The 55,118-nt window shown below is 61.6% G+C and carries 62 protein-coding genes, 1 tRNA gene and 1 pseudogene (1 of these 64 cut by a window edge); 20 read left to right on the plus strand and 44 right to left on the minus strand.

Going from position 1 to position 55,118, the window contains the following annotated elements; all coding sequences use genetic code 11:
- Positions 1–542, minus strand: a 542-nt coding sequence (locus tag SKA53_RS05425) for a peptidylprolyl isomerase (protein ID WP_007205073.1), incomplete at its 3' end; no start/stop codon positions are given.
- A complete protein-coding gene (locus SKA53_RS05430) occupies positions 535–1,041 on the minus strand; it encodes a peptidylprolyl isomerase (protein WP_007205074.1) in 507 nt (168 codons plus the stop codon). The genes SKA53_RS05425 and SKA53_RS05430, both read right to left, overlap by 8 nt.
- A gap of 128 nt (positions 1,042–1,169) precedes the next feature.
- Here SKA53_RS05430 and SKA53_RS05435 point away from each other — a divergent pair, with 128 nt between their 5' ends.
- From SKA53_RS05435 to SKA53_RS05460, 6 genes are all read left to right on the plus strand, one after another.
- Positions 1,170–2,345, plus strand: a complete 1,176-nt coding sequence (locus tag SKA53_RS05435) for a phosphoglycerate kinase (RefSeq protein ID WP_040483150.1) — start codon at positions 1,170–1,172, stop codon at positions 2,343–2,345.
- A 177-nt stretch (positions 2,346–2,522) separates the two neighbouring features.
- Entirely contained in the window at positions 2,523–3,452 is a 930-nt protein-coding gene (locus SKA53_RS05440; protein ID WP_007205076.1) for a class I fructose-bisphosphate aldolase, read from the plus strand.
- Between the two features lie 88 nt (positions 3,453–3,540).
- On the plus strand, positions 3,541–3,840 hold the full coding sequence (locus SKA53_RS05445; protein WP_040482812.1) for an FtsB family cell division protein: 300 nt from the start codon (positions 3,541–3,543) through the stop codon (positions 3,838–3,840).
- Positions 3,841–4,021: 181 nt separating this feature from the next.
- Positions 4,022–5,032 (plus strand): pyruvate dehydrogenase (acetyl-transferring) E1 component subunit alpha, encoded by a 1,011-nt coding sequence (gene pdhA, locus SKA53_RS05450; RefSeq protein WP_040483151.1) that lies wholly within the window; start codon positions 4,022–4,024, stop codon positions 5,030–5,032.
- 3 nt (positions 5,033–5,035) lie between these two features.
- Complete coding sequence (locus SKA53_RS05455; protein WP_007205079.1) at positions 5,036–6,409, plus strand: pyruvate dehydrogenase complex E1 component subunit beta; 1,374 nt, start codon at positions 5,036–5,038, stop codon at positions 6,407–6,409.
- A 12-nt stretch (positions 6,410–6,421) separates the two neighbouring features.
- A complete protein-coding gene (locus SKA53_RS05460) occupies positions 6,422–7,732 on the plus strand; it encodes a pyruvate dehydrogenase complex dihydrolipoamide acetyltransferase (protein ID WP_007205080.1) in 1,311 nt (436 codons plus the stop codon).
- 55 nt (positions 7,733–7,787) lie between these two features.
- Here the strand turns inward: SKA53_RS05460 and cysE are convergent, their stop codons facing one another.
- From cysE to fabD, 24 genes and pseudogenes are all read right to left on the minus strand, one after another.
- Complete coding sequence (gene cysE, locus SKA53_RS05465) at positions 7,788–8,597, minus strand: serine O-acetyltransferase (RefSeq protein WP_040482813.1); 810 nt, start codon at positions 8,595–8,597, stop codon at positions 7,788–7,790.
- 16 nt (positions 8,598–8,613) lie between these two features.
- Positions 8,614–8,946 carry a hypothetical protein gene (locus tag SKA53_RS05470; protein ID WP_007205082.1) on the minus strand — a complete coding sequence of 111 codons (333 nt, stop codon included), beginning with the start codon at positions 8,944–8,946 and terminating at the stop codon, positions 8,614–8,616.
- Entirely contained in the window at positions 8,943–12,806 is a 3,864-nt protein-coding gene (locus tag SKA53_RS05475; protein ID WP_007205083.1) for a baseplate multidomain protein megatron, read from the minus strand. The genes SKA53_RS05470 and SKA53_RS05475 overlap by 4 nt, the downstream gene beginning before the upstream one ends.
- Position 12,807: 1 nt before the next feature.
- The gene (locus SKA53_RS05480; protein WP_007205084.1) at positions 12,808–13,242 is read right to left on the minus strand and encodes a peptidase; all 435 of its coding nucleotides are present in this window, start codon (positions 13,240–13,242) and stop codon (positions 12,808–12,810) included.
- A complete protein-coding gene (locus SKA53_RS05485) occupies positions 13,239–14,120 on the minus strand; it encodes a DUF2163 domain-containing protein (protein ID WP_007205085.1) in 882 nt (293 codons plus the stop codon). Before SKA53_RS05485 ends, SKA53_RS05480 begins: the two co-directional genes overlap by 4 nt.
- Positions 14,117–14,746, minus strand: a complete 630-nt coding sequence (locus tag SKA53_RS05490; protein WP_007205086.1) for a DUF2460 domain-containing protein — start codon at positions 14,744–14,746, stop codon at positions 14,117–14,119. Before SKA53_RS05490 ends, SKA53_RS05485 begins: the two co-directional genes overlap by 4 nt.
- A 10-nt stretch (positions 14,747–14,756) precedes the next feature.
- Positions 14,757–15,416: a phage tail tape measure protein gene (locus tag SKA53_RS05495; RefSeq protein WP_050752668.1), complete on the minus strand. Its 660-nt coding sequence runs from the start codon at positions 15,414–15,416 to the stop codon at positions 14,757–14,759.
- Entirely contained in the window at positions 15,409–15,612 is a 204-nt protein-coding gene (locus SKA53_RS05500; RefSeq protein WP_007205088.1) for a rcc01693 family protein, read from the minus strand. The genes SKA53_RS05495 and SKA53_RS05500 overlap by 8 nt, the downstream gene beginning before the upstream one ends.
- The gene (locus SKA53_RS05505; RefSeq protein ID WP_007205089.1) at positions 15,609–15,923 is read right to left on the minus strand and encodes a gene transfer agent family protein; all 315 of its coding nucleotides are present in this window, start codon (positions 15,921–15,923) and stop codon (positions 15,609–15,611) included. The genes SKA53_RS05500 and SKA53_RS05505 overlap by 4 nt, the downstream gene beginning before the upstream one ends.
- On the minus strand, positions 15,923–16,339 hold the full coding sequence (locus SKA53_RS05510) for a phage major tail protein, TP901-1 family (protein WP_007205090.1): 417 nt from the start codon (positions 16,337–16,339) through the stop codon (positions 15,923–15,925). The genes SKA53_RS05505 and SKA53_RS05510 overlap by 1 nt, the downstream gene beginning before the upstream one ends.
- Positions 16,340–16,363: 24 nt before the next feature.
- Entirely contained in the window at positions 16,364–16,777 is a 414-nt protein-coding gene (locus tag SKA53_RS05515) for a DUF3168 domain-containing protein (RefSeq protein ID WP_007205091.1), read from the minus strand.
- Complete coding sequence (locus SKA53_RS05520; protein WP_007205092.1) at positions 16,774–17,112, minus strand: head-tail adaptor protein; 339 nt, start codon at positions 17,110–17,112, stop codon at positions 16,774–16,776. The genes SKA53_RS05515 and SKA53_RS05520 overlap by 4 nt, the downstream gene beginning before the upstream one ends.
- Complete coding sequence (locus SKA53_RS05525) at positions 17,109–17,696, minus strand: head-tail connector protein (RefSeq protein WP_007205093.1); 588 nt, start codon at positions 17,694–17,696, stop codon at positions 17,109–17,111. The genes SKA53_RS05520 and SKA53_RS05525 overlap by 4 nt, the downstream gene beginning before the upstream one ends.
- A gap of 154 nt (positions 17,697–17,850) precedes the next feature.
- Positions 17,851–19,029, minus strand: coding sequence for a phage major capsid protein (locus tag SKA53_RS05530; protein ID WP_007205094.1), 1,179 nt, complete (start codon positions 19,027–19,029; stop codon positions 17,851–17,853).
- Positions 19,030–19,053: 24 nt separating this feature from the next.
- Positions 19,054–19,586, minus strand: a pseudogene (locus SKA53_RS05535) (HK97 family phage prohead protease).
- The gene (locus tag SKA53_RS05540) at positions 19,583–19,789 is read right to left on the minus strand and encodes a hypothetical protein (RefSeq protein ID WP_007205096.1); all 207 of its coding nucleotides are present in this window, start codon (positions 19,787–19,789) and stop codon (positions 19,583–19,585) included. Before SKA53_RS05540 ends, SKA53_RS05535 begins: the two are co-directional and overlap by 4 nt.
- Positions 19,782–20,957 carry a phage portal protein gene (locus tag SKA53_RS05545; RefSeq protein WP_007205097.1) on the minus strand — a complete coding sequence of 392 codons (1,176 nt, stop codon included), beginning with the start codon at positions 20,955–20,957 and terminating at the stop codon, positions 19,782–19,784. The genes SKA53_RS05540 and SKA53_RS05545 overlap by 8 nt, the downstream gene beginning before the upstream one ends.
- Before the next feature lie 253 nt (positions 20,958–21,210).
- Positions 21,211–22,491 carry a DNA-packaging protein gene (locus SKA53_RS05550; RefSeq protein ID WP_007205098.1) on the minus strand — a complete coding sequence of 427 codons (1,281 nt, stop codon included), beginning with the start codon at positions 22,489–22,491 and terminating at the stop codon, positions 21,211–21,213.
- Positions 22,460–22,816, minus strand: a complete 357-nt coding sequence (locus SKA53_RS05555) for a hypothetical protein (RefSeq protein WP_007205099.1) — start codon at positions 22,814–22,816, stop codon at positions 22,460–22,462. Before SKA53_RS05555 ends, SKA53_RS05550 begins: the two co-directional genes overlap by 32 nt.
- A 159-nt stretch (positions 22,817–22,975) precedes the next feature.
- Positions 22,976–24,133, minus strand: coding sequence for an endolytic transglycosylase MltG (gene mltG / locus SKA53_RS05560; RefSeq protein WP_007205100.1), 1,158 nt, complete (start codon positions 24,131–24,133; stop codon positions 22,976–22,978).
- The gene (gene fabF, locus SKA53_RS05565) at positions 24,133–25,395 is read right to left on the minus strand and encodes a beta-ketoacyl-ACP synthase II (protein WP_007205101.1); all 1,263 of its coding nucleotides are present in this window, start codon (positions 25,393–25,395) and stop codon (positions 24,133–24,135) included. The genes mltG and fabF overlap by 1 nt, the downstream gene beginning before the upstream one ends.
- 152 nt (positions 25,396–25,547) lie before the next feature.
- Positions 25,548–25,781 (minus strand): acyl carrier protein, encoded by a 234-nt coding sequence (locus SKA53_RS05570; RefSeq protein ID WP_007205102.1) that lies wholly within the window; start codon positions 25,779–25,781, stop codon positions 25,548–25,550.
- Positions 25,782–25,951: 170 nt separating this feature from the next.
- The gene (gene fabG, locus SKA53_RS05575) at positions 25,952–26,689 is read right to left on the minus strand and encodes a 3-oxoacyl-[acyl-carrier-protein] reductase (protein WP_040482814.1); all 738 of its coding nucleotides are present in this window, start codon (positions 26,687–26,689) and stop codon (positions 25,952–25,954) included.
- Positions 26,690–26,699: 10 nt separating this feature from the next.
- Positions 26,700–27,638, minus strand: coding sequence for an ACP S-malonyltransferase (gene fabD / locus SKA53_RS05580; protein WP_007205104.1), 939 nt, complete (start codon positions 27,636–27,638; stop codon positions 26,700–26,702).
- A 168-nt stretch (positions 27,639–27,806) separates the two neighbouring features.
- Between fabD and SKA53_RS05585 the strand changes: the two genes are divergently transcribed.
- Positions 27,807–29,000, plus strand: a complete 1,194-nt coding sequence (locus SKA53_RS05585; RefSeq protein WP_007205105.1) for a cytochrome b/b6 domain-containing protein — start codon at positions 27,807–27,809, stop codon at positions 28,998–29,000.
- A gap of 90 nt (positions 29,001–29,090) precedes the next feature.
- On the opposite strand, the gene SKA53_RS05590 is transcribed toward SKA53_RS05585, so the two are convergent.
- Together SKA53_RS05590 and SKA53_RS05595 are read right to left on the minus strand one after the other, a co-directional pair.
- Complete coding sequence (locus SKA53_RS05590) at positions 29,091–29,660, minus strand: YceI family protein (protein WP_007205106.1); 570 nt, start codon at positions 29,658–29,660, stop codon at positions 29,091–29,093.
- Positions 29,661–29,763: 103 nt separating this feature from the next.
- Complete coding sequence (locus SKA53_RS05595) at positions 29,764–30,324, minus strand: hypothetical protein (protein WP_007205107.1); 561 nt, start codon at positions 30,322–30,324, stop codon at positions 29,764–29,766.
- A 264-nt stretch (positions 30,325–30,588) separates the two neighbouring features.
- Here SKA53_RS05595 and rpsF point away from each other — a divergent pair, with 264 nt between their 5' ends.
- The 4 genes from rpsF to SKA53_RS05615 all read left to right on the plus strand — a co-directional run bounded on the left by rpsF (position 30,589) and on the right by SKA53_RS05615 (position 32,539).
- A complete protein-coding gene (gene rpsF / locus SKA53_RS05600) occupies positions 30,589–30,990 on the plus strand; it encodes a 30S ribosomal protein S6 (RefSeq protein ID WP_007205108.1) in 402 nt (133 codons plus the stop codon).
- Between the two features lie 19 nt (positions 30,991–31,009).
- The gene (gene rpsR / locus SKA53_RS05605; protein WP_007205109.1) at positions 31,010–31,237 is read left to right on the plus strand and encodes a 30S ribosomal protein S18; all 228 of its coding nucleotides are present in this window, start codon (positions 31,010–31,012) and stop codon (positions 31,235–31,237) included.
- A gap of 9 nt (positions 31,238–31,246) precedes the next feature.
- Complete coding sequence (rplI, locus tag SKA53_RS05610; RefSeq protein ID WP_007205110.1) at positions 31,247–31,828, plus strand: 50S ribosomal protein L9; 582 nt, start codon at positions 31,247–31,249, stop codon at positions 31,826–31,828.
- Between the two features lie 126 nt (positions 31,829–31,954).
- Complete coding sequence (locus SKA53_RS05615) at positions 31,955–32,539, plus strand: GNAT family N-acetyltransferase (protein WP_207327923.1); 585 nt, start codon at positions 31,955–31,957, stop codon at positions 32,537–32,539.
- A 177-nt stretch (positions 32,540–32,716) separates the two neighbouring features.
- Here SKA53_RS05615 and tig read toward each other — a convergent pair whose 3' ends face one another.
- Together tig and SKA53_RS05625 are read right to left on the minus strand one after the other, a co-directional pair.
- Positions 32,717–34,048 (minus strand): trigger factor, encoded by a 1,332-nt coding sequence (tig, locus tag SKA53_RS05620; protein ID WP_007205112.1) that lies wholly within the window; start codon positions 34,046–34,048, stop codon positions 32,717–32,719.
- A gap of 23 nt (positions 34,049–34,071) precedes the next feature.
- A tRNA-Leu gene (locus SKA53_RS05625) sits at positions 34,072–34,156 on the minus strand.
- 502 nt (positions 34,157–34,658) lie between these two features.
- Between SKA53_RS05625 and SKA53_RS05630 the strand changes: the two genes are divergently transcribed.
- Together SKA53_RS05630 and glnA are read left to right on the plus strand one after the other, a co-directional pair.
- Entirely contained in the window at positions 34,659–34,997 is a 339-nt protein-coding gene (locus SKA53_RS05630; RefSeq protein ID WP_007205114.1) for a P-II family nitrogen regulator, read from the plus strand.
- Between the two features lie 70 nt (positions 34,998–35,067).
- A complete protein-coding gene (gene glnA, locus SKA53_RS05635) occupies positions 35,068–36,474 on the plus strand; it encodes a type I glutamate--ammonia ligase (RefSeq protein ID WP_007205115.1) in 1,407 nt (468 codons plus the stop codon).
- 292 nt (positions 36,475–36,766) lie between these two features.
- On the opposite strand, the gene SKA53_RS05640 is transcribed toward glnA, so the two are convergent.
- Together SKA53_RS05640 and SKA53_RS05645 are read right to left on the minus strand one after the other, a co-directional pair.
- A complete protein-coding gene (locus SKA53_RS05640) occupies positions 36,767–37,372 on the minus strand; it encodes a biotin transporter BioY (protein WP_007205116.1) in 606 nt (201 codons plus the stop codon).
- 87 nt (positions 37,373–37,459) lie between these two features.
- Positions 37,460–37,882 carry a DUF6314 family protein gene (locus tag SKA53_RS05645; protein WP_040482815.1) on the minus strand — a complete coding sequence of 141 codons (423 nt, stop codon included), beginning with the start codon at positions 37,880–37,882 and terminating at the stop codon, positions 37,460–37,462.
- A gap of 92 nt (positions 37,883–37,974) precedes the next feature.
- On the opposite strand from SKA53_RS05645, the gene purB reads away from it, so the two are divergent.
- A complete protein-coding gene (purB, locus tag SKA53_RS05650; RefSeq protein WP_007205118.1) occupies positions 37,975–39,282 on the plus strand; it encodes an adenylosuccinate lyase in 1,308 nt (435 codons plus the stop codon).
- Between the two features lie 26 nt (positions 39,283–39,308).
- Here the strand turns inward: purB and SKA53_RS05655 are convergent, their stop codons facing one another.
- Positions 39,309–39,947 (minus strand): acyl-homoserine-lactone synthase, encoded by a 639-nt coding sequence (locus tag SKA53_RS05655; protein ID WP_007205119.1) that lies wholly within the window; start codon positions 39,945–39,947, stop codon positions 39,309–39,311.
- 119 nt (positions 39,948–40,066) lie between these two features.
- Entirely contained in the window at positions 40,067–40,675 is a 609-nt protein-coding gene (locus SKA53_RS05660) for a helix-turn-helix transcriptional regulator (RefSeq protein ID WP_007205120.1), read from the minus strand.
- A 243-nt stretch (positions 40,676–40,918) separates the two neighbouring features.
- On the opposite strand from SKA53_RS05660, the gene SKA53_RS05665 reads away from it, so the two are divergent.
- The 3 genes from SKA53_RS05665 to SKA53_RS05675 all read left to right on the plus strand — a co-directional run bounded on the left by SKA53_RS05665 (position 40,919) and on the right by SKA53_RS05675 (position 43,555).
- Complete coding sequence (locus tag SKA53_RS05665; RefSeq protein WP_007205121.1) at positions 40,919–41,299, plus strand: autoinducer binding domain-containing protein; 381 nt, start codon at positions 40,919–40,921, stop codon at positions 41,297–41,299.
- A gap of 46 nt (positions 41,300–41,345) precedes the next feature.
- Positions 41,346–42,383 (plus strand): FliG C-terminal domain-containing protein, encoded by a 1,038-nt coding sequence (locus SKA53_RS05670; RefSeq protein ID WP_007205122.1) that lies wholly within the window; start codon positions 41,346–41,348, stop codon positions 42,381–42,383.
- Between the two features lie 158 nt (positions 42,384–42,541).
- Positions 42,542–43,555: a lysophospholipid acyltransferase family protein gene (locus tag SKA53_RS05675; RefSeq protein ID WP_242601244.1), complete on the plus strand. Its 1,014-nt coding sequence runs from the start codon at positions 42,542–42,544 to the stop codon at positions 43,553–43,555.
- On the opposite strand, the gene SKA53_RS05680 is transcribed toward SKA53_RS05675, so the two are convergent.
- A complete protein-coding gene (locus tag SKA53_RS05680; protein ID WP_007205124.1) occupies positions 43,552–44,241 on the minus strand; it encodes a DUF1223 domain-containing protein in 690 nt (229 codons plus the stop codon). The two genes, SKA53_RS05675 and SKA53_RS05680, sit on opposite strands and share 4 nt — an antisense overlap.
- A 230-nt stretch (positions 44,242–44,471) precedes the next feature.
- Here SKA53_RS05680 and acnA point away from each other — a divergent pair, with 230 nt between their 5' ends.
- Positions 44,472–47,249 carry an aconitate hydratase AcnA gene (gene acnA, locus SKA53_RS05685; protein ID WP_007205125.1) on the plus strand — a complete coding sequence of 926 codons (2,778 nt, stop codon included), beginning with the start codon at positions 44,472–44,474 and terminating at the stop codon, positions 47,247–47,249.
- Between the two features lie 75 nt (positions 47,250–47,324).
- On the opposite strand, the gene SKA53_RS05690 is transcribed toward acnA, so the two are convergent.
- Genes SKA53_RS05690 through yajC form a run of 9 tightly spaced genes read right to left on the minus strand, consistent with a single transcriptional unit; the run spans position 47,325 to position 53,335 of the window.
- Positions 47,325–47,864, minus strand: coding sequence for a DsbE family thiol:disulfide interchange protein (locus SKA53_RS05690; RefSeq protein ID WP_007205126.1), 540 nt, complete (start codon positions 47,862–47,864; stop codon positions 47,325–47,327).
- Positions 47,857–48,000, minus strand: a complete 144-nt coding sequence (gene ccmD / locus SKA53_RS05695) for a heme exporter protein CcmD (RefSeq protein WP_007205127.1) — start codon at positions 47,998–48,000, stop codon at positions 47,857–47,859. Before ccmD ends, SKA53_RS05690 begins: the two co-directional genes overlap by 8 nt.
- Positions 47,993–48,721: a heme ABC transporter permease gene (locus tag SKA53_RS05700; RefSeq protein ID WP_050752670.1), complete on the minus strand. Its 729-nt coding sequence runs from the start codon at positions 48,719–48,721 to the stop codon at positions 47,993–47,995. Before SKA53_RS05700 ends, ccmD begins: the two co-directional genes overlap by 8 nt.
- A gap of 42 nt (positions 48,722–48,763) precedes the next feature.
- Positions 48,764–49,420, minus strand: coding sequence for a heme exporter protein CcmB (gene ccmB, locus SKA53_RS05705; protein ID WP_007205129.1), 657 nt, complete (start codon positions 49,418–49,420; stop codon positions 48,764–48,766).
- Positions 49,417–50,031, minus strand: a complete 615-nt coding sequence (gene ccmA / locus SKA53_RS05710) for a heme ABC exporter ATP-binding protein CcmA (protein WP_007205130.1) — start codon at positions 50,029–50,031, stop codon at positions 49,417–49,419. Before ccmA ends, ccmB begins: the two co-directional genes overlap by 4 nt.
- A complete protein-coding gene (locus SKA53_RS05715) occupies positions 50,032–50,385 on the minus strand; it encodes an Mth938-like domain-containing protein (protein ID WP_007205131.1) in 354 nt (117 codons plus the stop codon). It lies immediately after the preceding gene.
- Between the two features lie 12 nt (positions 50,386–50,397).
- Complete coding sequence (secF, locus tag SKA53_RS05720) at positions 50,398–51,366, minus strand: protein translocase subunit SecF (RefSeq protein WP_007205132.1); 969 nt, start codon at positions 51,364–51,366, stop codon at positions 50,398–50,400.
- Between the two features lie 4 nt (positions 51,367–51,370).
- Positions 51,371–53,032 carry a protein translocase subunit SecD gene (gene secD, locus SKA53_RS05725; RefSeq protein ID WP_040482816.1) on the minus strand — a complete coding sequence of 554 codons (1,662 nt, stop codon included), beginning with the start codon at positions 53,030–53,032 and terminating at the stop codon, positions 51,371–51,373.
- A 21-nt stretch (positions 53,033–53,053) separates the two neighbouring features.
- Positions 53,054–53,335, minus strand: a complete 282-nt coding sequence (gene yajC, locus SKA53_RS05730; RefSeq protein ID WP_007205134.1) for a preprotein translocase subunit YajC — start codon at positions 53,333–53,335, stop codon at positions 53,054–53,056.
- 249 nt (positions 53,336–53,584) lie between these two features.
- On the opposite strand from yajC, the gene serS reads away from it, so the two are divergent.
- Entirely contained in the window at positions 53,585–54,877 is a 1,293-nt protein-coding gene (gene serS / locus SKA53_RS05735; protein WP_007205135.1) for a serine--tRNA ligase, read from the plus strand.
- Positions 54,874–55,118, plus strand: the 5' end (the start) of a protein-coding gene (locus SKA53_RS05740; RefSeq protein ID WP_007205136.1) for a hypothetical protein. 466 nt of this gene lie beyond the right edge of the window; only the first 245 of its 711 coding nucleotides appear in the window; its start codon is at positions 54,874–54,876; its stop codon lies beyond the right edge, outside the window. The genes serS and SKA53_RS05740 overlap by 4 nt, the downstream gene beginning before the upstream one ends.

Raw genomic sequence — 55,118 nt, forward strand, 5'->3', positions numbered from 1 at the left:
TCGGTCACCCGCACGGCGGCCATCATGTCAGGCTGGCCGATCACGGCGCCATTAGCCCCGGTGCCACGTTTGATTGCATCGACAATCTCCATGCCTGCGGTGACCTGCCCCACGACCGTATATTGACCATTCAGGAAATAGCCCGGCTCGAACATGATGAAAAACTGGCTGTTCGCGGAATTGGGGTTTTGCGACCGCGCCATGCCGACAACACCGCGTTCAAACGGCAGCTCCGAAAATTCGGCCGGAATGTCATCGAACGCCGACCCGCCCATGCCCGCGCGCGACAGATCACTGCCCATCACGCCGTTTTCCACATCACCGGTCTGCGCCATGAACCCGTCGATCACGCGGTGGAAGACCACGTTGTCATACCCGCCCTGTGCGGCAATCGCGGTGATCTGGGCGGTGTGCAGCGGGGCCACATCCTCGAACAGATCGATGGTGATGGTGCCGTTCGCTTCGCCCGCGATGTCGATTTCGAGACCCGCGCCAAAGGCGGGACCAGCCAGCACGGCCAGTGCGATCAGATGCTTATACATCGGCGGCCACCTTGACGCTGATCATGCGGTCGGGGGCGACGGGTGGCTCACCACGGGTGATGGCATCGACATGGTCCATACCGGAAATGACCTGCCCATAGACAGTATATTGACCGTTGAGAAAATCATTATCCTTGAAATTGATAAAAAACTGGCTGTTGGCCGAATCCGGGCTGGACGACCGCGCCGCGCCGATGGACCCGCGCGCATGCGGCAGCTTGGAAAACTCCGCCTTCAGGTCGGGCAGATCCGACCCGCCTGTGCCAGCGCGGCGGATGTTGAAATCCTGTTCCATATTGCCATTGGCCACATCGCCCGTCTGCGCCATGAAACCGTCGATCACGCGGTGAAAGCAGACATTGTCATAGGCACCGGCGCGGGCCAGTTCCTTCATCCGCGCGACATGGCCGGGGGCGACATCGGGCAAAAGCTGGATGATGACATCACCGTCCTTGAGGGTCATGATGATGGTGTTTTCGGGGTCTTTGATCTCGGCCATTTGGGGCTCCTTGCAGGGTGATTGGGCTTGGACATATGGCGGATGCGCGCAAAAGCCAAGGCGGCGCTGTTGACGCGGGCACATCCTTGCCGCAACAAAGCGCCAAGCAACCCCGAAGGATGGATCACATGGGCTGGAAAACACTCGACGACATGGATTTCGCAGGCAAACGCGCATTGGTGCGGGTCGATATCAACGTGCCGGTGGAAAACGGCGTCGTGACAGATACCAGCCGGATCGAACGGATCATCCCCACGGTTGACGACATCCATGCACAGGGCGGCAAGGTGATCCTGCTGGCGCATTTCGACCGACCCAAGGGCCGCGTGGTGCCGGAAATGTCGCTTGAACATATTGCCGGCACCGTGGCCGATGTGCTGGGGCTGACGGTCACCTTCGTCAGTTCCAACTATGCCGAAGCCGTGGACGAGATGGAGGATGAAGAGGTCCTGCTGTTGGAAAACCTGCGCTTTCATCCGGGCGAAGAAAACAATGACGCAGCCTTTGCCGCGCGTCTGGCCAGCCTTGGCGATATCTATGTCAACGACGCCTTTTCCGCCGCCCACCGCGCGCATGCCAGCACCGAGGCCATCGCCCATCTGCTGCCATCCTGCGCGGGCCGCTTGATGGAGGAGGAACTGGGCGCGCTGGATGCGGCCCTTGGCAACCCCGCCCGTCCCGTGGTGGCGGTTGTCGGTGGGGCAAAAGTATCGACCAAGCTGGACCTGCTGGGCAATCTGGTGGGCAAGGTGGACCATCTGGTGATCGGCGGCGGCATGGCCAATACGTTTCTGGCCGCACAAGGCATCAATGTCGGAAAATCTTTGTGCGAACATGATCTTGCCGACACCGCCCGCGCCATTCTGGCCAAGGCGCAGGCCACGGGCTGCGAAATCATCCTGCCGCGCGACATCGTGGTGGCGCGTGACTTCAAGGCGGGGGCGGCCAGTGAAACCTGCGCCCCCGATGCCTGCCCAGATGACGCGATGATCCTTGATGCTGGCCCTGCGACGGTCGCCTATATCAACGCCGTGCTGGACCGCGCCAAAACACTGGTCTGGAACGGCCCTTTGGGCGCGTTTGAAATCGCTCCGTTCGATGCCGCCACCAATGCCGCCGCGCGCCATGCCGCCGGTCTGACGCAGGCAGGCAAGCTGATTTCCGTCGCCGGTGGTGGCGATACGGTGTCGGCGTTAAATCAGGCCGGCGTGGCCGATGATTTCACCTATATTTCCGGCGCAGGCGGCGCGTTTCTGGAATGGATGGAAGGCAAGACCCTGCCGGGTGTCGCAGCATTGGGGTGATCGGTGGGCGGGGTGAACGCCGCCTTACGCCTGTTGGTCGGGGTTATTCCCGACCCATGGCCGCCCCCCCGCGCGCCGTTTGCGATAACATCCCGTCCGTTCGCGCTAACATATTTGCAACCTGCGCCGCGCCGTCCTAACCCTTGCGCAACCACTGCTGCCAAAAGGGCCAAGCACATGAAAACCACCCGCGCTGTCCAGAAAATCCTCGGCCATTACGAAGGCGAAACCCCGGGCGTCAAAGCCAACCTCGCCCGTATCTTGATGACCGGCAAACTGGGTGGCACCGGCAAGATGATCATCCTGCCGGTCGATCAGGGGTTTGAACACGGGCCTGCGCGGTCCTTTGCGCCCAATCCCGCCGCCTATGATCCGCATTACCATTACCAGCTGGCAATTGATGCCGGGCTGAACGCCTATGCAGCACCTTTGGGGATGATCGAGGCTGGCGCCGATACATTCGCAGGCCAGATCCCCACAATCCTCAAGGTCAATTCCGCCAATTCCCTGATCCCCGACGCCGCCCCTAAAACCCAAGCTATCACCGCCTGCGTGGATGACGCGCTGCGGCTGGGGTGTTCGGCGATCGGGTTCACGATCTACCCCGGATCATCGGCCGCATTGGACATGTTCAGCGATATCGCCGCCATGCGCGCCGAGGCTGCGGCCAAAGGCATCGCCACCGTGATCTGGTCGTATCCACGCGGCGAGGATTTGGACAAAGACGGCGAAACCGCGATTGATATCGCCGCTTATGCCGCCCAGATCGCGGCGCTGCTGGGGGCGCATATCATCAAGATCAAACTCTCGACCGACCATCTGTCCCTGCCAGAGGCGAAAAAGGTCTATCAGGACAAAGGTATCGACATCGCCACACAGGCCGCGCGCGTGCGCCATTGCATGCAGGCCGCGTTCAACGGGCGCCGGATCACGGTGTTTTCGGGCGGTGCCGCCAAAGGTGCCGATGCGGTCTATGACGATGCACGCGCGATCCGCGATGGCGGCGGCAACGGGTCGATCATCGGGCGCAATTCGTTCCAGCGCGACCGCGCCGATGCGCTGGAGATGCTGGGCAAACTGGTCGATATCTATCGCGGACGTGACTGACCGCGCGCATTTTAGGGATTCCCTTTGCGAATCGGATATGCGATTCTGATGGCAGTCGCCCGCCAGAGGCGACAGCAGAGGATCGCAGATGTTCAGACGCAGCCGGCCGGCCATTGGGGCGACTTTATACTTTCTCGGGATGATCGTGCTGGGTCTGTATTTCACCTTTGCCGCCGTGCAAGGCGATTATGGCCTGTTCAAACGTGTCGAAGTCCGCGCCGAATCTGCAGCCCTGCGCCTCGAACTGGCCGGTTTGCAGGCCGAGGTCGCGCGGATGGAAAACCTGACCACGCGCTTGTCGGATAATTTTCTGGACCTTGATCTGCTGGATGAACAGGCGCGCCACCTGTTGGGCCTGATCCGCGCCGATGAAATCGTGATCCGCTGATCCCATCGTCAGAGGATAAATATCCTCGCCGAAGGCCCGGCGCAGCCGGTCAGCCAGCCTTGCACCAGATGCAGACCTGCCCCCGTGCCGTTGCGTCATATTCATGGTGGCAATCCCGTTCCAGATGCTCTAAAAGATAGTTTAATACTAAACTATATACCAAACCGCTGGAGGAATGCCGATGCCGCCAAAACAGGCCGCCGCGAAATCCAATGTCTCAGCCGAAGAATTGCTGGGCCATTACCGTGAAATGCTGCTGATCCGGCGGTTCGAGGAAAAGGCAGGCCAGCTTTATGGCATGGGCCTGATCGGCGGCTTTTGCCACCTTTACATCGGACAGGAAGCCGTCGTTGTAGGGCTGGAAGCTGCGGCCGGTGAAGGCGACAAGCGCGTCACATCCTACCGCGACCATGGCCATATGCTGGCCTGCGGCATGGACCCAAAAGGGATCATGGCCGAATTGACCGGGCGCGAGGGCGGCTTTTCCAAGGGCAAGGGCGGTTCGATGCATATGTTCTCGAAAGAGAAACATTTTTACGGCGGGCATGGCATTGTGGGCGCGCAGGTGCCTCTTGGTGCGGGTCTGGCGTTTTCGGATAAATACAAAGGCAATGACCGCGTCACATTCGCCTATTTCGGGGATGGGGCTGCAAACCAGGGGCAGGTTTATGAAACCTACAACATGGCGCAGCTGTGGGATTTGCCGGTGATTTTCGTGATTGAAAACAACGGCTATGCGATGGGCACCTCCGTCGTGCGGTCAACCAAATCGCCAAGCCTGTGGGAACGCGGTGCCGCTTATGGCATCAAGGGCGAAGAAGTGGACGGCATGAATGTGCTGGCTGTCAAGGAAGCGGGCGAAAGGGCTGTTGCCCACTGCCGTTCAGGCAAGGGGCCTTATATTCTTGAGGTCAAGACCTACCGCTATCGCGGCCATTCGATGTCTGATCCCGCCAAATACCGCACCCGCGACGAAGTGCAGAAAATGCGCGACGAACGCGACCCGATCGAACAGGTCCGCGATATGCTGCTGACCGGCAAACACGCGACCGATGATGACCTCAAGGCCATCGACAAGGAAATCAAGGCCATCGTCAACGATGCCGCCGAGTTTTCCAAAGAAAGCCCGGAGCCGCATCTCGACGAGCTTTGGACCGACATCTACGCCACAGAAATCCCGCAGGAGGCTTGACGCATGGCAATTGAAATTCTGATGCCCGCCCTGTCCCCGACGATGGAAGAAGGCACTTTGGCCAAATGGCTGGTCAAGGAAGGCGACAAAGTGTCCTCCGGTGACATTCTGGCCGAAATCGAAACCGACAAGGCCACGATGGAATTCGAGGCCGTGGACGAAGGTGTGATCGGCAAAATCCTGATCGCTGAGGGCACCGAGGGCGTCAAGGTCAACACCGCCATCGCCGTGCTGGTCGAAGAGGGCGAAAGTGCGGACGAGGCTCCGGGGCAAGCCCGCGACGCGGCCGCCCCGGCCCCCGCGCCGGGGCCTCAACCATCCACCAAGGCCCCCGCAGTCGCCAAACCCGCAGCCCCCGTGGCCGATGTCAGCCCCGATTGGCCCGCCGATGTCGCGATGAAACCAACCACGGTCCGCGAAGCCTTGCGCGATGCGATGGCCGAAGAAATGCGCCGCGACGCGGATGTGTTCCTGATGGGCGAAGAAGTGGCCGAATATCAGGGTGCCTATAAGATCAGTCAGGGCCTGCTGGACGAATTCGGCGCCAAACGCGTGATCGACACGCCGATCACCGAACACGGCTTTGCCGGCATCGCCACCGGAGCGGCCTTTGGCGGGCTCAAGCCCATCGTCGAATTCATGACCTTCAACTTTGCCATGCAGGCGATCGACCACATCATCAACTCTGCCGCCAAGACGCTTTATATGTCGGGTGGGCAGATGGGCGCACCGATGGTGTTTCGCGGTCCCAACGGCGCCGCTGCCCGCGTGGGTGCGCAGCACAGCCAGGATTATACCGCCTGGTACATGCAGATCCCCGGTCTCAAGGTCGTCGCCCCCTATTCCGCTGCCGATGCCAAGGGGCTGCTCAAATCCGCGATCCGCGACCCCAATCCGGTGATCTTTCTGGAAAACGAAATCATGTACGGCAAATCCTTTGACGTGCCGGTCATGGATGATTTCACCATTCCCTTCGGCAAGGCGAAAATCGAACGCGCCGGCACTGATGTGACCATCGTCAGCTTTAGCATCGGCATGACCTATGCGCTGCAAGCGGCCGAAAAACTGGCCGCAGAAGGGATCAGCGCCGAGGTGATCAATCTGCGCTCGATCCGCCCGATGGATACCGAAACCATCCTGGCGTCCGTGCGCAAGACCAACCGCTGCGTCACCGTCGAAGAAGGCTGGCCGCAAGGCAGCGTCGGCAGCTACATCAGTTCGGTGATCATGCAGCAGGCATTCGATTATCTGGATGCACCCGTGATCAATTGCACCGGCAAGGATGTGCCGATGCCCTATGCCGCCAACCTTGAAAAACACGCCTTGCTGACCGTCGATGAAGTCGTCGCCGCCTGCAAGCAAGTGACCTACCGCTAAGGAGACAATGCGATGCCTACAGAAATTCTGATGCCCGCCCTGTCGCCCACGATGGAGGAAGGCACGCTGGCCAAATGGCATGTCAAGGAAGGCGACAAAGTGTCGTCAGGTGACATTCTGGCCGAAATCGAAACCGACAAGGCCACGATGGAATTCGAGGCCGTGGACGAAGGGATCATGGGCAAGATCATGATCGCTGAGGGCACCGAAGGCGTCAAAGTCAACGACGTGATCGCCGTGCTGTTGGAAGAGGGTGAATCAGCCGGTGATATCAGCAAGGTCCCGGGTGAAGCCCGGGACGCGTCGGCGAAGAAAGCTGACGCCCCGGCCCCCGCGCCGGGGCCTCGCGCCGCAGCCGCCGCACCCGCCGTAGCCCCCGCCAAGGACAGCAGCCGCGTTTTCGCCTCCCCCCTCGCCCGCCGCATCGCGGCTGAAAAGGGTCTCGATCTGGCAGGTGTCAGCGGCTCCGGCCCGCATGGCCGGATCGTCAAGGCCGATGTGCAAACCGCCAAGGCCGGTGCCACGCACGCCCCCACCACGGCAGCGGCCCCCAAGGCCGAAGCCCCCAAAGCCGCCACCACCATGGCAACTGGCCCCAGCACCGACGCCGTTATCAAGATGTATGACGGCCGTCCCTACACCGAGGTCAAGCTTGACGGGATGCGCAAAACCATCGCCGCCCGTCTGACCGAAGCCAAGCAATCGGTGCCGCATTTTTATCTGCGCCGCGATATCAACCTCGATGCGCTGATGGCTTTTCGTGGTCAGCTCAACGCCCAGCTTGAAGGGCGCGGCGTCAAACTGTCGGTCAATGATTTCATCATCAAAGCCTGCGCGCTGGCGCTGCAACAGGTGCCTGACGCCAATGCCGTCTGGGCCGGTGACCGCACGCTGAAGTTCGCAAAATCCGATGTGGCCGTGGCTGTCGCGATCGAAGGCGGGCTGTTCACCCCCGTCCTGCGCGATGCGGAAATGAAATCGCTTTCGGCGCTGTCCGCGGAAATGAAAGACTTGGCCACCCGCGCGCGCGACCGCAAACTCGCCCCGCAGGAATACCAAGGCGGCAGTTTCGCGATCTCAAACCTTGGCATGTTCGGCATCGACAATTTCGACGCGATCATCAATCCGCCACATGCCGCGATCCTCGCCGTGGGTGCAGGCGTCAAAAAGCCTATCGTGGGCAAGGATGGCGCATTGGCTGTGGCGACGATCATGTCTGTCACCCTGTCGGTAGATCACCGCGTCATTGATGGCGCCTTGGGTGCGAACCTGCTGGCCGCGATCAAGGACAATCTGGAAAACCCTCTGACCATGCTGGCCTGATTAAGCTGGTCAGAGAAAAACAAAACGCCGGTCCTGTGTGGCCGGCGTTTTGCGTTCAGTGGTCGTGATCGAACAGATGATCCATCGTCACCGAAGGCTGTGAACAGCCTGCCTCGCCCACGATGCGCGCAGGCACGCCCGCCACGGTCTTCATCGGCGGCACATCGTCCAGCACGACGGACCCCGCCGCGATCCGGCTGCAATGGCCGACCTTGATATTGCCCAACACCTTGGCCCCCGCCCCGATCAGCACGCCATTGCCGATCTTGGGGTGGCGGTCGTCATCTTCCTTGCCGGTGCCGCCCAAAGTGACCGAATGCAGCATCGACACATTATCACCGACCACAGCCGTTTCCCCGATCACCACGGAATGAGCATGATCAATCATGATCCCCTTGCCCATACGGGCGGCAGGGTGGATATCGACGCCGAATACCTCGCTCACCCGCATCTGGATGAAATAAGCCATGTCGCGCCGCCCTTGGGTCCACAGGTAATGCCCCAGCCGGTACGCCTGGACCGCCTGAAACCCCTTGAAGAACAGCAAAGGCTGGATCAGCCGGTGGCAGGCCGGATCGCGGTCATAGATCGCAACCAGATCGGCACGCGCGGCCAGCGCCAGCGCGGGATCAGCGGCATAGGCGGCATTGGCGGTTTCGCGCAAAATCTGTTCCGACATCTCCGCCGAGGCCAGTTTCAGCGAAATCCGGTAGCCAAGCGCCGCCGCGAATGTCGTATGATGCAACACGCCCGCATGGACCAGCCCGCCGATCAGCGGCTCAGAGACGATGGCGTCTTCGGCTTCTTGCCGGATGCGGTGCCAGACTGGGTCAATTTCGGTCAGGGCGGGTTTTGGCTGGCGCATGGCATCGATCCTGTTTTCAAGATGTCCTGTGTAACCCAGATAGGGTGCCATCGCCAATATCAAAGGTGTCATCCATCACATCACCAATCGTGATGGCCACAAAAGCCAGACAGTGCAGATAGTCCCGTGTCAGCACGGCTGGGCGCGGCGCGATTGATACGCGCGACAGCGCCGACATCAGCGTGCCGGTGCCATGATCGGGATGCGCCGTGCCACAGGCCGCATGATGCGCCGCGCCACGCCGTGCCATATCGAGCAGCCGCGCCAAAAGGGCGGCTCTTTCGCAGGCGGGCAGCAGCAGCAAGGCCCGCGTGGCCAGTTCCAGATCGGCCAGTTGCAGCCCCCTCACCCGACGATCCGCGCGGTAAAGGGGCCGGGACCGAACCGGTCGGACACTTGTGCAACTTCGACGCGATAGGCCGCCCCGCCATGATCGGCGGCAATCAGGCTCGCGGGATAATGCCAAACCGGCGCGTCCAATGTCACGCTGCGGCGGATGATCCCGTCACGGATCACGCGGAGCTGATAACTTTCCACCGCCTCGCCCAACGGCACATCCGCGTCGCCCCAAAGATCGCCGTCAATCCGGCTGCACCTGATCCATGACAGATGCAGCCCGTCCGCCGCCTGCCGCGCGCGCAGATGCGCCACCGGATAGGGCCGCAGCCCGTTGCCTTGGAACGCCGCGACGGTATAGCGGAAACTGGGATCACCCAAGGGCCGCTTGGCCGGGCCATAGCGGAAATGGCGCGCCGCACCGCGCGCAGAAGACGCCAGCACCAGCTGGTCAACACGGGTGTCGAGCACCACAACGCGTGACCCCGCAGGCCACAGATCCGGCATGATCCCGCGACTGCCCGCCTGCCCGCGCAAAAGCCCGCGCAACCGGAACGCACCCGCACCCAAAGGCGTGGCATCACGGAATTGCAGCACTTCCCACGCGTCAGGCGATCCGTCACCGATGGCCAGCAGGTTCGCCCCCGCCAGCACCGCCTGCGCCGTGGCACTGCCCAGCGCGCCGGTCAGCAACCGCACATCAAACCCCGCCTGCCGGTCCCACAGCCCCGCCCGCCCGCGCGGCAGGGGCGTCAGCGTCTCGCCAATGCCGGCGGGATCGCGGATAATGTCCTGCAAGGCATAATCGCTGTCCTGCGCGGCACCGTAAACCGCCACCGACCCCGGCCAAGGTGCGCCCGCCACCGCCAGATGCGGCGCATGGGGGATTTCATCGCCGCGCAGCAAGGGCAGATCAAGAAACAGCAATTCCACCGGCACGGGGGCGGCAAAGGGTTTCAGCACGGCGGCCTGATCCTCGGACCGGACAGGCTGATAGGTGCCAGCACTGATCCGCGTGGCGTCAACCAATTGCAGACCCGCATCTTCAATCCGGTCGATGCGGTAATCCCCCGCATGCCCGGGCAGATCGACAGCAACCACATCGCCCGCCCCCACCGCACGCGAGGGCGGCAGCGCGAAGGTGATACTGTCGCGCGCAACCCGCGCCTCTTGCAGCCAGCGTGTCGCGATGGCGCGGCCTTCGGCACGGGTCAGCGCCAAGGGCAATTCATGCCGCGCCACGGCAAGGCTGGTCGCATCGGCATGGGCGGCATCGGCGGCGGCGGGTTCATAATCGCCATCGGCATCCAGATGCAGCACCTGCACGCGCTGTGCGGTCTCTGACGCAGGCGCGCGGGTCAGCGACCATGCCTGATCCTGTTCGGGGTCAAGCGCCAGATCGGCCAATCCCAGCTGCGCGCTGATCCGTGCCGTGCGATTGCGGAAAATCAGCGTACCACCCTGTTCGACCGCATCAAACCCGTAGGCCAGCATCAAGGGCTGCAAGGCCGCCCGCCCGCTGGCCGCATGATCCAGCAGATAGCCGCGCACGATGCCAAACAGCCGCGAGACATCATAGGCCACAATCCCCGCAGCCTCGCAAATCGCCGCGACAACCGAGGCCAGCGGCAGGTTGGTCGCCCGCCCGCCCAACCAATGCCCGCGCGCGTAATTGCCCGCATCGGCCCACAGGGTGCGATTGGCCGGAAAGAACGGATAGGGCCGCGCATCCCATGCCCAGACATGCATCCGGCCTGTATCGACCATCGGCCCACCATAGACGGACGAGACGGGATTATTGGCAGGGTCGGCATAATGCTGCGTCATCGCGCGCAGATATTGCATCTGCATCAGATCATCGCGCTGGCCGTTGGAATAATGCGGCAGGCCGGATTCCGATGATTTGGCATCCAGAAACTTGTTGGGCTGGTTGGCGCCTTTGTCGATGGCCGCACAGCCATATTCGGTAAACCAGACCGGTTTGGATTGCGGCACCCATGCGGTGGGGGTGGCACTGCGCAGGCCCCCCACGCGGTCATGATGCGGCTGGCCCCACCAATTGACGATATCCTTGGTGCGCCAGATCCACGGCTCGCCCAGACCATCGGTGATGGGTTCACGGCGTTGGGCATCGCGGGCCTCTGGTGTGGGATAAAACCAGTCATAGCCTTCACCACCTGCGATATTGCCGCGCAGATAGGCCAGATCATGGATCGCGCCTGCGCTGGCATCGGCATGGGTATCGCCATCGCGCCAATCGGCCAGCGGCATGTAATTGTCGATCCCGATGAAATCCACGTTGGGGTCAGCCCAAAGCGGGTCAAGGTGAAAAATCTTGTCCGCCGTCCCTGCGGGCTGATACCCGTGATATTCCGACCAATCGGCAGCATAGCTGATCTTGCAATCAGGCCCGAGGATCGCGCGCACATCACCGGCCAGCGCGCGCAGGGCCGCCACCGCCGGAAAGCTGCCATCACTGCTGCGCACCTGCGTCAGCCCGCGCATTTCCGAGCCGATACAAAAAGCATCGACCCCGCCCGCCGCCGCACATAGATGCGCGTAATGCAAAATGAACCGCCGGTAGCCGCCATTGGCCGGGCCGGTATAATCGACCCGCGTGCCTTGGACGCTGAAATGCGCAGGTTGCGCTGCGCCCATGAACGCCGCCACCTCGGCCGCCGCTGTCGCTGTGCCATTGCCCGCCGCCGTGATCCGCCCGCGCCATGGCAAGGCGGGCTGGCCGATGTCGCCGGTCCACGGATCGGGCAGATCGTTTCCCGCCAGCTGTTCCATCAGGATGAACGGATAAAACACCGCTGCAATGCCGCGCGCGCGCTGGTCGATGATTGCCTGCACCACCGCCGCATCCGCAGGCGTGCCGCCATAAACCGGCGCGCCTGCGTCAAAGGCCACACGCGAGGCAGTCGCCCGGGTCAGGCCCGACACGCGCCACGGCATCGCCTGTGCATCCACATCGTTCTGTTCGACCTTTGGCAGCACGGTGCAATCGCCACAGCGCAGGTCATCGCCAAACCATGACACCACCAGCACCAAGGATGTGCAGGCAGGCAGATCACCTTGCAGCGCATCCATCGCATGGGTGTAATCGGTCTGGCCGGACGGCGCGTTCATATTCACCGCCACCTGTTCGCCAAAACGTGGCGACAGATACACAGGCTGCGTCGCCAGCCCGTATTCGCCGGTGCCGGGGATCAGCGCCACGCCTTGCACGACAGCAGCAAGGCCCCCGTCCAGCCCGGCGCGGATCACCTCGAAGGTCAGTTGCGGAATGCGGTTGCCAAAGCCGCCCAGATCCAGATCCTCGATCACCACATAGGCGGTGCCGCGATAGGCGGGGACATGGCCTGCACCTTCGACGGCCTCCATCTTGGGGTCGGGGAATTGGTCGGCACTGCCGGTATAGACCCGCATGTTCAGATCATCGGGCGCGATTTCCACCCCATCGGCCCAGATCCGGCCCACACGGCTGATCGGCCCTTCGCACAAAGCCAAGGCAAAGCTCGCGCGGTAGCTATAGGTCGTGGTCCTTGGCGCGGCAGGCGCGCCTTTGCCACCGCCGGTCGTGGTGCTGGATTGGGTGAAATGGCTGGCCCAGATCACTTGGCCCCCCACGCGCATGCGGCCATAAACCTGCCCGATATCGCGGCCTTCGGCAGCCCCCGTCAGGCGGAACCGGTCAACGCGGCCGGTGTCCACCGCAGCGCTGCCCGCGCCCATCAGGCGCTGGTCGATCCGCGCGCCGATCATCGCGCCCGCCGCACGACCCGCCGCCGCCATCGACAGCCCCATGACGGTGCCACCCACCGAGCCGCCCAGCGCCATGCCCGCCGCCGCAAGAACAATCGTTGCCATATCAGATGATCCTTTGTGCAAAGAGGAAACGCGCCGCGATCCGGCGCGCCCAAGGTGCGCTCAGCGGGCTTTCGACAACGCCATGCCCGCTATAGGCGTGAATGAACGCAGGGGCGGCGCCGGTGACTGACACCAGCCCCAGATGCTTGGCCACCCCGCCCGCGCGCATCCGAAACAACAGCACATCGCCCGCCGCCAGCGGCCCCGTGGCGGGCGGCATATGGCGCAGCGCGGCCTGCCACAGCCGTTCCTGCCCCTGCGGTTCGGACCAATCGGGCGTGTAGGCCGGAACCTGTTCCGGCTCTGCCCCATGCAATTCACGCCAAAGCCCGCGCAACAGGCCCAGACAATCGCAACCGACACCCTTGGCCGCCGCTTGGTGCAGATAGGGCGTACCGATCCAGTCCCGCGCGGCCAGTACCACGGGCGGCGTCATGGGTTGCGCCGGCTTTGGCCGGTCAGGTTGCTGTCGCTGCGCGGCACAGCGACCAGCCAATCATCGCCCGGGATATCGGGAAAGCCCTGAAAGTTCAGCAGATTGGCAAATTTCACGCGGCAGGTCACAGCCGCCTTGTCGCAGCCCGCGGTCAGGGTCAACATATCCGCCACGCCAATGCCTGCGCGGATCGGGTCCCACAGCGTAATCTCGCGTACCGCGTTCAACAGCCGGTCGGATTTCACCACCCCCGACAGGCCAGCGGCAGGGCCGGTGGTGACCTGCAATTGCCCCGCCTCAAACCAGCCATCGTTGAACATGGCCTGCCCCGCAAAACGGAACACACGGTTATCTTGCACCGCGACAGGCTGTGCGCTGAACCGGTAGGCCGGATCATCCAGCGCGAACCGGCAACGCGCATCCCCCAACACAGCGGAGCATTGCGTCAGATATGACCGCCCCTGCGGCTGGTTCAGCATCTCGGTCAGCCCGCGAAGTTCGGCCTGAAAGCCACCTTTGGCGCGGGTGATCTCGCCCAGGATGCCCGCAAATTGCAGTGCGCGGTCGGCCAGCGCATCCCAGCGCACCTGCCAGATGCGCACCATGGCCCCGTCATAGCGGCCCGCGGTGATATCGGCCTCAGATATCGCATCCGACGACAGCGCGCCCAGCGCCTCGGTATTGTTCACCGACAGCCCCGTGGTGCTGGACAAGGCGCGCGCAGACAGACCCGTGTCAGGGGCAAAGCGGATACCGTCAAAGCTCAGCGGCAGATCATGGTCGGTGAACCCCAAGGTCACCCCGTCAAGACGGGTGACGGCCCAGCAATGGCAGGTCTGCGTCGCGCCACCTGCCAGATGTGCGGCAAGCCCGGTCATATCCGCACCTCGATCACCGGCACGTCGGGGGCCTCGCCCGCCTGAAAGCGTGACATGGATGTGCGGATCGTATCGGTGGCAAAACGCACCGGCACGTCAAATTCGAACGCCGCCCTGATTTGCGCGCCAATGTCGGGCGGATCGGTGAAACTGACGATGCCGGTCGTAACATCGACGGTATAATCCACCCCTGCGACCATCGCATCACCCCCACGGCTGACACGGATCGTGCCTGCGACGGGTTTCGTGATGGGGCGGATATAGCTGGTCTCGCCCGACCGATAGGTCTTGGACAGCTGGAATTGCGTGGTCAGCTCGTCACCCAGACCGATCAACTGGTCCGGCCCTGCAGTATCCTGCGAGGGCAGGCAGGATTTGTAATCCGACCAGTCTTTCCAGCGAAAACCGATCAACTGGCCTTGGCGCGCCTCGAAAAACGCGATCAGCACCGCCAGATCGTCCAGCGCGCTCAGCCCCAGCCCCGCGTCATAACGCCTGCGCGCATGCGCCCAAGGCGTGTTGCGTTCCTCGTATCCATTGGCAAGGGTGACCACCTCGGTGCGCCGTTCCGGCCCGCCGGTGGCGCCGAATGACAGGTTGGCGGGAAATCTGATCTCGTGAAACATCGCGTTGTCCTTAGCTGTTGCGCTGGCTGCGCTGCATCGCGCGCGCCATCTGCTGTGCGATCTGCGACTGGCTGCGCTGGAAGCCCTGCACATCGGGTGTGGTGATCTGCATGGTGACATGCACGCCACCGCCACCACCGCCGCGCACGCCCAGCCGCCCGTCAGGGCCGCGCGCCAGTGGCATGATCGCCTCTGGCCCCGCCTCGCCCATCAATCCGGTGCCGCCGCGCATCGGGAATGTCGTGGGGCTGGACACGATCCCACCCTTGGCAAAGGGCATCACGCGGCCTTGCGAAAACGGCGCACCATCGGCAAAGGGCATCAGGCCGGAGACCAGGCTGTTCAGCCCCCCTGCCAGCATCCCGCCGAAATGGTCGGTCACAGGTTTCAGCGCGGCATTATAGACCGTGCCAGACATCGACCGGCCCAGACCGGCAAAGACATCCGACAGGGTCTTGCCATCCAGCACCAGCCCATCCAGCGCGCGGCGCAATCCGTTTGAGAACCCCCGTTCGAGATTGCCCAGATCGCGGGTCGTATCGCTCAGCGCAGTTTGCGTGCCGCGCAATTGCGCCTCAAAGGCCGCCGTGACAGCCGACACATCGCCAAGGCTGCGTTCCAGCGCGGAAATATCGCTGTCAAAGGCATCAAGCCGGTCAAGATCATTCATCTTCATACCCTATTGGATCATCGGGAAAGGCGCGCGCCAGCGCATCCAGCCCCGCGCGCGTCATCGGCGCAGGCCCGGCCTGCGCGCCCAGCATCAATTGCAGTTCCGCAGGCGTCAGCGCCCAAAAGACGGCAGGCGACAGGCGCAAGCTGCAAAGCCCCGCGCGCATCAGCCCTGCCCAGTCCAGCGGTGTCATTGCGGCACTGTGAAGGCCCGCGCCAGCAGGCGCGCGGCCAGCCGTGCCGCACCCAGCGGCCCGCCGGGAAAATCCACCGCCAGCAGATCATCCGCCTGTCCGCGCCAGCCGCCGCCGCGCAGCCCTGCCACGATCACGGCCATCACATCGCGGCTGGAAAACGCACCACATTCAAACCGCGCCACCAGATCGACCAGCGACCCGGTTTGCAGGGTCGCTTCCAGCTCGGCCAAAGCACCCAGCGTCAGCTTGGCCTCGATCACGCTGTCACCGATGGTGACGGCCACTTCACCCGCGAAAGGATTGGCCATCAGACCAGCGCCACGAATTGCAAGGCGCCGCCCGACGCCAGCGCGATTTCATAGCTCGCCTCGCCGTTATGGCTGCCTGCGTAATCAATGCCGGTGATCTGGAAAGCGCCTTGCAGCATGCCGAAACCGGGGATGATGACCTGAAAATCCGGCATCAGCCCGCCAAAGAAAATCTGGCGCGCGCGCTCGTCCGTGGCGTCATCCTTGAACACGCCCGCGCCGGAAATCGCGGCGGTTTTCACCCCCGCACCGCCCAGCAATTCGCGCCAGCCCCCGGTGCTGTCAAGGCTGGTCACATCCACCGTTTCCGCATTCAGGCTGATCCGCGTCGCGCGCAGGCCGGCCAAGGTTTCAAACTGGCCATCGCCGGTCATGTCGATCTTGATCAGCAGGTCTTTTCCGTTCTGGGCCACCATCGGGGCTCTCCTTTATGATCGGGGTTAAATGTCGTCGGCCACACGGGCGCGAAAGGTCAGGGTGATCTGGCGCATGTTGCCGGTGCTGGTGCGCGCGGCCTTGGCCTTGGTGAAATGCAGGCCGACCAGCGTGCCGCGCGACAGCGTCAATGGCGCATCCAGCAGCGCATCGCAGACAGCGCCGGCCGCGGCCTTGGCACCGGCGAACCCTGCCGCCTCGCTCAGTACATCAATGCTCAGCGCATGCGTGGCGCCATTGCCGGTCTTGTCGGAGGCATCGCGCACATCCTCGTTGCCCAGCACCACATAAAGCGGCGGCAAGGGACCGGCAGGCACCGCGTCATAGATCGCAGCCCCCACCAGCGTGGCAAGTGCCGGATCAGCACTCAGCCGTGTATAAACCGCCGTCTGCAGCGCGGCCGCGATGGCATAGGTCATGTGGCCACCTCCTCGGTTGCGGTGCAGGTCAGATACAGACCCTTGTCATCAGCCTCGGTCACCGCCGCGATGGCGAACAACCGCGCGCCCAGCCGGAACCTTTGGCCCGGTTGCGGGCGCGATGGCGCACCATGAGGCGCGGCACGCAGGATGATCTGGTAAGGCACGCGCGACAGGCTGGCCGACAGCGCCGCTGCCTCCCGCCCGGTGCCGGGCTTGATTGCGGCCCAGACGCGGCCCAAGCTCTGCCAGTCGCTGCTGAAACCACCTGCGCCATCAGGGGTCTGCACGCGGTGTTCCAGCACCAGCGCGCGGGTCATTTGCGGAATGCTCATGCCCGCCCCCCCAGACGCAGATCGCGGAACCTGTCCACCATGGCGGTGACGCTGGGCGGCAGGGCGGCGATGGCCATATCATGGCGGCTGTCGTAATGATGGGCGGCCAGCATCAGGCTGGCCTGTGCCAGATCGGCAGGCAGGTCCGACCAGTCCGGCCCGAACCCCGCCATCAGCCCGATCCGCACCGACCCATGCGGCGGCACCGGCGGCAACACCCCACCCTTGGCCACCAGCGCGGGGCGCGTCGCATCAGCCACCAGATACCATGTGGCGGGGTCGGTGAGGGTTGCGGCCCCGTCATGGGCCAGCTGCGTGACATGCACGATGGCATTGACCGGCGCGATCGGCAGCAGCTGACGCACCGGATCGCGCCAGGCACGCAGGGTCCAGGTGAAATCGCGGTCAATCAGGATCTTGCCAGTGCGTGCCTCGATCGCGGCCATGGCGGCGCGCAGATGCCGCAACAACAGCCCGTCCTGATCGGCATCATCGACAAAACCCGTGGCAAGGCGCAGATATTCTTTCAGCTGCGCCACCGGCAAAACCGCGTCGGGTACCGGATTTTCTTCGACTAACATCATGGATTTGCTCCGAGTTCATATGGCACAGCTATCCCGGACACAGACCCACCCGGCCATGCTCGGACGGAAGGGGGGGCTGCTAGACATGGCCGCTTGGGCCTGTATCCGGGGGCCGGGCAACGCGCAGTGCTGCGCGCGCCCTATCGGGTCAGGATCAGCTGACCGCGAATTTCAGCAGCTTGATCGCGGCGAAATCGCTGACCGCACCGCCCACGCGCTTGGTGGCATAAAACAGCACATGCGGCTTGGCCGAGAACGGATCGCGCAACACGCGCAGATCGGGGCGTTCGGCCACGGTATAACCCGCCCCGAAATCACCGAACGCGATGGCGGCAGAGCCTGCCGCGATATCGGGCATGTCTTCGGCCACCAGCACCGGATAACCCATCAGCCGCGCAGGCTCGCCCGCGGCCAGACCGTCGGACCACAAGAAGCGGCCGTCATTGTCCTTGAGCTTGCGGATCGTGCCAGCGGTCTTGGAATTCATCACAAAGCTGGCATTGGCGCGGTACACCGCCCCCAAGGCATAGACGAGGTCCACAATCGGATCACCCGACTGGATGCCACCGGAAACACCCGTGGCCACGAAACCGATATTGCCCCATTCCCAGATCTCGTTTTCGACCTGTGGATAGGTCAGCATCCCCTTGGGCTTGTCGATCCCGTCGCCGTTGATAAACGCCGCCGCTTCCGAGCGCGCGAATTTATCCGCGATCCGGCCTGCCAACCAGCCTTCGATGTCAAAGGCACTGTCATCCAGCAGCCGCTGCGACGCCTTGGGCAGCGCCGAAAGTTCATGCAGCGCAATGCTGATCCGGTCGATCTGCGGTGTAGTGGTTTCCGCCATGCTGCCCGTCTCGGTCGCCCAGCCAGCGCCCATTTCGGTGTGATCGACCAGCACGTCATAAGATGTGGCATCCACCGTCACAACGCTGGCCACAGCCCGCAAGGATGCGGTCGAGGACAAGGTGCTTTTGATCGTCTCGGCGGTCTGGGGGTCCACCAGATAGCCACCATCGGCGGCCATCACCGATGACAGCGCCTTGCCGTCCAGATCCAGCCCGCGCAGCGCGTCATCATCGCCCGAGCGCAGATAGGCGGCAAAGGCCTTTTGATGCGGTGCATCCGGCACAGCCCCTGTCGTCAACGCGCTGCGGGCGGTCATCATCGTCTTGCGATCCAGCTTGTTCATGCGGTCATCCTGTTTTTGAAGTTTGGCCTGCAGGCCGTTGGTAAAGTTGGTGAAATCCGCCAGAAATCCGGCGATGGCTTCGGTCAGGTCAGGCGCGGACAGATCTTCTGCGATCCGGGCCTTGGGCACGGGTGTGGTCATGGGGTTTTCCTTTGGCGGTCGGGGTTAAAGCGGGGGCAGCAGGTGGCGCGCCTGCGCAAAAGCACGCGCAAGACGGTCCAGATCATCGGTGTCGCGGGCCTGCGCCTTGGCAGTGACACGGGCCTCGGGCAGCATCGGAAAGGTGACCAAGGACACTTCCCACAGGTCCAGTTCCGACAGGCGGCGCGCGCCGCTGGCGTCTTTATGCGCGCGCAGCGTGCGATAGCCGATCGACAGCCCGTCGATGGCGCCCGCCGCGATCAGGCTTGCGGCCTCGCGGGCGCGGGCGATGTCGGTCAACAGACGGCCCCGGACCCAGAGGCCCTTGGCATCCTCGACCACCTCGTCCCAGACGCCGATGGGCTGGGCCGGATCATGCTGCCATAGCATCTTGATCCGGCGTCCCTTGGACAGGCTGATGCGATAGGCACCGGCCTCGACGATATCGCCCCCCCCTGATCGGTTGCGCCGAACAAGGATGCATAGCCGCTGATCACCTGCCCGTCGGTAACGGTCACGGCCTGCGGGCCGGTGCAGAATTTATGTTCCAAACTCATGATATGGCTCCAGTGATTGCCTTGACGATCTCGATAACCAGCAGACCGGCGCAGCCGCAGACCACGATCCAGACCTGCCATGCCAGCCGTGCGATGATGCTTTCGATCCGGCCAAGGCGCAGATCGACCTGCGCGAACCAGAAATCCGATGCAGGCGGCGGCGGGCGGCGCTGGCCGCGCAGGGCGATCACCTTGTCATCCATGCTGGCCGACCTCCTGCGCAGGCAGGCCCAACAGGCGGCGCTTTTCGGCATCACTCAGGAACGCAGCCGCCCCCACCCGCGCCCACAGGCTGTCACGTTCATGCGACAGCGCGGCGATCTGGTCGCTATCGGGGCGGATCTCGATCCGCTGGCCCGAAAAATCCGACAGCCAGTCCGCGATGACCGATGCCACGCGGGTCGCCAAAGGCAGCACCGTCAGGCGGTAGAAGGCGCGGTTGGCCTCTTGGTAATTGGCATAGGTCGCGTCACCGGGAATCCCCAGCAGCATCGGCGGCACACCAAAGGCGATGGCAATCTCGCGCGCGGCGGCCTCCTTGGTTTTCTGAAATTCCATGTCAGAGGGCGAAAACCCCATCGGTTTCCAGTCCAGCCCCCCTTCCAGCAGCATCGGCCGGCCTGCGTTGCGCGCGCCCTGATGCTGGCTTTCCATTTCACTGACCAGCCGGTCGTATTGATCACTGGTCAGCGCAGATTGACCATCCGCACCGCGATAGACAATCGCGCCCGAAGGCCGTGCCGCATTGTCAAGCAAGGCCTTGGACCAGCGCGAAGCGGCATTATGCACGTCGATGGCCGCGGCACAGGCCTGCAAAGGCGAAAACCCGTAATGATCATCTTGCGGATGAAAGGATTTGACATGGCAGATCGGGCTGTGATCCTCGGTGACGGCAAAGCGGTGCTTGCGGCCATCGACACTATATTCATACCCCTTGGGCCAGCCATCCGGCCCCGGGATCACGGCCATCCGGTCAGAGCGCAGAACATGGATCTCGGCCGGCAGGCGATCCACCGCCACCGCCTCCAGATAACCGTTGCCGGTCAGCAGCAACTGCCCGAACAAGGCTTCGAGCAATTCTGCACGGCCCTGTGCGCCATTGGGACGCGCCAGTAGCGCCTGCACCGGATGGCGGTCATAGCGGTGGTCGTCATCCTGCACCACCAGCGGGATCGCTGCGGCCGCCTCGGCAATCAGGCGCACCGCACGAAAGCCGACCGGATTGCCCAGAAACCCTGTCCGGGTCAACGACACGACATCGCGCGGCGACCAGGCCACCCGCCCCGCCCCCTGCAGCGCGACGACACGGCCCGTGGCCGAGGTCTTGACCTGCGGTGCAGCGGGCGGTTTGCGGTTCAGGAAATCAAACATGGCTTCTCCTCGAAACGATCATTGCGGCGTTGAAAGGACTTTAGCGCACAGGGCTGAGGATGCGGTTACGGCACCGTGCGCGCCCGCACGCAACACCTGCCCGGGCTGCACCGGCAGGAGCGCTCCGCGCGGGAGTATTTAAGGAAAAGAGAAGTCGAAAGAAAAAGCTGGGGCCCGCTGTTGATGCCCCGGCTTCTTATTTCCAAAAATACTCCCGCGCGGCGCGCCCGAGCAGCCCGCAGGGCTGCGACGGCTACAACCCCCTGATCTGGGGGTGGCGCCAGCTTTGGGCCGGGCCGATCATCAGGTCGTGGATCGCCCAGACCAAAGCATCGACACGGTCGGGCGATCCGCGGCCCTGATAGCCCGCGCCGGTCATCTGGCACATCTGGTCCTCCAGATCGCCAAGCCCGCGCAGGTGCCGCACGCGGCCCTGTTCATAAAGGGCGGCGACAGGTTCGGCGCGCGCGATCTTGCCACGGCTGGCATGGACCGCGCGCAACGGCACCAGCGGGTCGATCTGGCGGATCACGGCAGCGACCATGTCACCGCCCTGGTTCACCTCGGCCACCAGCCGGTCGGCATTGTGGCGCGCCATGGCACCAATGGCAGCGCGCGCCCAGGTATCGGGGCTGGCGCCTTGCAGGCTCGCGTCTTCGAGCACATAGGCGCGCCAGTCCTGCACCGGCCCTGCCATCACCACGCCTGCGACGATGATCCCGCAGGCATCCGATCCGGCATGGGCCGTGGTGGGCGGGTCGATCGCGACGACAATTCGCGTCAGCGGCGGTGCTCTGTCCACCTGACAGGCGGCCAGCGCGCCCATCTGCCATAAGGCGCCATCCACATCATCGAGCATCACGCCTTCGAGTTCCTGCCGCCCCAATGCCGTGCCAGCATATTCCGCCGTCATTTCCGCCAGAAAGCTGTCGGCGAGATTGGCGCGATTGGCGCTGGTGGGGGCATGGGTGACGACCGTGCTGGGCCGGTCCAGCAGTTTGCGCAGCAATGCCTGCCTGCGCGGCGTTGTCGTGACGCAGACGCGCGGTGCATCCCCCAGCCGCAACCCGAATTGCAGCATGTCCCATGTGGCCGCAGCCTTGCGCCATTTGGCCAGCTCGTCCACCCACGCGGCATCGAACTGGGGGCCGCGCAGCGCCTCTGGGTCTTGCGCGGAAAACAGCGTGGCCTGCGCGCCATTGGGCCAGACCAGCATCTGGCGGGTAGCGATCCATTTGGGGCGCGCGTCGGGCGGGCAGACCGCCATGATCCCGCTGTCACCGAACACCATCACCTCGCGCGCCTGGTGATAGGTTTCACCGACCACCGCGATCCGGCGCGCACCACTGGCCACCATGCGGCGCACCCATTCGGCGCCCGCGCGGGTCTTGCCGGCCCCCCGTCCGCCCAAGATGACCCAGGTCCGCCAATCGCCCTGCGGCGGCAATTGATGCGGCATCGCCCAGAAGGCAAACAGATAGGGCAGCGCCTGCAATTCGGCGTCACTCAGGCTGGTCAGGAACGCCTGTTGCACCGAGACTGGCGCGGAGGCGATCAAATCTGCGCCCAAGCTCGTCGCGGATGCTGTCAAGGTCGGCGCTGTCAGCGGGGTTTGCGGTTTGGGCAGCATTGAAAGCCTCCTCTGCGGTCAGCACCTTGAGATGCGCCGCGATCAATTGATCCATACGGGTGATAATCGTGCGGGGGGTATCTTCGGTCAGATCGTCGGTGATCCGCAGGCTGTGGTCCAGCAAGGCGCGGATTCGCGCGAACAGGGTCGTGATTTCCGCCACCCGCGCCTGAGCCTGAGCCTGTGCCTTGGCCTGCGCGGTGGAATCGTGGTCGTGTCGTGCAGTCATGGTGTTGTGACCTGTTAGGAGCCTTCCGCAGGTCGAGTGGGCGACGATCCCGTCACGCCATCTAGCGGGCCGATCCTATCGCAAACCGGCACAAAACGCAACAAAGGGCCGCCCGAGCAGCGGGCGACCCTTTGTCAGTTTCTTTATCTTTTCAACGGATTACTGGTTTGATTCGCGCTCGGCCTCGATCCGGCGCCAAATGGCCACCGCGCGGTTATGGTCGGCCAGATTGGTGGTGAACGTATGCCCGCCGGTGCCATTAGCGACGAAAAAGATATAATCGGTTTCATCGGGATTGACCGCTGCGGCGATACTGGCCTGACCTGGATTGGCAATTGGCGTCGGCGGCAAACCGTCGATCACATAGGTGTTCCACGGATTGTCATCGCGCAATTCGCTTTGCCGGATGCCGCGGCCCAGCACGCCCTGGCCACGCGTCACGCCATAGATCACGGTGGGGTCGGTCTGCAAACGCATCCCCTGCCGCAGGCGGTTGACGAAGACGCTGGCGACCTGCCGGCGTTCGTCGATCTCGCTGGTTTCCTTTTCGATGATGCTGGCAAGGACCAGCATTTCGGCAGGGCTGTCCAGCGGCAGGCCGTCCTGCCGGTTGGCCCAGGCCGTGGCGATGGTATCGTTCTGCCGCGCCGTCATCTGCGCAAGGATCGCGGACACGGGCGCGCCTGGGGTGAATTCATAGCTGGCAGGGGCCAGCGATCCCTCAGGCGGGGTTTCGGTGACATCGGCATCCAGCGTGCTGATGCCGCGCAACGCGTTCAGCACCTGCCAGCTGGTGACACCTTCCGCCAGCACGACGCGAAAACGGGTATCGGCCTGCGTGCGAACCTCAGTATAGATCGCGGGGTCGTCTTGGGACAGCGGGTCAAAGCTGGCACGCTCCACGAAACGGTTGGTCGCGGGGTCCAGTTCGCGCACCACGCCTTGCAGCTGGTTCACACCGATGCGGTAAATCACCTCGGTGCCGCAGCTATTGGCACCGCCGCGCGTGATGATATCCATGATCTGTTCCATCGACGCCGCTTCCGGCACAAGGAAACTGCCCGCTTTCAACAGGCCCGATGTCTCGCTGTAATCGGCACCGATGCGCAGGATCGTGCCGTTGCTGACAGCCCCCTGCGCCACCAACGTATCCGTGACCCGTGACATCGACGCGCCGCTGGGCACCTGAAAACAGATCGCTTGGGCCAAGGGGCCGGGGTCGCGGTATTGTTTCGTCCCCCAGCCAACAGCCCCGGCCAGCAAGAACAGCGCAACCGTGAAAAAGGTCAGGAAATTCGCTGCGATATGTCGCCACATCAAGCGATTTTCCCGAAAATCACGCTGGCATTGGTGCCCCCGAAGCCAAAGGAATTCGACAGGGCAATGTCGATCCGGCGTGCGCGTTTGGTATTGGCACACAGGTCCACGGTGGTTTCGACATCGGGATTGTCCAGATTGATCGTCGGCGGAGCCACCTGATCGCGGATCGCAAGGATGGAAAACACCGCTTCAATCGCGCCAGCAGCCCCCAGCAGGTGGCCGGTCGCCGATTTGGTCGAGGACATGGTCAGTTTCGCCGCGGCCTGCGGCCCGACAAGCCGTTCCACCGCGCCCAGTTCGATCGTATCGGCCATGGTCGATGTGCCATGCGCGTTGACGTAATCAATCTGCGCGGGGTCGATGCCGGCATTGCGGCAGGCAGCGCGCATCGCGCGTTCGGCACCTTCATGGTCGGGCGGCGGGGCAGTGATGTGATGGGCGTCACCGGACAGACCGTACCCCAACACCTCGGCATAGATTTTCGCACCGCGCGCCTTGGCATGTTCATATTCTTCGAGCACGACGATCCCTGCCCCCTCGCCCATGACAAACCCGTCACGGTCACGGTCCCAGGGGCGGCTGGCCTTGGTCGGATCATCGTTATGGGCGGTGGACAAAGCCTTGCAGGCGTTGAAACCGGCAATGCCAAGTTCGCAAATCGCGGCCTCTGCGCCGCCTGCGATCATCACATCGGCATCGCCGAACATGATCAGGCGGGATGCGTCGCCAATCGCATGCGCGCCGGTGGAACAGGCGGTGACAGGCGCATGGTTCGGCCCGCGAAACCCGTAGCGGATCGACACCTGCCCAGAGATCAGGTTGATCAACGCGCCGGGCACAAAGAAAGGCGACACGCGGCGCGGCCCTTTTTCGGCCATCATCACGGCGGTATTGGCGATGGAATTGAGACCACCAATCCCCGACCCGATCATCACGCCCGTGCGTTCAAGATCGGCAGGGTCTGTGGGCTGCCAGCCCGCATCCTCGATCGCCTGCTGGGCGGCGGCCATGCCGAACAGGATAAAGGTATCGACCTTGCGCTGTTCTTTGGGTTCCATATAGGCGTCGGCGTTGAACGTGCCGTCACTGCCATCGCCCAAGGGAACCTCGCAAGCATATTGCGTGGTCAAACGGCTGGGATCAAAGCCGGTGATCTTGCCCGCGCCAGACGCACCGGCCAGCAGGCGTTCCCATGTTTTTTCAACCCCGTCAGCCAGCGGCGTGACCAACCCCAACCCAGTTACAACGACACGACGCATCTGATGTCCTCACCCTTTTGGTGTATTTTCGACTTGATACCCCAGCCCACCCACACGGGGCAAGGGCGGGGATGATGGCACGGGCGCAAAGCGACGCGCCAAAGCAAAACGGCGCCCCGAAGGACGCCGCCCGCAACCCCGCAGGGCTGAATTTATTGCGCGCTGGAAATGAATTTCACGGCGTCGCCAAAGGTCTGGATCGTTTCGGCAGCATCATCGGGGATCTCGATCCCGAATTCTTCTTCGAACGCCATTACCAATTCGACGGTATCAAGGCTGTCTGCACCCAGATCATCAATGAAGGACGCAGTCTCCGTCACTTTGTCTTCTTCAACACCAAGATGCTCTACAACGATCTTGCGTACGCGGTCGGCCACATCGCTCATGTCAATTCCTCATGTCTTTCTGGGCAGCTGCCCGTTTTCAGATTCCCTTGCGGGATTTAGCAAAGCGGGCATTCACCGCATCTTCAAGCTGCGAGGCTCATAGCAGAGAATTTCGTCTTGGCAAACGATTTCCCCGCCCGCCTGGTTCCCCGCCTGTTTCCCCGCCTGGTTCACAGCATGGCCATCCCGCCATTCACATGCAAGGTGCTGCCGGTGACATAACCGGCCTCTTGGCTGGCCAGATACAACACCGCCGCCGCGATCTCGCCCGCCTCGCCCATCCGGCCTGCGGGGACTTGTGTCAGGATCGCGGATTTCTGGTCGTCGTTCAGCTTGTCCGTCATGGCGGTGGTGATGAAACCGGGCGCCACGCAGTTCACGGTGATGCCCCGGCTTGCGACCTCATAGGCGATGGATTTCGACATGCCGACCATGCCGGCCTTACTGGCCGCATAATTCGCCTGCCCCGGATTGCCGGTGGCCCCGACGATGGACGAGATATTCACGATCCGGCCCCAGCGCGCTTTCATCATGCCGCGGATCACGCCTTTGCACAGGCGCATGGTCGATGTCAGATTGACCTCCAGCACCGATGACCATTCCTCGTCCGACATCCGCATGAACAGGTTGTCGCGGGTGATGCCGGCATTATTGACCAAAATATCGACAGACCCCATCAGATCGGCGGCCTGTTTGGGCAGCGCGGTCACCGCCTCGGCATCCGACAGGTTGCAAGGCAGCACATGGGCGCGATCGCCAAGCGACGCGGCCAGCGCCTGTAGTGGTTCAACCCGTGTGCCGGACAGCGCGACGGTCGCACCGGCGTCATAAAGTGCCTTGGCAATCGCGCCGCCAATGCCACCTGACGCGCCCGTAATCAGTGCCGTTTTTCCAGTTAAATCAAACATTTGTTTTCCTTTATTCATGCAGTGCAGCAGCCATGGCCACCACATCCTCGGGGGTGCCAATGGCGGTGGCGGCCAGATCACGGTTGATCCGCTTGACCATGCCGGACAGGGCCTTGCCCGCCCCGATTTCATAGACATGCGTCACACCCTGCGCCGCCATGAAAGCCACGCTTTCGCGCCAGCGCACCGACCCCGTGACCTGTGCGACCAGCAATTTGCGGATCTGCGCAGGGTCGCTGACAACATCGGCCAGCACATTGGCGACCAGCCCCACGACAGGCGGGGTGATCGACACGCCGTCAAGCGCCTGCGCCATCACATCGGCCGCAGGGGCCATCAGGCTGCAATGAAACGGCGCAGAAACAGGCAGCAGCATGGCGCGCTTGGCCCCTTTGAGTTTCGCAATCTCCAGCGCGCGTTCCACCGCGGCCTTGTGGCCAGAGACAACCACCTGCCCCGGATCATTGTCATTGGCAGCCTCGCAAACCTCGCCTTGGGCGGCTTCTTCGGCCACAGCGCGGGCCTGATCAAAATCGAGACCCAGCAACACGGCCATCGCGCCCACCCCCACCGGCACGGCATCTTGCATGGCACGGCCACGGACGCGCAACAGGCGCGCGGTATCGGCGATGGTCAAGGCGCGCGCCGCGGCCAGGGCGGCATATTCGCCAAGGCTGTGACCAGCCACGAAACGGGCGGCGGTCACATCCACGCCTTCGGCCTCCAGCGCGCGGATCGTGGCCAGCGATGTGGCCATCAACGCAGGCTGCGCATTCTGTGTCAGGGTCAGCGTGTCGATATCGCCCTCCCAGATCAGCGCAGACAGGTTTTCGCCCAAAGCGTCGTCAACCTCGTCAAACACGGCCTTTGCCGCCGGATAGGCCATCGCAAGCGCGCGCCCCATCCCGATTGTCTGCGCCCCTTGGCCGGGAAAAACGAATGCCCGCATCGAGAGCTTCTCCTTCAAATTGTTCGATCATGCGGGTTTACCCTGCGCAACCGGACACGGCAAGCAGACTGGGCCTCGCGCAGAATTGCACATTGTCTCTGCATGGTGGCGTCTATGCGCGGCGGGGCTTGGCTGCTATCTGGGGGCGATCGTAACGAGGATTTAGCAATGTCAGTATCCAATACCGCCCGCAGCTATGGCACCGTCACCAAGACCTTTCACTGGCTGACCGCGCTTTTGATCTTGATGATCGCGCCTTTGGGGATGATCGCACACGATCTGCCTTACGGCACCGATGCGGAACTGGCGCAAAAGGCGTTTTTGTTTTCGCTGCATAAAACGCTTGGGGTCACGGTGTTTTTCGTGGCGCTGGCGCGCATTCTATGGGCGCTTGGGCAGGTCAAACCGGGGGCGTTAACCGCGCCCCACAGCGCGCAAGCAATGATCGCAAGCCTTGTGCATTGGCTTTTATATATCAGCATTGTCGCTGTGCCACTTACCGGCTGGGTGCATCACGCCGCGACCAGCGGCTTTGCCCCGATCTGGTGGCCCTTCGGCCAAGACCTGCCATTGGTGCCAAAATCCCAAAGCCTGGCCGAGGTCACAGCGGTCCTGCATGGGCTGTTCAGCCAGATCATGATCGCATCAATCGCCTTGCATGTTGCTGGGGCGTTCAAACATCACCTGATCGACAAAGACGCAACGTTGCGCCGGATGTGGTTTGGCAAAACCAACGCAGCGGGCTTGGGCGGGGCGCATGGCAGCTGGCGCGCGCCGGTGGCGGCACTGGCGATCTTTGCGCTGACGGGCGGCATTGGTGCGGCGGTGGCTCTGGTCCAATCGTATGATACAGCCGCACCGGCCCAAATCGCGCTGGAACAGGTCAGCGCCGGTTGGACAGTGACCGATGGCCAGATCAGCATTGGCATCACCCAATTGGGCAGCAATGTGCAGGGCAGCTTTACCGATTGGACCGCCGCGATCAACTTTGACCCTGCCGCCACCGGCATCGCGGGCGAGGTCAGCACGACCATTTCGATCCCATCGCTGACGCTGGGGTCAGTGACATCGCAGGCGATGGGGGCAGATTTCTTTGACAGCGCAACCTATCCGACGGCGCGCTTTACCGGCGCGATCATCGCAGAGGCCGGCAGCTATACCGCCGATGGCGTGCTGGCGATCAAAGGCAGCGAAGTGCCGGTCCGCTTTCCTTTCGATCTGACGGTCGCGGGCGATACCGCAGAGATGTCGGGCACCCTGACACTGGACCGGCGCGATTTCGGCATCGGCGCGTCGATGGCGGATGAAAGCAGCCTTGGCTTTGCGGTGGATGTAACGCTGTCAGTCAGCGCAACACGCTAGGAAGGGGGCGCCCCCTCCCCCCCGCAAAAGGCACAAAAAAACCGCGCTGGATTTCGCCAGCGCGGTGTCATGTTTTGCGGTGATGGCGGCTTATTCGGCCTGCATCGCCTCGATCGAGATCATCACTTCGACTTCGTCGCTGACGAAAGGCGCGAAATTGCCGACGTTGAAATCGGACCGCAGCAAGGTGGTTGTTGCATCAAAACCGGCCCAGCCCTTGTTTTCCATCGGATGCATACCGGCCTGGTTCAGCGTGGCGTCCAGCACGACGCTTTTGGTCACGCCGTTCAGCGTCAGATCACCCGTGATCAGCGCGGTGGTGTCGCCGGTCACTTCGATCCCGGTAGAGGTAAAACTCACCATTTCATCATCGGCGGCATCAAAGAAATCCGCGCTCATGAAATGGTTGAAACGGCCTTCCCAGCCGGTCAGCATGGTGCGCACAGGAAAAGACACATTGACCGATGACGCGGCGGGGTTTGCCTGGTCAAAGTCGATTTCGCCGTCAAAGCCCGAGAACATGCCATAAGTGGTCGAGAACCCAAGATGGTTATAGCTGAACACGATCTGGCTGTGGCTGGCGTCCAGAACATAGGTTTCGGCGACGACAGGCGCGGCCAACAGCATGGCGAAGGCGGCGGTCGAAAGGATCTTTTTCATGGGTCAACTCCAATGTTTATACGATTCCCATAGGCCCGTTTGCGTCCCAAAACACAATTGCGCAATTCCGAACATACAGTGTTCGATGACACGCGATGCGCGATCAGGTAACGCGCGGATCGCCTATCACGTCGCGCGCAAGGCGGTCGTGCAACGCGTCCAACCGGGGCGCGCTGGCCATGGCGATGCAGATCGACAGCACGGTGTCATTGCCCTGCAGGACCAGCAGCGCGGTGCCACTTGCGTCATCGCGTTGCGTCGCGATATCGGTGATCTGGGCAAAATCATGCGTTTGCAGGATCGTCGGGCGGCCCGCACGGTTACGGATCACCTGATGAATCTCGCGGATGCTGGTGTCGATATGGATCTCGGTTCGGGTGCCACGGCTTGCGAACCATAACAGATAGGCCGCCACCGCCCCCAAAAGCGCCACCACAGCCATGCGAAACGGGGTCAGCGCCACGCCAAACATCAGCGGCGTCAGCGTTGCCACGCCCGCAGCCATGACCAGGCACGCCATGCCTAACACCAAACAGGCCGATTGCAGCAGAACAAAGCCGAAGGATTCGCCCCTCTCACTGCGGATCAGATAGCCCCAATAAGTATCTTCAACGGCGACCAACGGCTGCGGTTTGAAAAATGCCATGATCGTGTCATTGCTCATCTGGGTCGGGTTCCTCCTTGCCGACCCAGCATAGCCGCAAAAGACGACCAGAAATGGGCAACAGCAAGGCCGCGTCTGGCAAATGGGCCGCATCTGACCGAAGCCAGGCAAAACAGGCCGCCAAGGCTTGCATTGCAGCCCAAGCTGCGTATAAGGCGGCATCCTTCTGCGGATGTTATGAACTGCGCAGTCTCTCGTGGATGGGGTGCAGAAGGCTCACTGCCCCATTCTTTGAAATGCGCCGAGAAAAGAACTGGAGTATGCATGCCGCTGTATGAGCATGTGATGATTGCGCGTCAGGACTTGTCCAACACGCAAGCCGAAGCCCTGATCGAACATTTCGGGACCATTCTTGCCGACAACGGTGGCAAGCTCTTGGAAAACGAATATTGGGGCGTCAAGACGATGGCCTACAAGATCAACAAGAACCGCAAGGGCCATTACGCCCTGCTGCGCACCGATGCGCCCGCACCAGCGATCCAGGAAATGGAACGCCTGATGCGCCTGAACGAAGACGTCATGCGCGTGCTGACCATCAAGGTCGATGCCCACGAAGACGGCCCATCCGTGCAGATGCAAAAGCGCGAAGAGCGTGGCGACCGTGGCGATCGCCCCGATCGTGGTGACCGCGGTGACCGTGGCGGCGAACGCCGCGAACGTCGTTGATCAGTAAAGGATAGCAATCATGGCAACCAAACCATTCTTCCGCCGCCGCAAGTCCGATCCGTTCGAAGGCACTGATGCGCCAAAGATCGACTATAAGGACACACGCACGCTGCAGCGCTATATCTCCGAGCGTGGCAAGATCGTGCCCGCCCGCATCACTGCTGTCGGTTCCAAGAACCAGCGCGCTCTCGCCCGTGCGATCAAGCGTGCCCGGTTCCTTGCCCTGCTGCCATACGCTGTAAAGTAAGGACATATCATGGATATCATTCTTCTCGAACGCGTGGCAAAACTCGGTCAGATGGGCCAAGTCGTATCCGTCAAGGACGGCTATGCCCGCAACTTTCTGCTGCCACAGGGCAAAGCCCTGCGGGTGAACGCGGCCAATATGGCCCGTTTCGAGGCTGAAAAGGCCCAGCTGGAAGCGCGCAACCTCGAAACCAAGAAAGAAGCACAGGCCCTTGCAGACAAGCTTGATGGCCAGCGTTTCGTCGTCATCCGTTCCGCCTCTGACGGTGGTGCGCTTTACGGTTCGGTCACGCCACGCGATGCCGCCGAAGCCGCAACAAAAGCCGGTTTCAGCGTCGACAAAGGTCAGATCGTTCTGACCGGCGCGATCAAGGACCTTGGCCTGCATGATGTGCTGGTCAACCTGCACCCCGAAGTCACTGCCACGATCACGCTGAACGTCGCCCGTTCCGCCGAAGAGGCCCAGCTTCAGGAAGCCGGCAAATCCATCGCCGAACTGGCCGCCGAAGAAGAGGCAGCCGCCGAGTTCGAGATTCAGGAATTGTTCGACGACATCGGCGGCGCTGCCGACGGCGAAGACGACCGCGACTAAATCTTGGCGATACGTTATTAACAAGGGCCGCGGCATTTTGCCAGCGGCCCTTTTTGTTTGTTCGGTCCTCGGCCAGGCACATGTGGTGACACGTCCCCCCGTACCACGCGCTGCAACATTGCCTTATTGGAAAAGATCCAGATGTTTCAATTCCCCCATGACTTTGATCCTCAACCGTCACTCGCGAATGACATGCTTGAGCTTGCGCCGCTGGCGCGCACAGATATCGACGCGCTCGCCTTCGCGGCAAGTGATCCTGCCATTTGGGCTGGCCATCCGGCGCGGAACAGACACCAAAGAGACGTCTTCGACGGATATTTCACGGCTCTTCTTGATGTGGGTGGCACGCTGTTGGTGCGAGATCGCGCAACAGACGCGGTGATCGGATGCTCTGCATACTATACAGATCCTTCAGCCCCCTCGCGGCTATCAATCGGATACACTTTTCTGACCTGTGCATATTGGGGCGGCGCGACAAACTACGCGCTGAAAAGCCTGATGCTGGGTCATCTGTACCAGCATCATTCCGAAGCCTGGTTTCATATTGCGCCGCAGAATATTCGGTCGCAAACAGCGACGATGAAACTTGGTGCGGTGTTGGCGCATGACGCTGATCTGGATCTGGGCGGCGGCCACCAACTCTGGCGGTGCTATTGCCTCTCCCGCGAATCTTGGACGCATAAAGTGTCCAGTCGCGGCACAAAAACCTGACGACAGGCCAACCCAGCCCATACAGCAGATATCCGGCGCGACAGGGCTGTCGAGATCATCGTCAAGAACACTGCACGCCCTTTGTCCGAATGGCGTGACACCATGACATGTCAAAGCAACATTTCACAAAAAAGGGCACCCGCAGGTGCCCTTTCCCGTCGCCGCATGGCGCAGTATTTATTCTTCTTCCAGCTTCTCGACCGCTTTTTGCAGGTCTTCCTTGCTGACGTCTTTTTCTGTCACGGTCGCCGCGGCAAAGATATGGTCAACGACCTTGTCTTCGAACATCGGCGCCTGCAATTGCTGACGGAACTGCGCGTTCTGCTGCACGAATTCAAAGAACTGGCGCTCCTGACCGGGATATTGCCGCGCCTGGTTCATGATGGCCTGGGTCATTTCCTGATCGGTGACCTTCACGTCGGCCTTCTGGCCGATGTCAGCCAGCAACAGGCCCAGTTTCACGCGACGTTGCGCCAGTGACTGATGCTCGTCCGTCGGCGTGATCTCGGGGTGATCGTGGCCGTGGACATCAGGGTTTTCCTCATGCCACAGCTGATGCGCGATCTGGTTGGCTTCGGCTTCGACCAGCGCCTTTGGCAGTTCGAAACTGACAACGCCGTCCAGCGCATCCAGCAAGGCACGTTTGGCCAGCGCCCGCGACGCACCGCTATATTCAGCCTCCAGACGATCAGCGATCTGGGTCTTGAGCGTGGCCAGATCCTCGGCCCCGAATTTCGCCGCCAGCTCGTCATTGATTTCCGGCGCTTTGGGCGCGCGGACATCCTTGATGGTACAGGTGAACACGGCTGTCTTGCCGGCCAGATGGGCGGCCTGATATTCTTCGGGGAAGGTGACTTCGACATCCTTGACGTCGCCGGTCTTGACCTTCAGCAACCCATCCTCGAACCCGGGGATAAAGGAATTGGACCCCAGAACCAGCGGGTAATCCTCGGCGGTGCCACCTTCAAAAGCTTCACCATCGACCTTGCCCACGAAATCCAGAACGACTTGGTCGTCCTTTTTGGCTTGGGTTTTCTTGGTCTCATAGGTCATGGCCTGCGGCGATGCGGCCAGGTTGTCCAGGGCTTCCTGCACAGCGGCGTCATCGGCCTTCACGACCATGCGCTCCAGCGTGATCTTGGCGAAATCGACTGCCGGAATATCGGGCAGCTTTTCATAGGACACATCGACCAGCACGTCATCGCCGGGCTTCCAGTCGGGGTTGGACATCTTCATCTCGGGCTGGCCCGCAGGGCGGTCACCGCTACTGTCCAGATGGTCGCGCACGGCAGAATCAATGCTGTCCTGCATTGCTTCGCCCATCAGCCGCTCGCCATATTGCTTGCGCAGCAATGCCATCGGGACCTTGCCCTTGCGAAAGCCTTTCATCTCGATGGTTGGCTGGGCTTCTTTGAGCTTTTCTTCAACCTTCGCGTCCAGCTCTGCCGCTGTGACGGTGATGGCATAGCCGCGCTTGAGGCCGTCGTTCAGGGTCTCGGTGACCTGCATGTGTTGTCCTTTTTTTCACTACCTGGTGCGGGTGGAGGGACTTGAACCCCCACGCCTTGCGGCGCCAGAACCTAAATCTGGTGCGTCTACCAATTTCGCCACACCCGCATGATCAAAAGGGGCAGGTTTTCACGCCTGCCCCATGTTGGGCGCTGTCTAGCAAAGCTGGTGGCGGGATGCGAGAGGAAAAATCGCCTGCGCGCCACTGGGTGAAATGGTTGCTAAACGCGGCAGGGCTTTGCAGGTCCGGCGCAATCAGCCCCGACCCTAAGGCCAACACCTGCGCATCGGCGCGCCCCACCCGCCCCCATCGTTAGAGCCCAAATATCCCGGGGGTCCGGGGGCTGGCCCCCGCCGTGTGGCCCCCCCCTGCCACAGCGGCCACAATCAGCACCTGTGCGATGCTGGCCGTTTGGGCGAGCCTCAGCAAATATGTCAAAAGATGGGCCTTAAAGTTTTCATTAAGCATGTTATTTGTGCAAACAGCCCAAGATGTAATCACATATATCTGTTTCCGACGGTGCATGCGCATCAAGACTTTGCCACGAATTGTCCCCATGCAACAGAAATGGTCTCACCGCTGTGACCGAAATCCAAGGAGTCGCATGCCATGAAAAAGATCGAAGCGATCATCAAGCCGTTCAAGCTGGACGAGGTGAAAGAAGCGCTGCAAGACATGGGCGTGCAGGGTCTGTCCGTGGTCGAGGTCAAAGGCTTCGGACGTCAGAAAGGCCATACCGAGCTATACCGCGGTGCAGAATATGTTGTGGATTTCCTGCCCAAGGTAAAGATCGAGGTTGTGTTGCCCGACGATCAGGTCGATGGCGCTATCGAGGCCATTATTTCCGCTGCCAAAACCGACAAGATCGGCGATGGCAAGATTTTTGTTTCCTCCGTCGAACAGGCCATCCGCATCAGGACTGGCGAATCCGGCGACGAAGCTCTTTAACACCGCTTGCCGCCGCCCGGTTGGGCGTACGCCAAGCAAAACCCGAGATGCTACAGAAAGGTGCCCAAGAATGGACAAGAAAGCTGTTCTCAAACTGATCAAGGATGAAGAGGTCGATTACGTCGATATCCGCTTCACCGACCCGCGCGGCAAGTTGCAGCACGTCACCGTGGTTGCCGATCTTGTCGACGAAGACTTCCTTGACGAAGGCTTCATGTTCGATGGCTCGTCCATCGCCGGCTGGAAATCCATCGACCAGTCCGACATGAAACTGATGCCCGACGCCTCCAGCGCCTATGTCGATCCGTTCTATGCGGAAAAGACGATCTGCATCCATTGCAACGTTGTCGAACCCGACACGATGGAACCCTATGACCGCGACCCACGTGGCACCGCCGTCAAGGCCGAGGAATATCTGAAATCTTCCGGTGTGGGCGACACGGCCTATTTCGGGCCAGAGGCTGAATTCTTCGTCTTCGACGATGTGCGTTTCAGCGTTTCGATGAACAAAGTGTCCTACCAGGTCGATGCGCTCGACGGCGCATGGAACACCGACACCGAATATGAAATGGGCAACACCGGCCACCGTCCCGGCATCAAGGGCGGCTATTTCCCGGTCAACCCGATCGACGATGCGCAGGAAATGCGCTCTGAAATGCTGTCCACGATGAAGCGGATGGGCATGAAGGTCGACAAGCACCACCACGAAGTGGCGTCTTGCCAGCACGAACTGGGCCTGATTTTCGGCACGCTGACCAAGCAGGCCGACGAGATCCAGAAATACAAATATGTCATCCACAACGTGGCGCAGGCTTATGGCAAATCGGCGACCTTCATGCCGAAACCCATTGCTGGCGACAACGGCACCGGCATGCATGTGAACATGTCGATCTGGAAAGATGGCAAGCCTTTGTTCTCGGGCGACAAATACGCCGATCTGTCACAAGAGGCGCTGTATTTCATCGGCGGTATCTTGAAGCATGCCAAGGCGCTGAACGCGATCACCAACCCGACCACCAACAGCTACAAGCGTCTGATCCCCGGATTCGAGGCCCCCGTGCTGCGCGCCTATTCCGCACGCAACCGGTCGGGCTGTGTGCGTATTCCATGGGCCGAATCGCCCAAGGCAAAACGCGTCGAGGCCCGTTTCCCCGACCCGGCCGCCAACCCCTATCTGGCCTTTGCCGCGCTGTTGATGGCTGGCATCGACGGGATCAAGAACAAGATCGATCCCGGCCCGTCCTCGGACAAGGATCTCTATGACCTGCCGCCAGAAGAGCTGGCATCGATCCCGACTGTCTGCGGATCGCTGCGCGAAGCCCTGCAAGAGCTGGAAGCAGATCACGAATTCCTGCTGGCCGGTGACGTGTTCACCAAATCCCAGCTCGAAGGCTATATGGCGCTGAAGTGGGAAGAGGTTTACGCCTACGAGCACACACCGCATCCGATCGAGTTCAAGATGTATTACAGCTGCTAAACGCAGGCTGTTTGCAAACACGCCCCGCCTGAGAAATCAGGCGGGGCTTTTTGTTTTGTGAATGTGCCGGCAACAACAGGTCACATCTCTCTACAGGACCGGGGTATGCAGGGCTGGTCTATGCAGGACTGGTCTATGCAGGACTGGGCATCCACCCGCGTGGCCGAAAGACTTTGTCAAACGCCTTTCGTTGCCCGCCAAGAATATGCGGCGCATATTTTTCTGCCCCCATCGCATGAAAAAAGCGCGGACCTTTCAGCCCGCGCCTTGTCTCTCTCAGCCTTGTCCGCGCTTATTTGCGCGCGTCACCGATCAGCTTCCACAGGCCCGGCACCAGCAATGCCGCCAGCCCCAGTTTCAGCGCATCGCCCAGCAGGAACGGCGTCAGCCCCCAGGCCAGGATCGGCTGGTCCAGACCGTAAAGCACGGCAAGCCAGGCCAGACCCGGTACATAGATCAGCACATTGCCGATCAGCATGGCAAGCGCCATCAGCACGACCGACCGGTCCCAGCCCGCGCGCGCCGCATAACCCAGCGCCAGTGTCGCCAGCACATAGCCGACCAGATAGCCGCCCGTGCTGCCCATCATATAGCTGATCCCGTTCAGATCGGCGGTCGAGCTTTGGAACACGTCAAACCCCAGCATCCCCACGATCATCCAGCCCAGAAGCGTCGTCAGCCCCAGACGCGGGCCATAGGCCGCACCGATGGTCAGCACGGCGAATGTGCCCATGCTGATCGCGACGGGGCTGCCGGGAACCGGCACCTTGATCTTCGCCATCACGGCCAGCAGCACGATGCCAAGGACGACCATCAGCGCCTGCTTGACGCGCAGGGCGGTGCCTTCGCTCGGGCCGAAAACCTCGGTCATGACGGATTTGTTGAGTGCGAGGGCCATCTGCCACTCTCCCCTGTTTGTGATTACCTGTGTGATTTATCGCTGATGCCACGTCGCAGCGCAAGCGATCCGCGCGTAAGGTAGATTTTAATCCACCCTACGCCTATAATCCGTCACAGAGGTATAATCCTTGCGCGGCCCCCGCACATCCCATGTCGCGCGCCAATCCGGCCAGCGGGTGAAATCATAAACAACGGTATAATGATCGTCCCCGCAGGGATGATCCGTTCCCGCCGCCTGCCCCGCAGGCGCAAAGCTGTGAAAATCGCGCCCATCCTCGAACCGGACTGTGACCAGCCCCTCTGCGACTTCCCACAGATAGCGCCGCACGGCCTGCATCACCGGCGCGGCCCCGATCCGCATCTGCCCGGTTTCCGTATAGATCAGCCCGTGCTCTCCCGCAGGATTCAAGACGGCCATGCCCGTAAAATCGCCCTGCATTGCCCCGTGCCGGTCGTCGATCCGGCGCAGAACTTGCCAGCGCCCTGCAAAATCATCCCGTCCCAACACCGTATCTGTCCCGTTCTTGGCTTGAGGCTTGGCCCCGTCCCTCTTATGACGCAAAGGCAACCCGCTGCCCAGACCAACGAAAAGGTGCCCCGATGATCCCACGTTATTCCCGCCCCGACATGACCGCCATCTGGGAGCCCGCCACCAAGTTCCGCATCTGGTACGAGATCGAGGCCCATGCCTGCGACGCCCAAGCCGCCATCGGCGTGATCCCCGCTGAAAACGCTGCCGCCGTCTGGAAAGCCAAAGACGCCACCTTTGACGTCGCCCGCATCGACGAGATCGAGGCCGTGACCAAACATGACGTCATCGCCTTTCTGACCCATCTGGCCGAAATCATCGGGCAGGATACTGCGCGTTTCGTGCATCAGGGCATGACATCATCGGACGTGCTGGACACCACATTCAACATCCAGCTGGTCCGCGCCTCTGACCTGCTGCTGGCAGGCATGGACCGCGTGCTGGCCGCGCTGAAAACCCGCGCGCTGGAACATAAGGACACGGTGCGCATCGGGCGCAGCCACGGCATCCACGCCGAACCGACGACGATGGGCCTGACCTTTGCGCGCTTTTATGCCGAAATGGACCGTAACCGCGCGCGTCTGGTCAATGCGCGCGCCGAAATCGCCACCGGTGCGATTTCCGGCGCTGTCGGCACCTTTGCCAATATCGACCCGAGCGTCGAGGAACATGTCTGCGCCCAGCTTGGCCTGATCCCCGAACCGATCAGCACACAGGTCATCCCCCGCGACCGGCATGCGATGTTCTTTGCCACGCTTGGCGTGATCGCCTCGAGCATCGAAAACATCGCGATCGAGATCCGCCACATGCAGCGCACCGAAGTGCTGGAGGCCGAGGAGTTTTTCTCTGCCGGGCAAAAAGGCAGCTCTGCCATGCCGCATAAACGCAACCCCGTGCTGACCGAAAACCTGACCGGCCTTGCGCGGCTGGTGCGCATGTCGGTGATCCCTGCAATGGAAAACGTGGCGCTCTGGCATGAGCGCGATATCAGCCATTCATCGGTCGAACGCGCCATCGGGCCGGATACGACCATCACGCTGGATTTCGCGCTGCACCGGCTGGCTGGTGTCATCGAAAAACTGGTGATCTATCCCGAAAACATGCTGGCCAATATGAACAAATTCCGCGGGCTGGTGATGTCACAGCGCGTCTTGCTGGCGCTAACGCAGGCCGGTGTGAACCGTGAAGACGCGTACCGGCTGGTACAACGCAACGCGATGCGGGTCTGGGAACAGGGGGCGGATTTCAAAACCGAACTGCTGGCCGATGCGGACGTGCTGGCCGCCCTGTCACCTGCCGAGATCGAGGAAAAATTCGACCTTGGCTATCACCTGAAGCATGTTGATACGATTTTCGCGCGCGTGTTCGGCGCGCAGTAACAGGCCAAGCAGCAGCGCCGATGCGGTCACAGTGGTGCGTCTGCTTGCGGGCGCTGTGACCGCGTGGTGGGCTGTGACCTGCGCATGACCGCAGGCATGCGCATCGCGACGTAGCGGCGCGCATCATGCAGGTTGACGTAAGAATCGCCGATGATCCGCGCCGCAAACCCCAGCTGCCGCAGCGTCCGCGCGAACACCGGCGGACAAAGTGCGATGATTTCCGTCGCACCATGCGCGCGGGCCTGCGCAACGATCCCGTCCAGCACAAGCGACAGACATGCAGCGCGGTCCGCCTGCGTTGTCACATCATCTGAAATGACGACACGGGTTGCTTCCCAGACCATCGGCGTGACCTCGGCATGGGGGATGATATCGGCTGGGATGCCGATCAGCTTGCCGTCCACCGCATCGCGCAACATATAGGTATGCGCCCCCCATTGCGCGGTGGTGGCCATCGCACGCATGCCGCCGATGACCTTGCCGTCGCGCAGCACCAGCGAATAATACGCTTTGGGATTATCGTATTGATCCATCTCGACCTGATCATCATGCGGGATATCCCAGCCTAGCTGATCAACGAAAAACCGTTTGCGCAGCGCAAGAAATTCGAAAAAGGCTGGGCCATGGCGATGCAGGTCCAAAAGATTGAAAGTAATATTTTCCATATCGACCCCTGAGCATTCAATCCACAGCCACGCAGTTGCGACAACCGGAAGTGTCGTCACGATGCCTCAAATTACGCTTTAATTGTAATTTATAAATTAAAAAGTTTAGGGGAAAGCGGTCAGATCAGACCGTATTGGCTGGCAAGGGCGGCGGCTTGTGTGCCGGTCTTTGCCCCCAGCTTGAGCTTGGCATTCTTCAGCCGCTGTTTCACGGCGCCTTCGCTGACCTTTAACTGAAAGGCAATTTCCTTTAACCGCCGGCCGTCCTTGATCATGCCCAGGGCCTCGATCTCGGCCTTGGTCAGATTCGTGGGCGGGGCTGTTTCGGTGTGGCGGCGGGTCAGATAGACCTGCAACAATTTCGCCTCCAGCGTGCTGAACTCCCGGTCAGACCGCGTGAAAGAGGCCAGTGACCGCTGCTGATCCTTGCTAGCGTCGAACACCGACACCGTCAGACCGTAGCGCATCCCGAATGACCGGGCCTGGGCCAAAACACGCTTGGGATCGTCCAGCGTGATCTCGCTCCAGCGGATGCAACCGACATTGGAATAGGCCCATCTGACCGTCGGATCATACAGCATAAAGCGTTGTTTTGTATAATGATCTATCCAGTCAGACGACAAGGCATTGGTTTCTTCAATCGGGAAGGCAAAGCCGATACGCAACGCAATATAATAACCGGCGGGAGCAAGCTGTCCGATCTCGGCCGGACCGATTAAAACAGACATCCGCTCCCCTTGACGAGCCCCACACATGAGAAAGCTCTTGTTGCTGCGCCCTGCATCACACTAGACTGACCCATGCGTTTTGTTTGCAGTGGCAAAATGATAAACCTGACATGGCAACCGTAAAGCGAGTGTTCCGTGCCTAATAAACAGTTGCAGATTACCAGTATTTTGGGGCGTTTCAATGGCCTGGCACCAGATGGATATGCAATAGGCCTTAATATTGCGTATACGACGCCACGTTTCATGTTTCAAACCTATCCCAAGGCTTGGCTTGACTATTATTCGGGAAATGGGCTGATCATGTCGGACCCGATGGTGGCATGGGGTTTTGAAAATGCCGGCATTGCGCGCTGGTCGGAATTGGACGATCCGGCAGGCGTTATGCATAAGGCGGCCGAATTCGGGCTGGCGCATGGCGTCGTGATTGTCGCATTATCCAATGACGACCGCAGCATCTGTGGATTTGCCAAAAATACCGCGGAATTCACTGATACCGAAATAGATGAATTGGCCGAAAACGTTGCAGCCCTGCATGCGCTGACAGCCGATCTGTTGCGGCTGGACCCCGAAACGGTCGCGCAGCTGCGTAAGATGTCGATCATGGTGACGCATCCTGGATCCTGACAGGGTTGGCAAGGGTTTGTTTACAGCTCTGCGCTAGGGTCAGGATATGAGCTATATGTCCGACATCCATTCCGCTGCGGCGATGACGCGCCGCCGCAAGGCCGCCATCGTGGTGCAGATGCTGATCGCCGATGGCGGCAGCATGCCGCTGGCTGACCTGCCCGAACATCTGCAGGAATTGCTGACCGGCGAATTGGCCCGTTTGCGCCGGCTGGACCGGGTGACAATGGACGCGGTGGCCGAAGAATTCGCCTCTGAACTTGACGCCATGGGCATGGCCGCCCCCGGCAGCCGCGACAATGCGATCACGGCGCTGGCCGATCACCTCAGCCCAAGCTTGGCCAGCCGCCTGCAAGCGCAGATGGACAGCGTGCGCAACGGCGATCACTGGCCTGTGGTGGCCGATCTGGCGGTGCCGGTGCTGGCGCGGATCATGCAATCGGAAAGCATCGAAATCTGCGCTGTCACGCTGTCAAAACTACCTGTGGCCAAGGCGGCAGAAGTGCTGGCAAAAACGCCCGGCGACCGTGCGCGCCGGATCACCTATGCGATGTCGGTGACCGGCGATGTGACGCCTGATGTGGTGCGGCGCATCGGGCGCGCGCTGGCGCAGGAATATGCGCATCCCCCCGCCACCGCCTTTGACAAAGCGCCCGTGCAGCGGCTTGGCGCGATCCTCAATTCCGCCACCACCGACACGCGCGAGGATGTCCTCGAAGGTTTGGGTGCAAAGGATCCGGACTTTGCCAGCGATGTGCGCAAGGCAATTTTTACCTTCAAGGACATCGCGCCACGGGTCAAACCAAACGATATTTCCACCTGTACCCGCGCGGTCGATGCAGCCGTTCTGTCCACGGCGATTGCGGCGGCGCTGGCAGGCGATGCCGATGTGGTGGCCTCGGCGGAATATGTGCTCGCCAATCTGTCGCAGCGCATGGCGGCCCAGCTGCGCGAAGATGCGGCGGAACGCGGCCCGATCAAAAAGGCCGATGCAGAGGCTGCGATGTCCGCCATCACCACCGCCGTGCGCGAACTGGCCGATGGCGGGCTGATCGTGCTGCGCGACCCCGATCAGGAGGAATGACAAGGTAAGGTGGGTCATGCCCCACCCGACGGATCACCCGATGCAAGGATCGCTTTATCGCGTGGACAGCACGGCACGATCCGCTTAATCCTTGGGCATGACACAGCAAAACAGCATCACCGCCCGCCGCTGGTATGATACAGGCGGGTCTTGGTCCCATGAGCGCAGCTGGCCACACGATGGTGCCGCGCATTGCGCCCCCTCTGCGGACGGATACCGATGCTGGCCGTGACCGACCGCGCCAATCTGCGCAGGATCGCCCCCGCCACGGCAGCACCGCGGCTGTGACCAATCCCGACCAGATCACCGGCAGCCTGGCCGACCGTGCCGCTGACCTTGCCCTGCGCGGCCTGATCGGCAGCGCGCGCCGCCTGCCCTATGCCGCGCGTGTTCGGCTGATGGGGGCTGTGCTTGCGCGCGGGATCGCGCCGCTGGCAGGGTACCGCAAAAGGGCCGAAACCCATCTAGCGCTGATCTATCCCGATATGGAAACCGCCGACCGCCGCCGCCTTGCGCGCGCCTGTTGCGACAATTTCGGCCGCACCCTGATCGAGAATTACTGCTGGCGCGATTTGGCCATCCATCTGGCTGGCACCCTGCCCACTGGCCCCGGCGTTGCGGCGCTGGAACAGGCTGCCGCCGCCAAACGCCCAGTGATCTTTGCCACTGGCCATTTCGGCAATCACGAGGCCCCGCGCCAGGTGCTGACCGGTCTGGGCTATGACATTGGCGGGCTGTACCGGCCGATGCAGAATGCGTTTTTCAACGCCCATTATGCGCGCACCATGACATCTTGGGGCGGGCCGGTCTTTGCACAGGGCCGCCAGGGCACGATGGGCTTTGTGCGCCACCTGCGCGGCGGCGGCATGGGCACCTTGCTGTTCGATGTCGCGGCCAATGGCCCCGCGATCCCGTTTATGGGCCAGCCCGCGCATACCGCGACATCCATCGCCGATATCGCGCTGCGCACCGATGCGCTGGTCATTCCCTATTACGGTCTGCGCCAGCCCGACGGGCTGTCCTTTGCAGTCGTGCTGGACGCCCCGATCGACACCGGCACCCCGCTGGCGATGATGCAGGCGCTGACTGCGTCACTGGAACGCCAGATCGCGGCCAATCCCGCGCAATGGTTCTGGGTACATCGGCGTTGGAAACCGCGCACAGGCAGCTAGCGCAGCCGCGCCGCCCCCATGATCGCGCCATGCCCCGCCTGCTGGATGATGGCGACAACAGCCTCCGGCCCGTCGGCCTGCACCTGCATGGCCAAGGGCGCGGCCCCGTCCCATTGCCCCAAAAGCACCCAGGACGTGACGATATTGGCGTAATCCACCGTATTGCCCGCGTTTTCGCCGTTTCTGATCGCCACTGTCTGATGCGGCACATAACGGACCAGCTGCACGTCATAGACGCCCACAGCCCCCGGCCCCGCGTTCAGCGAAACCAGATCCCCCGACCGGACCAGCCGCAGATCGAACGGATAAGGCTGACTGGCATGGGCCTGCAATGCATCCATCACCTGCATCGGGCGCGATCCGACGATCTGGTCGATCCCGCCGACGATCATTTGCGGCGTATAGATCATCTTTGCCTGTGCCGCGCGGGCATAGGCCTGCTGGCGGGCGGTATGTTCTGCCTTGCCGAACAGATCGACCCAGCCAAGATAATCCCAGTAATCCACATGCAGCGCCAGCGCGATCACATCGTCACGCGGGGCCAATGCGCGCAGCATATCATCGGCGGGCGGACAGGATGAACAGCCTTGCGAGGTATAAAGCTCCACCACCACCGCATTATCCTGGGCTGCGGCCTGTGTGGCCAGCAGGCCGATCAGCCCAAGTGCTACTCGTAAATGGCGCATGTTCAATCCCGACTGACGCTGTCCAACCCGTTTAGGCAAAAAAGGGCCGAAATGCCAATCAACCAATTGCGACTGTCTTGTGTACAATGTTTCAATCAGATTCCGGCAAAAAGCCATCTATTGTGTGCAATGGTATACAATTTTTCATCTACCCCCCTTGATCGGCCATCGCACATCGGGCAAAAGCGCAGCAATAGCCTTGCTTTGCATAAGCCATGAAAGGGATAGCCATGACCGTCACCGTCGGCAAAGACACCGCCAAAACCCGCAAGACATTGACCGTGGGGGACCAGTCGGTCGCCTATTATTCGATCCCCGCCGCACAGGCCGCTGGCTTGGGCGATTTTTCCAAACTGCCTGCCGCGCTCAAGGTGGTGCTGGAAAACCTGCTGCGGTTCGAGGATGGCGGCTTTTCGGTCAGCGTTGATGATATCAAGGCATTTTCCGACTGGGCCACGATGGGCGGCAAGAACCCCCGCGAAATCGCCTATCGCCCTGCCCGCGTGTTGATGCAGGATTTCACCGGTGTTCCCGCCGTGGTCGACCTTGCCGCGATGCGCGACGGGATCAAGGCGCTGGGGGGCGATGCCCAGCAGATCAACCCGCTGAACCCTGTCGATCTGGTGATCGACCATTCGGTGATGATCGACGAATTCGGCAATCCACGTGCGTTCCAGATGAATGTGGACCGCGAATATGAACGCAACATGGAACGGTACCAGTTCCTGAAATGGGGCCAAAAGGCGTTCCAGAACTTCCGCGTTGTCCCACCGGGTACCGGCATCTGCCATCAGGTGAACCTTGAATATCTGGCGCAGACCGTCTGGACCGACACCGACCAGAACGGCGAATTGGTCGCCTATCCTGATACGCTGGTCGGCACCGACAGCCACACCACCATGGTCAACGGTCTGGCTGTGCTGGGCTGGGGCGTTGGCGGGATCGAGGCCGAGGCCGCGATGCTGGGCCAGCCTGTGTCGATGCTGATCCCCGAAGTTGTCGGCTTCGAGCTGACAGGCGCGATGACCGAAGGCACCACCGGCACCGATCTGGTGCTGAAAGTCGTGGAAATGCTGCGCAAACTGGGTGTGGTTGGCAAATTCGTCGAATTCTACGGCGCGGGTCTTGATAACCTGCCCTTGGCCGACCGTGCGACCATCGCGAATATGGCGCCCGAATATGGTGCGACCTGCGGGTTCTTCCCGATCGACAATGAAACCCTGCGCTACCTGCGCAACACCGGCCGTGACGAAGACCGCATCGCGCTGGTCGAAGCCTACGCCAAGGAAAACGGGTTCTGGCGTGGCGCGGATTACGCACCCGTGTATACCGAAACCCTGTCGCTGGACATGGGCACCGTTGTGCCTGCGATTTCAGGCCCCAAACGCCCGCAGGACCACATCAATCTGGATGTCGCCGGCAAGGCGTTCGGCGATTACGTCAAAGGCGTGCGCGGCGGCGTGACAGCCACCGCCAAGGAAGAAGTCCGCTGGGAAGGTGAAGGCGGCCAGCCAGAGCCCGTCAACATCCCCTGCGACGAAGGCCATCACAGCCGTGGCTATGTCAAAACAGCCGACGGCAGCTATCAGCTGCATGACGGGTCCATCGTGATCGCCTCGATCACCTCCTGCACCAATACATCAAACCCCTATGTGATGATCGGGGCCGGTCTGGTCGCGCGCAAGGCCCGCGCTTTGGGTCTGAACCGCAAACCTTGGGTGAAAACATCGCTCGCCCCCGGCAGCCAGGTCGTGTCCGAATATCTGGAGGCTGCTGGCCTGCAAGAAGACCTTGACGCCATCGGCTTCAACCTTGTCGGCTATGGCTGCACCACCTGTATCGGCAATTCCGGCCCGCTGGACCCTGCGATCAGCAAGGCGATCAGTGACTATGACCTGATCGCCACATCGGTCCTGTCAGGCAACCGCAACTTTGAAGGCCGCATTTCGCCTGACGTGCGCGCGAATTATCTCGCCTCGCCGCCTCTGGTGGTGGCCTATGCGCTGGTCGGCGATATGAACATCAATATCGCCACAGACGTGATCGGGCAGGACCAGAACGGCAATGATGTCTATCTGCGCGATATCTGGCCCACCTCGGCGGAAATCAACGCGCTGGTCGAACGCACCGTGACGCGCGAAGCCTTCATCAAGAAATACGCCGATGTATTCAAAGGCGACGAGAAATGGCAGGCGGTGGAAACCACCGATAGCGAAACCTACGACTGGCCGGCCTCGTCCACCTATGTGCAGAACCCGCCTTATTTCCGCGGCATGTCCAAGGATGCCGGCACGATCCAGAACGTGCATGACGCCAAGGTGCTGGCGGTGCTGGGTGACATGGTCACGACCGACCATATTTCGCCTGCCGGGTCGTTCAAGGACACCACCCCCGCCGGTCAATATCTGATCGCGCGGCAGGTGCCGGTGCGTGAATTCAACTCCTACGGGTCGCGGCGCGGCAATCACGAGGTGATGATGCGCGGCACCTTCGCCAATATCCGCATCAAGAACGAAATGCTGGACGGCGTCGAAGGCGGCTATACCACCGGACCCGATGGCGCGCAGACCTCTATTTTTGACGCGGCAATGGCGCATCAGGAAAACGGCACGCCTTTGGTCATCTTTGCGGGCGAACAATATGGCGCCGGGTCCAGCCGTGACTGGGCCGCCAAAGGGACTGCCCTGCTGGGCGTCAAGGCCGTGATCGCGGAAAGCTTTGAACGGATCCACCGGTCCAACCTTGTCGGGATGGGCGTGGTGCCGTTCGAGTTCACTGGCGGTGACACCCGCAAGACATTGGGCCTGACCGGCGATGAAACCGTGACGATCCTTGGTCTGGATGCAGTGAAACCATTGCAGGACATGACCGCACAGATCACGATGGCCGATGGCATGGTGAAAAACATCACCGTCAAATGCCGGATCGATACCGCGGTCGAGATCGAATATATCGAAAACGGCGGCGTGTTGCATTATGTGCTGCGCAACCTTGCCAAAGTGGCATAAACGCAAAAACCCCGGTGGAAACACCGGGGTTTTTTATCGCTAGGCGGCGTAAGGTGCGCATTTTGCGCACCCGTGTTAGCCGCCCGTCGCCTTGGCCAGTTCAGGCAAAAACCTTTGTTCGTAATCCGACCCCACCAGCGGGCCGATGAACCGGAACAACACCATCCCGTCACCATCCACGATGAATGTTTCAGGCGGGGCTGTGACCCCCCAATCAATCGCGGACCTGCCGCGCAGATCAAACCCCGTGGCAAAGAACGGATCATCGTAATCCACCAGATAGCCCGAGGCCTGCGGTTGCTGGTCGCGGAAATTGATACCGGCGACACGGTAACCCTGATCTTGCAGCGCCAGCAGATTGGGATGTTCGGCCCGGCAGGGCGGGCACCAGCTGGCCCAGAAATTGACGATGGTCACCTCGCCACTGCGCAGATCGGCATCGGTCAATTGCACGGTGCCAGCGACCGCCTCGGCCGGGACAGGCGGGGCTTGGCGACCGACAAAGGTCGATGGTAATTCCTCAGGATTGTCGCGCAAGAGACCGGCAAGGAACAGGCCCGCAAAGGCGGCAAAAACCACCGGCGGCACAATCATCAGGGGCGACAGCCTAGCCATTCTTTTCAACCTCGTCCAAGGCGGCGCGCACCCGCAGATACCGCCGCCAGCTCAGCCCCAGTATACCCGCCAACAGCGCGATACTGCCGACATAGGCCGCCGTCACCTCGACAGCATAGGTTCCCAGATCAGGCATGTTGCCCCCTTGCCTGCAACGCCCTGATCCGGCGCACGCGAATTTCGGTACGGGTGCGCATCAGCACCAAGGCGACAAACAACAGCACGAACCCCGCGATGCAAATCAGCAGCGGGTAATAAAACACATCCGCCACGTTCTTTTCCGCATCCAGCGACAATGATGCGCCCTGATGCAGCCCCTGGTTCCAGAAAAACACCGCATAGCGCGCCAGGATCGCAAAGATCGACCCCACGATGCACAGGATCGACGTCAGGTCAGCGGCGGTGTCGGGGTCCTCGATCGCTTCCCAAAGCGCGATATAGCCCAAATAGAACAAAAACAGGATCAGAAAGGATGTCAGGCGCGGGTCCCATGCCCACCATGTCCCCCACATCGGCTGGCCCCAGACAGCGCCGGTCCACAGCGCGATCAGCGTCATCACCACCCCCACAGGGGCAGCCGCCCTTGCGGCCAGCGCGCTGACGTGATGGCGGCGCACGACCCAGATCATTGAGGCCACCAGCATCATGATCCAGGCATTGATCGCCATCAGCGCGGCGGGCACATGCAGGTAAATGATCTTGACCGTCGATCCCTGTCTGAAATCATTGGGGGTGAAAAAGAACCCCCAGATCAATCCAACGACCAGACAGACCCCCGCCAGACCAAAGGTCCAGGGCAGGACAGATCTTGTCCAGCTCATAAAAAGCCTTGGATTGGCATATTCCCATAACGACATGGCGTCTATTTATCCTTCTGACACATCTGGCTCAATCCCCGATCACCGCAGATTGATGCGTAACACGGCCGCAGTGGCGAATGGCAGGATCGCGAAACAGCCCGCCGTGATCCCCCCCTGCAAGATCAGCGCGCCGCTGGCGTCCAGCCCCGCCGCGCCACGCCGCACCGCCTCGGCCCCGAAGATCAGCGTCGGCACATAAAGCGGCAGCACCAGCAGCGACAACAACAGCCCGCCGCGGCGCAAGCCGACGGTCAGTGCGGCCCCAAAGGTGCCGATCATCGACAGGGCCGGCGTGCCGATCAGCAAGGATGCCAGCAGATAGCCGTAGGCCTCTGGCGTCATCAACAGCAAAAAGCCGAACAACGGTGCCGCCAATGTCAGCGGCAGGCCCGTGGTGATCCAATGCGCGCAGGCCTTGATCAGCCCTGCAGCCTCCAGTGGCAAGGGCGATGTGGCCAGCAAGGCCAGCGATCCATCCTCGAAATCCAGCGCAAAGATCCGGTCCAGCGACAAAAGCGCCGCCAGCAAGGCCCCGATCCACAAGATACCCGGTGCAATCGGGCTGAGGACGTCACGGTCAGGCCCAACGCCGAACGGCACCAGCACCACCACGATCAGGAAAAACGCAAGGCCAAGGCCAAACCCGCCGCCTGCCCGCAACGCCAGCCGCAAGTCGCGTTTCAGCAAGGCGATCACAAAAACGCCTCATCCGTGCCGCCGCCGGTGCCGGGGGCGGATTGGAACGGGGTCAGGTCGAGCACGGGCGCATCAAGCCCCAGATCAATATGGGTAGCGATCACCGCAATCCCGCCTTGGGCCAGATGGTCCCCCTGCAGCCAGCGCGCGAACATCGCCACCGATCCTGTGTCCAGCGACACGGTCGGTTCATCCAGAAACAGGATCTTGCGCCCGATCACCGCCAGCCGCGCCAGCCCCAGCCGCCGCTTTTGCCCCGCCGACAGGGTGCCGCCCTGCCGGTTGCGCAAGCCAGCCAGATCGAACCTGTCCAGCACCGCCAGATCCAGCGGCATGCCGTAAACCTCGGCCCAAAAGGCCAGGTTTTCGGTCACCGTCAGCGCGGTCTTGATCCCGTCGGCATGGCTGGCATAGGCGGCTGTTTCCTCTGGCATCACCACATCGCCAGTGATCGGCGGTTGCAGCCCCGCCAGCGTGCGCAGCAAGGTGGTTTTGCCAATGCCATTGGGCCCACGCAGGACCAGCGCCTGCCCTGCGACCAGATCAAAGCTGACATTGCTCAGGACCGCTGCACCGCCGCGGGCGCAGCCCAGACCCACGACATGCAACATTCAGACAGGGATCAGGGCAACCGCGACGCGGCGCCCTTCGGATAAAAGCACATTATAGGTCCTACAGGCAGCAGGCGACGCCATGCTTTCCACGCCGATCCCGGCCTGTTCGAGCGTGCTGCGAAAATCCGCAGGCAGATGCGCGATTTCCGCACCAGTGCCGACGAACACCACATCGACATCCGCCATCCGGTCGATGATCGCACCCGTATCCGTGAACCCGTCCCAAGGTGACACGCCTGTCGGGAACACCAGCACAGCGCCCTGCACGACCTTGCCGCCGATGCGAAAAAAGCCGGGGCCATAGCCGTCAATCGGGACAGAATCATTATATCTGATCTCGTTCAGGCGCATCGGTTTCCCGCCTCAGCTATCAATATGGCCGTATTTGGTGCCTGCGGCGGGGTCTTTTTTGGACCAATCCCGCTTGACCCCCAACATCAGCACGATGTTCTTGGCGACATAAAGCGAAGAATAAGTCCCGACAATGATGCCCCATGCAATCGCAAAGACAAAGCCCCGGATCACATCACCGCCCAACACCAGCAATGCAATCAACGCGATCAGCGTCGTGCCAGAGGTCATGATCGTGCGGCTGAGCGTTTCATTGGCCGACAGGTTCAACACATCAACCAAGGGCTTGGCCTTGTATTTGCGCAGGTTTTCGCGGGCGCGGTCAAACACGACCACGGTGTCGTTGATCGAATAGCCCACGATGGTCAGCAGCGCCGCGATAATCGCCAGATCGAACCTGATCTGGAACATCGAAAAAATCCCAATCGTCAGCGCCACGTCATGGATCAGCGCAGCCACTGCGCCCACGGCAAATTGCCACTCGAACCGCAGCCAGATGTAAATCACGATCGCCGTCAACGCGCCCAAAACCGCCATGACCGCCGTGCGGATCAATTCGCCCGACACCTTTGGCCCCACGCTTTCCACGGATGGGAAGGTAATGTCGGGGGCAACGCCGCGCAGGGCGTCTTGAATCTGCGCAATTGTCTGCGGCGAGATGCTTTCATCGCCATCTTGCGCCTGAATCCGGATCATCGCGACATTCTGGTCATCGTCAAAGGTCGGATCAAAGACCTGCGTGATACTGATATCGCCCAATTCAAGCGGGTTCAGCGCCTCGCGATAGGCGGCGACATCGACGGATTGGGTCGATTCCGTGCGGATCGACGTGCCGCCGCGAAAATCGATCCCGAAATTCAGGCCATACACCACAAACACCACCAACGACATGACCACCATCAGCGCGGACGCGCCAAAGCTCAGCCAAGCATAGCGGAAAAAGTTGATATTCGTCTGTTCAGGAACCAGCCGCAGGCGCATGGCGTCAAACCTCGATTGTCTTGGGTCGGCGGTATGCGAACCAGATGGAAATCAGCGACCGGGTGACGAAAATCGCGGTAAAGACCGATGTAATGATCCCCAGTCCCAGCGTGATGGCGAAACCGCGCACAGGGCCGGACCCCAGCGCAAACAGGATCACCGCCACCATGAAAGTGGTGAAATTGCTGTCCGTGATCGCCGATAGCGCGCGTTCATAGCCAAGCTCGATCGCGCGGGCCGGGCCTTTGGCGGTTTTCAATTCTTCACGGATACGTTCGAACACCAGCACATTGGCATCCACCGCCATACCCACGGTCAGCACGATCCCCGCGATCCCGGGCAGCGTCAGCGTGGCGCCCACCAGCGACAGCACGCCAAAGATCAGGCCAAGGTTGATCACCAGCGCGGTATTGGCAAACCAGCCGAAAAGACCATAGCTCAGACCCATGAACAAGACGACCAGCAGCCCGCCCACCAGCGCGGCCAGACGGCCCGCATCAATCGAATCCTGCCCTAATTCGGGGCCGATGGTGCGTTCTTCCAGAAAGGTCAGTTCCGCAGGCAAGGCACCCGCGCGCAGCAGCACGGCAAGATTGGTGGCCTCTTCGGTGGTGAAATTGCCGGTAATGATGCCCGATCCACCCGGAATATGGCTTTGGATCGTGGGGGCGGAAATCACCTCGTTATCCAGCACGATGGCAAAGGGCGATCCGATATTGGCCAAAGTATAATCGCCGAAAACCCGCGCGGCAGAGGTGTTGAACCGAAAGCCAACCGCCGCCCGCCCGTTCTGGTCGAAATCCAGCTGCGCGTTTTCGAGCTGTTCGCCGGTCACGACTGGGCGGCGTTCAAGGATATAGAACAGCCCCGGGTCATCCAGCGATGGCACAAGGAAATTGCCGGTACCGGGGGATTGGTTTGCATTGCTGGTGCGCGCGACCACAGGGTTGAATGTCAGCTGTGCGGTGGTGCCCAGCAGGTCCTTGATTTCCTGCGCCGATCCGACACCGGGCACCTGCACCAGCACGCGTTCGAGCCCTTGGCGTTGGATCGTGGGTTCACGGGTCCCAACCTCGTCGATGCGGCGGCGGATAATTTCCAGCGTTTGCAGCATCGTGCGTTCGTTCATGGCGGACATTTCCGCCTCGTTGATCGTGATGGTCAGCAAGGTGCCATTGATCCGCACGTCGATATTGGACGCCGCAGCCCCGGTGAAAGACGTGACCGGACGGCCCAGACCGCGCACCAGCTCAAAGGCGCGCGCGGCCCCCGCCGCATCAGAAATGCGCACGCGCAATTCACTGGCGGGGCCTTCCTCGCGCGTCACAAAGCCCACAACATCGCGTTCCGCCGCCAACACGTCACGCACCTGCGGCCAGAAACCTTCGAGAAAGGATGCGTGGACATCCTGCACCGCGACTTCGACCAGCAGATGCGCGCCACCGCGCAGATCCAGCCCCAGATTAACCAGCGTGGATGGCAGGAATGACGGCCAAAGACCGGCATCATGTTCCAGCGCGGCACTGGTCTGGCCCGTGGCGATCAGCGCGCGCGCATCATTCGCCACCTCGACACGGCTGTAAAACCCGTTCGGTAGCGCCAGCATCAGGCCAACCACCACGGTCAGCCAGATCATGATCTGCTTGGGATAAGAAATAGACAGCATCTGGCGGCCTTTTCGGCGTCGTTAGGTTTTGGTCGGCTCGGTCTTGTTCAGCACCGATACGATCGTCGGCTTCATGACACGGACGATAACGCCAGAGGCGATCTCGACCTCGACCTCGCTGACCTCGTCCTTGACCTTGACGATCTTGCCGACAACGCCACCCTGCGTGACGACCTGATCGCCTCGGCGCAGTGCAGCCAGCATCGCGGCATGTTCTTTCACCCGCTTTTGCTGAGGCCGGATCAGCAGGAAATACATGATCCCGAAGATCAACAGCAACATAACCAGATCGGCAGCTCTCATTTTGGATCCCTTGTATTGGTTGGGGCCTGGCGGCCCGACAGTCGCAAGACCCTAAAAGTTGCAAGGCTGATTTGCAACAAGGTCCCTTCCTTGTGCCATATGGGGCAAGGGTGCGCCGGATGCAATCGGGCAGGCCCGCGCGGGGCGCACTTTTGCGCCAGCTTTGGGGGTGGGCGTGATCTGGCCTACTTTCCTCTGCCCGCAAACTGCGGCATATGTCGCGCAAACGACCAAGCCAAGGACAAGCCCATGCATGATATCCGATCAATCCGCGACACTCCGGATGCGTTTGATACGGCCCTGTCCCGGCGCGGGCTGGCCCCTGTCGCGGCCACGATCCTTGATCTGGACGAGGCGCGGCGCAAGCTGATCCTTGCCGCCGAAACCGCGCAGGCCGAGGCGAACAAAGCGTCCAAGGATGTGGGCGCCGCCAAGGCGCGCGGCGACGACGCCGAATTCGACCGCCTGCGTGGCTTGATCGCCGACAGCAAATCCCGCATCGCCGCCATGAACGACGAGGCGAAAGCGAAAGATCAGGCGCTGAGCGACCTGCTGGCCACGCTGCCCAACCTGCCCGACCCTTCTATCCCCGATGGCAAGGACGAGGCCGACAATGTCGAAATCCGCCGTCATGGCACGCCACGCATCTTCAGCTTTGCGCCGGTCGAACATTACGACATCGCGGGTATCAAACAGGGCATGGATTTTGAAACCGCCGCAAAACTGTCCGGCAGCCGTTTTGTGTTGCTGAGCGGCGCTGTCGCGCGCCTGCACCGCGCATTGGCGCAATTCATGCTGGATTTGCATGTCGAGGAGCACGGGCTGACAGAAACCATCACCCCCGTCATGGTCCGCGAAGACATGATGTACGGCACCGGCCAGCTGCCCAAATTCGGCGAGGACAGCTATCAGACCACCAATGGCTGGTGGCTGATCCCCACCGCCGAAGTCACGCTGACCAATATCGTCAATGGCGAAACGGTGGACGAATCCACCCTGCCCCGCCGCCATGTCGCCCACACGCTTTGTTTCCGCTCCGAGGCAGGATCGGCAGGCCGCGACACATCGGGGATGCTGCGCCAGCACCAGTTCGAAAAGGTCGAGATGGTCAGCATCACGACCCCCAATCAAAGTGCCGCCGAACACGACCGCATGACGCAATGCGCGCAAACCGTGCTGGAACGGCTGGGCCTGCCTTACCGCACCGTCGTGCTCTGCGCGGGCGACATGGGTGCCGGTGCCACCAAGACCCATGATATCGAGGTCTGGCTGCCCGGTCAGAACACCTACCGCGAAATCAGCTCTGTCTCGGTCTGCGGCGATTATCAGGCGCGGCGCATGAATGCGCGGTTCCGCCCCGCAGGCGGCGGCAAGCCCGAATTCGTCCACACGCTGAACGGATCAGGCCTCGCCGTGGGCCGCACCCTGATCGCCGTGGTGGAAAACGGCCAGCAAGAGGACGGATCGGTCGATCTGCCTGCAGCGCTGCACCCCTATCTGGGCGGCAAGACGCGGATCACGGCCGAAGGTATGCTCGAATGACACATATCCGGGCCTATCTGACCCTGCTATTCACGGTGACATTCGTCACCTCGCCCCTGTTTACCAGCCCGTTCAGCGGCTTTCGCGCCGATCAATTGCCGATCCCGCAGATCGACCCGCCGATCCAGCCTGCGGGCTATGCCTTTGCGATCTGGGGTCTGATCTATGGCTGGTTGGTTGTGTCGGCGGTTTACGGGCTGTGGAAACGGCGCGGCGCGCGGGCTTGGGACCGCGTGCGCCT

The organism is Yoonia vestfoldensis SKA53 (assembly GCF_000152785.1).
GTDB lineage: Bacteria > Pseudomonadota > Alphaproteobacteria > Rhodobacterales > Rhodobacteraceae > Yoonia > Yoonia vestfoldensis_A.

Excerpts from the sequence above, each read along its gene's own strand:
- SKA53_RS05430 (WP_007205074.1), bottom strand. The coding sequence starts at position 1,041 with ATGGCCGAGATCAAAGACCCCGAAAACACCATCATCATGACCCTCAAG.
- SKA53_RS05435 (WP_040483150.1), top strand. The coding sequence starts at position 1,170 with ATGGGCTGGAAAACACTCGACGACATGGATTTCGCAGGCAAACGCGCA.
- SKA53_RS05440 (WP_007205076.1), top strand. The coding sequence starts at position 2,523 with ATGAAAACCACCCGCGCTGTCCAGAAAATCCTCGGCCATTACGAAGGC.
- SKA53_RS05445 (WP_040482812.1), top strand. The coding sequence starts at position 3,541 with ATGTTCAGACGCAGCCGGCCGGCCATTGGGGCGACTTTATACTTTCTC.
- pdhA (WP_040483151.1), top strand. The coding sequence starts at position 4,022 with ATGCCGCCAAAACAGGCCGCCGCGAAATCCAATGTCTCAGCCGAAGAA.
- SKA53_RS05455 (WP_007205079.1), top strand. The coding sequence starts at position 5,036 with ATGGCAATTGAAATTCTGATGCCCGCCCTGTCCCCGACGATGGAAGAA.
- SKA53_RS05460 (WP_007205080.1), top strand. The coding sequence starts at position 6,422 with ATGCCTACAGAAATTCTGATGCCCGCCCTGTCGCCCACGATGGAGGAA.
- cysE (WP_040482813.1), bottom strand. The coding sequence starts at position 8,597 with ATGCGCCAGCCAAAACCCGCCCTGACCGAAATTGACCCAGTCTGGCAC.
- SKA53_RS05475 (WP_007205083.1), bottom strand. The coding sequence starts at position 12,806 with ATGGCAACGATTGTTCTTGCGGCGGCGGGCATGGCGCTGGGCGGCTCG.
- SKA53_RS05480 (WP_007205084.1), bottom strand. The coding sequence starts at position 13,242 with ATGACGCCGCCCGTGGTACTGGCCGCGCGGGACTGGATCGGTACGCCC.
- SKA53_RS05485 (WP_007205085.1), bottom strand. The coding sequence starts at position 14,120 with ATGACCGGGCTTGCCGCACATCTGGCAGGTGGCGCGACGCAGACCTGC.
- SKA53_RS05490 (WP_007205086.1), bottom strand. The coding sequence starts at position 14,746 with ATGTTTCACGAGATCAGATTTCCCGCCAACCTGTCATTCGGCGCCACC.
- SKA53_RS05495 (WP_050752668.1), bottom strand. The coding sequence starts at position 15,416 with ATGAATGATCTTGACCGGCTTGATGCCTTTGACAGCGATATTTCCGCG.
- SKA53_RS05500 (WP_007205088.1), bottom strand. The coding sequence starts at position 15,612 with ATGACACCGCTGGACTGGGCAGGGCTGATGCGCGCGGGGCTTTGCAGC.
- SKA53_RS05505 (WP_007205089.1), bottom strand. The coding sequence starts at position 15,923 with ATGGCCAATCCTTTCGCGGGTGAAGTGGCCGTCACCATCGGTGACAGC.
- SKA53_RS05510 (WP_007205090.1), bottom strand. The coding sequence starts at position 16,339 with ATGGTGGCCCAGAACGGAAAAGACCTGCTGATCAAGATCGACATGACC.
- SKA53_RS05515 (WP_007205091.1), bottom strand. The coding sequence starts at position 16,777 with ATGACCTATGCCATCGCGGCCGCGCTGCAGACGGCGGTTTATACACGG.
- SKA53_RS05520 (WP_007205092.1), bottom strand. The coding sequence starts at position 17,112 with ATGAGCATTCCGCAAATGACCCGCGCGCTGGTGCTGGAACACCGCGTG.
- SKA53_RS05525 (WP_007205093.1), bottom strand. The coding sequence starts at position 17,696 with ATGATGTTAGTCGAAGAAAATCCGGTACCCGACGCGGTTTTGCCGGTG.
- SKA53_RS05530 (WP_007205094.1), bottom strand. The coding sequence starts at position 19,029 with ATGACCACACCCGTGCCCAAGGCCCGGATCGCAGAAGATCTGTCCGCG.
- SKA53_RS05540 (WP_007205096.1), bottom strand. The coding sequence starts at position 19,789 with ATGGATGACAAGGTGATCGCCCTGCGCGGCCAGCGCCGCCCGCCGCCG.
- SKA53_RS05545 (WP_007205097.1), bottom strand. The coding sequence starts at position 20,957 with ATGTTTGATTTCCTGAACCGCAAACCGCCCGCTGCACCGCAGGTCAAG.
- SKA53_RS05555 (WP_007205099.1), bottom strand. The coding sequence starts at position 22,816 with ATGACTGCACGACACGACCACGATTCCACCGCGCAGGCCAAGGCACAG.
- mltG (WP_007205100.1), bottom strand. The coding sequence starts at position 24,133 with ATGTGGCGACATATCGCAGCGAATTTCCTGACCTTTTTCACGGTTGCG.
- fabF (WP_007205101.1), bottom strand. The coding sequence starts at position 25,395 with ATGCGTCGTGTCGTTGTAACTGGGTTGGGGTTGGTCACGCCGCTGGCT.
- SKA53_RS05570 (WP_007205102.1), bottom strand. The coding sequence starts at position 25,781 with ATGAGCGATGTGGCCGACCGCGTACGCAAGATCGTTGTAGAGCATCTT.
- fabG (WP_040482814.1), bottom strand. The coding sequence starts at position 26,689 with ATGTTTGATTTAACTGGAAAAACGGCACTGATTACGGGCGCGTCAGGT.
- fabD (WP_007205104.1), bottom strand. The coding sequence starts at position 27,638 with ATGCGGGCATTCGTTTTTCCCGGCCAAGGGGCGCAGACAATCGGGATG.
- SKA53_RS05585 (WP_007205105.1), top strand. The coding sequence starts at position 27,807 with ATGTCAGTATCCAATACCGCCCGCAGCTATGGCACCGTCACCAAGACC.
- SKA53_RS05590 (WP_007205106.1), bottom strand. The coding sequence starts at position 29,660 with ATGAAAAAGATCCTTTCGACCGCCGCCTTCGCCATGCTGTTGGCCGCG.
- SKA53_RS05595 (WP_007205107.1), bottom strand. The coding sequence starts at position 30,324 with ATGAGCAATGACACGATCATGGCATTTTTCAAACCGCAGCCGTTGGTC.
- rpsF (WP_007205108.1), top strand. The coding sequence starts at position 30,589 with ATGCCGCTGTATGAGCATGTGATGATTGCGCGTCAGGACTTGTCCAAC.
- rpsR (WP_007205109.1), top strand. The coding sequence starts at position 31,010 with ATGGCAACCAAACCATTCTTCCGCCGCCGCAAGTCCGATCCGTTCGAA.
- rplI (WP_007205110.1), top strand. The coding sequence starts at position 31,247 with ATGGATATCATTCTTCTCGAACGCGTGGCAAAACTCGGTCAGATGGGC.
- tig (WP_007205112.1), bottom strand. The coding sequence starts at position 34,048 with ATGCAGGTCACCGAGACCCTGAACGACGGCCTCAAGCGCGGCTATGCC.
- SKA53_RS05630 (WP_007205114.1), top strand. The coding sequence starts at position 34,659 with ATGAAAAAGATCGAAGCGATCATCAAGCCGTTCAAGCTGGACGAGGTG.
- glnA (WP_007205115.1), top strand. The coding sequence starts at position 35,068 with ATGGACAAGAAAGCTGTTCTCAAACTGATCAAGGATGAAGAGGTCGAT.
- SKA53_RS05640 (WP_007205116.1), bottom strand. The coding sequence starts at position 37,372 with ATGGCCCTCGCACTCAACAAATCCGTCATGACCGAGGTTTTCGGCCCG.
- purB (WP_007205118.1), top strand. The coding sequence starts at position 37,975 with ATGATCCCACGTTATTCCCGCCCCGACATGACCGCCATCTGGGAGCCC.
- SKA53_RS05655 (WP_007205119.1), bottom strand. The coding sequence starts at position 39,947 with ATGGAAAATATTACTTTCAATCTTTTGGACCTGCATCGCCATGGCCCA.
- SKA53_RS05660 (WP_007205120.1), bottom strand. The coding sequence starts at position 40,675 with ATGTCTGTTTTAATCGGTCCGGCCGAGATCGGACAGCTTGCTCCCGCC.
- SKA53_RS05665 (WP_007205121.1), top strand. The coding sequence starts at position 40,919 with ATGTTTCAAACCTATCCCAAGGCTTGGCTTGACTATTATTCGGGAAAT.
- SKA53_RS05670 (WP_007205122.1), top strand. The coding sequence starts at position 41,346 with ATGAGCTATATGTCCGACATCCATTCCGCTGCGGCGATGACGCGCCGC.
- SKA53_RS05675 (WP_242601244.1), top strand. The coding sequence starts at position 42,542 with ATGAGCGCAGCTGGCCACACGATGGTGCCGCGCATTGCGCCCCCTCTG.
- SKA53_RS05680 (WP_007205124.1), bottom strand. The coding sequence starts at position 44,241 with ATGCGCCATTTACGAGTAGCACTTGGGCTGATCGGCCTGCTGGCCACA.
- acnA (WP_007205125.1), top strand. The coding sequence starts at position 44,472 with ATGACCGTCACCGTCGGCAAAGACACCGCCAAAACCCGCAAGACATTG.
- SKA53_RS05690 (WP_007205126.1), bottom strand. The coding sequence starts at position 47,864 with ATGGCTAGGCTGTCGCCCCTGATGATTGTGCCGCCGGTGGTTTTTGCC.
- ccmD (WP_007205127.1), bottom strand. The coding sequence starts at position 48,000 with ATGCCTGATCTGGGAACCTATGCTGTCGAGGTGACGGCGGCCTATGTC.
- SKA53_RS05700 (WP_050752670.1), bottom strand. The coding sequence starts at position 48,721 with ATGTCGTTATGGGAATATGCCAATCCAAGGCTTTTTATGAGCTGGACA.
- ccmA (WP_007205130.1), bottom strand. The coding sequence starts at position 50,031 with ATGTTGCATGTCGTGGGTCTGGGCTGCGCCCGCGGCGGTGCAGCGGTC.
- SKA53_RS05715 (WP_007205131.1), bottom strand. The coding sequence starts at position 50,385 with ATGCGCCTGAACGAGATCAGATATAATGATTCTGTCCCGATTGACGGC.
- secF (WP_007205132.1), bottom strand. The coding sequence starts at position 51,366 with ATGCGCCTGCGGCTGGTTCCTGAACAGACGAATATCAACTTTTTCCGC.
- secD (WP_040482816.1), bottom strand. The coding sequence starts at position 53,032 with ATGCTGTCTATTTCTTATCCCAAGCAGATCATGATCTGGCTGACCGTG.
- yajC (WP_007205134.1), bottom strand. The coding sequence starts at position 53,335 with ATGAGAGCTGCCGATCTGGTTATGTTGCTGTTGATCTTCGGGATCATG.
- serS (WP_007205135.1), top strand. The coding sequence starts at position 53,585 with ATGCATGATATCCGATCAATCCGCGACACTCCGGATGCGTTTGATACG.